The following is a 55234-nucleotide window of genomic DNA, read 5'->3' on the forward strand; positions in this document are numbered from 1 at the left end:
ACCGATGGGAACTGCACGGACAACGGCTGCACGAGCACCTGCCAGGGGTGCTGACGCAACGAGGACAGCGACCCGTCAGCCGTTCCCTGGGGCGGATCGTGCGCCGCCTGCCCCGGGGAACGGCCCGGTTAGGAGAAGAAGACCATGACCCGTCGTCTGTTCGACGTCCGGCCACAGGCGCTGGCCCGGATCCCCTTGCTGCCGGTGCCCGCCGGGCAGCCTGAGCCCGGGGCCGGCCCGCTGCTCCAGGAGGCCGTGTTCCTCGCGTCGCGGCAGGCTGGGACAGGCTTTGAGGGACTCGGTGATGGTGGCAGCCGTGGATCGGCGACCTTACGAGGCTATGAGCTGCGGGCACGCTGGCGGCCGGTGCCGAACGGCGCGTTCGCCGCCGCTGCCCTTGCTCGCGTCGGCGGCAAGAGGGTTATGCTGCGGCTCGGCAGCGGGCATCGCGCCCGCAGTGTCCCAAGCGGGGCGTGGCTGACCGCAGTGGCGGGCCAGTTGGCTGCGGATTCTCGTATGTTTGACCTTGTCAGGCTCACAACGAATGATCTCGCCGTCCGCCGCGGTCTCCGCTTCGAGATTGAACGGCCTGCTGCTGCGGACGAGGTCGGGCCCCAGCGAATTCACCGGCCCAGCCGGGCAGGTCACCACTGTCGAGCTGGACCCCGGCATCGCCGCGGAAGCACAGCAGGCGCTTGCCACGGCCGGGTACGGGCACGTGACCGTCGTCGCCGGCGACGGCGAGTACGGCCATCCGCCGAACGCACCCTACGACCGGATCATCGTCACCGCCGGCGCCTGGGAGCTGCCAGCCGCCTGGGCAGACCAACTCGCCCCCGGTGGGCTTCTCGTCGTCCCGCTCAGGATGCGGGGCCTCACTCGCTCGGTCACCTTCGAGCACATGGCAGGCACCTGGCGCAGCCGGTCGATGCATGAGTGCGGTTTCATGCCGATCCGCGGGGTCGGCGCCGTCGCCGAACGCAACATCCCCCTCGCGGACACCGGCGTCACCATCCGCATCGACGACGGCCACCTGGCCGACGCCGACGCTCTGCAGCGCGCGCTGTCCAGCAGCCCCGCGCAGTCATGGACCGGGATCGAAGTCACCGTCACCGGCGAGCTCGACTTCTGGCTCGCCGGACTAGACGGGTTCTTCCGGCTCCTGGCGGGAAGCGGCGCGGTCCAGGGCTCCGGCCTCGTCCCGCCCGCGTTCAATTGGGGAGCCATGGGCCTGCTCACCAGCGATAGCTTCGCCTACCTCACCCGTCGGCCTGGACGACCAGGTCACAGTGAGCTCGGCGCCTGCGGATACGGACCGGAACGCGAGCAGCTCATCAGCACCTACACCGACCGCATCCGCGCATTCAACCGCTCCCAAGAAGGAAAACTCCAGGTCGAAGTCCACCCGCTCACGTATGCGCCGGTCCCCGGCGCCCTCATGCAGATCGAGAAACGCAACTCCCGCGTCATCGTCCTAACCGAAGGCAAGGTAAGCCAGGAAGCCCCTGGCGCCATGTCCATCTAGCTCTGGATGGTCAGACGGCCAGCAGGCGGCGGGCCTCCTCTCCCTGGAGGTCGGCGGCGGTTCCGGCGTGCACGACGCGGCCGGCGTCGAGGATGACGTAGCGGTCGGCCAGGCGGAGGGCGAGGTCGAGGTACTGCTCGACGAGCAGGATGGCGATGCCCGAGGCGTGCAGCCGCTCGATGGCCTCCTCGATCTCGATGATGATGGAGGGCTGGATGCCTTCGGTGGGCTCGTCGAGGATCAGGAGTTTGGGGCGGGTGACCAGGGCGCGGGCGATGGCGAGTTGTTGTTGCTGGCCGCCGGAGAGGAAGCCGGCGCGGCGTTTGAGCAGGGGTTTCAGGCGGGGGAAGACGTCCAGGGCCTCGTCCATGGCGGAGGCGGGGTTGCCGGAGGCGTCCAGGGTGACCTGGAGGTTGGCGTGCACGGTGAGCTGGGGGAAGGTCTCGTGGCCCTGGGGGACGTAGCCCATGCCGAGCCGTACCCGCTCGTGGGGTTTGAGGCGGGTGATGTCGCGGTCCTCGAAGGTGACCGTGCCGGAGGTGCTGGGGATCACGCCCATCAGGGTGTTGAGCAGGGTGGTCTTGCCGACGCCGTTGCGGCCCATCACGCAGACGAGCTGGCCGGCGGCCACCTCCACGGAGACGCCGAACAGGACGCGGGCCCGGCCGTAGCCGGATTCCAGGCGGTCAACTGACAGCATCGTGTGCGGCCTCCTCGCGGGCGCGGCCCAGGTAGACCTCTTGGACGCGGGGATCGGCGCGCACCTCGTCTACCGAGCCTTCGATCAGTACTTTGCCTTCGTGCAGCACGGTCACCTGGGAGGCGTAACGGCGCAGGAACTCCATGTCGTGCTCGATCACGATGACCGTGTGGTCCTTGGCGATCGAGGTGAGCAGTTCGCCGGTGCGGGCCCGCTCGTCGGAGGACATGCCGGCCACCGGCTCGTCCAGCAGGAGCAGGCGCGGGCCCTGGGCGATGAGCATGCCGATCTCCAGCCACTGGCGCTGGCCGTGGGAGAGCACGCCCGCCTTGCGGGTGGCCAGGTCGCCCAGGCCGGTGGTCTCCAGGGCCTGTTCGACGGCGGCGACGACTCCTTTGCGGCGGGCCAGCAGCTGCCAGAGCGGGCGGCGGAACGAGGCGGCCAAGTCCAGGTTCTCCAGGACGGTGAGCTCCTCGAACACCACCGAGGTCTGGAAGGTACGGCCGATGCCCAGCCGCACCCGTTCGTGCTCGCGTTTGCCCGCCAGCGACTTGCCGTCGAAGACGACGGTGCCGGTGGTCGGCTTGGTGAGGCCGGTGATGATGTCGATGAGGGTGGTCTTCCCGGCGCCGTTGGGGCCGATCAGGAAGCGCAGTTCGCCGTTCTGCACGGTGAAGTCCACGCCGTCGATGGCCCGGAAGCCATCGAACACCACAGAAAGGTCGCGAACCTCCAGCAGCGCCGTCATGCCGACGCCTCCTTCCTCAGGCGGCCCCGCAGTGCCGCGGCCACGCCCACGATGCCCTTCGGGGCGAGCGTCATGACCAGGATGAACAGCGCGCCCTGGAGGTAGAGCCAGGCGTCCGGCAGTTCCTCGCTGAAGTAGGTCTTGGCGTAGCCCATCACGACCGCGCCGAGCACGGCCCCGGCCAGCGCGAACCGCCCGCCGACGGCGACGGCCACCACCAGTTCCAGCGACGGCACCACGCCGAGCAGCGCGGGCGAGATGATGCCGACGACCGGCACGAACAGCGCCCCGGCGATGCCGGCCATGACCGCCGAGATGGCGAACGTGATCGTCTTCACGGTGGCCGGGTTGTAGCCGAGGAAACGGACCCGGTCCTCCCCGTCCCGTACGGCCAGCAGCAGCCGCCCGAACCGGCTCCGCACCAGCTGCCAGGCGGCCAGATACAGCACGCCGAGCACAATCGCGACGGTCAGGTAGAGCCCGCGCTGCGTCGACTCGGCCGCCACGTCGTTGCCGAAGAAGTCGAAGAAGTTGGTCAGCCCGTTGGTGCCGCCGGTCAGGCCCTGCTGGCCGACCAGCAGGATGACCATCGCCGCCGCCAGCGCCTGGGTGAGGATCGCGAAGTACGCGCCGCGGACCCGCTGCCGGAACACCAGCGTGCCCAGCAGCACCGCCACCACCAGCGGCACGACCACCACCATGGCCAGCGCGAACACCGGATTGCCGAACGGCGCCCAGAGCGCGGGCAGCTGCTCGACCCCGCTCCACACCATGAAGTCGGGCAGGTCGCCGCCGGCGTCGTTGAGCTTCAGGAACATGCCCATCGCGTAGCCGCCCAGGCCGAAGAAGACGCCCTGGCCGAGGGTGAGCATGCCGCCCTGCCCCCAGGCCAGCCCGATCCCGAGGGCGACGATGGCGTAGCAGAGGTATTTGGCCAGCAGGCCCAGCCGGAAGGGTTCCAGCAGCAGCGGCATGACCACCAGCGCGATGATCGCGACCGCGACGAACACAGCCGGGCCCTTCCACTGGCGTGGCGGCTTCTCGGGGGTGAGCTGGGTCGGCTTCTCCAGAACTGCGGTCATGTGAGTGCCCTTGAACGGAGGACGAACAGGCCCTGCGGACGGAACTGGAGGAACGCGATGATCGCCGCGAACACGATGACCTTGGCGAGGCTGGCGTTGGTCCAGAACTCGGCGTAGGAGTTGAGCAGGCCGAGCGCCGCGGCGGCGATGACCGCGCCGCGCAGCTGGCCGAGCCCGCCGGCGACGACGACCAGGAACGCGTCCACGATGTAGTAGGTGCCGAGCGTCGGCCCGACCGGGCCGATCAGGGTCAGCGCCACCCCGGCGATCCCGGCCAGCCCGGAGCCGATGAAGAAGGTGCGCTGGTCGACCCGCCCGGTGTTGATGCCGCTGGTCGCGGCCAGCTGCCGGTTCTGCATGACGGCCTGCATCCGCCGCCCCTGCGCGCTCCGGTTCATGTAGAGCCAGATGGCGACCACGCTGCCGACCGCCAGGGCCAGGATGAACAGCCGGTTGTACGGCATCGGCCCGATCGCCCCCTGCAGCCAGGTCGGCGACAGCACCTGCACGTTCGGCGCCCCGAACAGGTCACGCGCCAGCTGCTGGAGCACCAGGCTGACGCCCCAGGTGAGCAGCAGCGTGTCCAGCGGCCTGCCGTAGAAGTGCCGGATCGCGGCGCGCTCCAGCACCAGCCCCATCAGCCCGGCCACCACGAACGCGACCGGCAGCGCCACCAGCACCGCGCTGCGCCCCGCGAGGTCCTGGAGGAGGAAAGCCGTGTACGCCCCGGCCATGATGAACTCGCCGTGGGCCATGTTGATCACGCCCATCTGCCCGAACGTGAACGTCAGCCCGAGCGCGATGAGCAGGAGGACCGCGCCGATCGACAGCCCGATCGGCAGCTGGTTGAGGAATCCCTCCACCGTGCCCCTTCCTTACGATTTCTCGAAATATCCGTGGATGTGCCTCGGCTCCGGAGCCGCCGCGGTTGTGGCGGCTCCGGAGCCTGTCGCAGAGAGGAGCTAGGAGGCCAGGCCTCCGGCCCACGGATAGGTCTTCAGGAAGGGGTCGGGCTTGATCGGCTCACCCGAGTTCCACACTTCCTTGATCAAACCGTCCGGCTGGATGATGCCGATCCGGGCGGTCTTGTACATGTGCTGCGTCTCGCCGTCGATGGTGACCAGGCCCTCCGGGCGCTCCAGCGCGATGCCGCCGGCCGCCTTCTTGACCGCTTCGACCTCGACCGTGCCGGCCTTCTTGACCGCTTCCGCCCACAGGTAGACCGAGTTGTAGCCGGCCTCCATCGGGTCGGAGGTGACCTTGGCCGCGCCGTACTTGGCCTTGAAGGCCTCGACGAACTTGGTGTTGGCCGGGTTCTCGGTGGTCTGGTAGTAGTTCCAGGCCACCGGGTGGCCGACGATGTTGTCGATGCCGATGCCGGTGACCTCCTCCTCGGCGACGCTCACCGAGAGGACGGGCATGGACTCGGCGGTGACGCCCGCGCTCTTCAGCTGCTTGAAGAAGGCCACATTGCTGTCGCCGTTCAGCGTGTTGAAAACCGCGTCCGGTTTCGCCTGGACCACCTTGTTGGTCAGCGTGGAGTATTCGGTGTGGCCGAGCGGGGTGTATTCCTCGCCGAGGATTTCCATTCCGTTGGCCGCGGCGTAGGCCTTGATGATTTTGTTCGCGGTGCGCGGGAAGACATAGTCGCTGCCGACCAGGAATATCTTCTTCTTGCCCTGTTCCTTGAGATAGTCAAGGCCGGGGATGATCTGCTGGTTCGTGGTCGCGCCGGTGTAGAAGATGTACGGCGAGCTCTCCAGCCCCTCGTACTGCACCGGGTACCACAGCAGCGCCTTGCGCTTCTCGAAGACCGGCAGCATCGCCTTGCGGGAGGCCGAGGTCCAGCCGCCGAACACGGTGGCCACCTTGTCCTGCGCGATGAGCTTGTTGGCCTTCTCCGCGAAGGTGGGCCAGTCGGACGCGCCGTCCTCCACGACGGGTTCGAGCTGCTTGCCGAGTACGCCGCCGGCCTTGTTGATCTCCTCGATCGCCAGCAGTTCGGCGTCCCTGACGGTAACCTCGCTGATCGCCATCGTGCCGCTGAGAGAGTGCAGGAGACCGACCTTGATGGTGTTTCCGCCACCACCGGAAGCCGTTCCCTCGGTCGTCGCCGGATCTCCGCCACAGGCGGCGAGCGCGGTGACCAGAGCCGCCATTACGACTCCGGCACGCCAGGTTGAATTCCGCAATTACTTCCTCCTTGCCGATACGGCCCCCGCACCGACCCATCTGCCGCCAAGGTGATCGAGTGACATTTCGCGGTAAGTTCGGATAGGTTAAATGCGCATTACCGGGATTTCACCGATGCCCCCTGTTCGCCCAGGTGCCGCTGGGGTGAAAGGACTCACGGCGGAAATCTCGCTGTAACACCGGGGAAACGGCAAGTACCTATCGTCCCGTCATGCGGCTCACCCCACACGAGCAGGAACGCCTTCTTATTCATGTCGCGGCCGGCGTGGCCCGTGATCGTATGGGCCGGGGCCTTCGGCTGAACCATCCGGAAGCCACCGCGCTGATCGCCTCCTTTCTGCTCGAAGGGGCGCGGGACGGGCGGACGGTGGCCGAGTTGATGGACGCGGGCCGGAAGGTGCTCCGCCGTCAGGACGTCATGGAGGGGGTGCCCGAGATGCTGGATTCGGTGCAGATCGAGGCCACGTTCCCGGACGGCACGAAGCTCGTCACCGTGCACCACCCGATCTCATGAGCGTCCCCGGGGAGATCGTGCCCGGCGTGGAGCCGGTGGAGTTGAACCCGGGGCGCCCGCGGGTGGTGGTCCGGGTGGTGAACACGGCCGACCGGCCGATCCAGGTGGGTTCGCACTATCATTTCGCGGCCTGCAATCCGGGTCTGCAGTTCGACCGGGAGGCGGCCTGGGGCACCCGGCTGGACGTGCCCGCCGGGACGGCGATCCGGTTCGAGCCCGGGATCGAGCGTGACGTGACACTGGTGCCACTGGCCGGGAACAGGATCGTCCCCGGTCTCCGTACGGAATGGGCAGGGCCTCTCGATGACTAGCCTCGACCGCGCCCGCTACGCCGCCCTGTACGGCCCGACCACCGGCGACCGGGTCCGGCTGGCCGACACCGACCTGTTCATCGAGGTGACCGAGGACCGGGCGATGGGCCCGGCCGGAGCCGGGGACGAGGCCGTCTTCGGCGGCGGCAAGGTGATCCGCGAGTCGATGGGCCAGGCCCGCGCGACCCGCGCGGAAGGCGCGCCCGACCTGGTCATCACCGGTGCGGTCGTGCTCGACCACTGGGGCGTGATCAAGACCGACATCGGGATCAGGGACGGCCGGATCGTCGCCCTCGGCAAGGCCGGCAACCCGGACACGATGGACGGCGTCCACCCCGACCTGGTGATCGGCCCCTCGACCGAGATCCTGGCCGGGAACGGGAAGATCGTCACCGCCGGGGCGGTCGACTCGCACGTGCACTTGATCTGCCCGCAGATCGTCGACGCAGCGCTGTCCTCAGGGGTGACCACGCTCGTCGGCGGCGGGACCGGACCGGCCGAGGGCACCAAGGCGACGACGGTGACCGGGGTCTGGTACCTGGCGCGCATGCTGGAGTCGATGGACGGCATGCCGGTGAACGTGGCGCTGCTCGGCAAGGGCAACACGGTCAGCGAGGAAGGGCTGCTGGAGCAGCTGCGCGCCGGGGCTTCCGGGTTCAAGCTGCACGAGGACTGGGGGACGACCCCCGCCGCGATCGACGCCTGCCTGAAGGTGTGCGACGCGACCGGCGTCCAGGTGGCGATTCACACCGACACGCTCAACGAGGCCGGGTTCGTGGAGTCCACGCTGGCGGCGATCGGCGACCGGATGATCCACGCGTATCACACCGAGGGGGCGGGGGGCGGGCACGCGCCGGACATCATCAAGGTGGCCGCGCGGCCGAACGTGCTGCCGTCCTCGACCAATCCGACCAGGCCGCACACGATCAACACCCATCACGAGCATCTGGACATGCTCATGGTGTGTCACCATCTGAACCCGTCGATTCCGGAGGATCTGGCGTTCGCGGAGTCGCGGATCCGGCCGAGCACGATGGCGGCGGAGGACGTGCTGCACGATCTGGGCGCGATCTCGATGATCGGCTCCGACTCGCAGGCGATGGGCCGGGTGGGTGAGACGATCATCCGGACCTGGCAGACCGCGCATGTGATGAAGAAACGCCGCGGCACCCTCCCGGGCCCGGCCGACAACCTCCGCGCCCAGCGATACATCGCGAAATATACGATAAATCCGGCTATTGCTCATGGGCTGGAGGGTGAGGTCGGCTCGGTCGAGGTGGGCAAGCTGGCCGACCTCGTGCTGTGGAGCCCGGCCTTCTTCGGGGTCAAGCCGGATCTCGTGGTGAAGGGCGGCGTCATCGCGTACGCGCAGATGGGCGACGCCAACGCCTCCATCCCGACCCCGCAGCCGGTGCTGCCCCGCCCGATGTTCGGCGCGTACGGGGTGACCCCGGCCGCCACCTCCGTGCACTTCGTGGCGCCGCTGGCGATCGAGGACGGCCTGGCCGACCGGCTGAACGTCCGGCGGCGGCTGGTGCCGGTCGCCGACGTGCGCGCCCGGGGCAAGGACGCGATGCGCCTCAACGACGCCCTGCCCGACATCGACATCCGGCCGGACACGTTCGAAGTCCGGATCGACGGGGAGCTGATCGAACCGGCTCCCGCGACCGAACTGCCGATGGCCCAGCGATATTTCCTGTTCTGAGAGGATCCGGATGCACGGCGACATGGCCATGCTCCTGCTGGCCGACTCCCGGCTGCCCGCGGGCGGCCACGCCCACTCGGGCGGCGCGGAGGAGGCCGTACGCGTCGGGGCGATCACCGGCCCGGAGGACCTGGCGCGGTTCCTCCGTGGCCGGCTCGCCACGGCCGGAGTGGTCACCGCGGCCCTGGCCGCCGCCGCGTGCGAACTCGGAGCCGACCCGGCCCAGGAGCGCTGGCGCCGGCTGGACGCCGAGGCGGACGCCCGGATCTCCTCGCCCGCGCAGCGGGACGCCAGCAGGACCCAGGGCCGGTTGCTGGTCAGGACCACCCGCAGGATCTGGCCGTCCGAGGCGCTGGACTCGCTGGCGGCAGCCGTACCGGACGGGGCGCATCATCCCGTCGCGCTCGGCGCCGCCGCCGCGGCGGCCGGATGCGAGCCGCGCCAGGCGGCGCTGGCCGCGGCCTACACTTCGGTGACCGCGCCGGCCACGGCCGCGGTCCGGTTGCTCGGGCTCGACCCGGTGCTCGTGCACCGGCTGCTCGCCGATCTCGCTCCCGCACTCAACGACGCTGCCCACGAAGCCTGCGTCATTCAGGCCGACGACTGGTCAAGCCTGCCCGCTCATGCCGCCCCCGCTCTCGATCTGCTGGCTGAACAGCACCTACGTACGGAGGTAAGGCTCTTTGTCAGCTAACCATGACGACCACCACCAGGCGCCGGACGGGCACGGCCGGGCGCTCCGCCTCGGCATCGGCGGCCCGGTCGGCAGCGGCAAGACCGCCTTGGTGGCGGCGCTCTGCCGCAGCCTGGGCCCGTCCATGCGACTGGGCGTGGTCACCAACGACATCTACACCACCGAGGACGCCGACTTCCTGCGCCGGGCGGGAGTCATCGACGCGGACCGGATCCTGGCGGTGCAGACCGGCTGCTGCCCGCACACGGCGATCCGGGACGACATCGCCGCCAACCTCGACGCGGTCGAGACGCTGGAGGAGCGGTTCGGGCCGCTCGATCTGGTGATCGTGGAGAGCGGCGGCGACAACCTGACCGCGACCTTCAGCCGCGGCCTGGCCGACCGGCAGATCTTCGTGCTGGACGTGTCCGGCGGCGACAAGGTGCCACGCAAGGGCGGCCCCGGCGTCACCGCCGCCGACCTGCTCGTGGTCAACAAGACCGATCTGGCGCCGATGGTCGGCGCGGACCTTACGGTGATGTCCCGGGACGCGGCCAAAGTCCGGGATGGCAAACCCGTGCTTTTCACCTCGATCAGGGAGGACAAGGGTGCCCATTCGGTCGCCGAATGGGTGGTCGGCATCGTCGACGCCTGGCACCACCAGCACGCGCACACGGTCTGACCCGCCCGGGCTCCATGCCCGGGCGGTCATCCGCACCGAGTACGACAGTGAGAACGACAGCGGCACCAGGTTGGAGACCCTGCGCTCCGACCCTCCCCTGACGCTGCGCCAGACCGGGCCCGGCGTCGTGCACCTCGTCTCCACGGCGGCGGGCCCGCTCGGCGGCGACCACTTCGAGCTGACCATCGACGTCGCCCCGCACACCACGCTCGCCGTACATTCGGTGGCGAGTACCCTGGCCCTGCCCGGCCTCTCCCGCCTGACCGTGACCGCCAGGGTCGGCGCCCGCGCAGCCCTGCGCTACTCCCCCGAACCGATCGTCCTGGCGGCCGGCTGCGACCTTCGCGTCGCCGTCCGGCTCACGCTAGCCCCCGGCGCGACCGTGTTCTGGCGCGAGGAACTCGTCTTCGGCCGGTACGGCGAAGCGTCAGGCCGCTGCCACTCCCGCTTCGACGCCATCGTCGACGACGTCCCGCTGCTCCGCCAGGAACTCCTGGTGGGCGACCCCGCGGTCGACGACAGCCCCGCCGTGTACGGCTCGGCCCGCTGCGTCGGCAGCACCCTGCTCACCGGCGACCTGCCCAGGGAACGCCACCTCGCCGACGGCTGCGCGGTCCTGCCGCTGGCCGGCCCCGGCACGCTGGTGTCCGCCCTCGCCGCCGACACGGTCGAACTCCGGCGGCGGCTGGAATGGGGAGAACGGCTCGCCGACAAGAGTCTCCCGTAGGGTGGAAACGTGGCAGACGCACCCCAACCGAGCCTGATCCCCGCCTTCGGCGTCGTGCTCGCCGGTCTGGCCCTCGCCGTCACGGGCGTCCTGCCCTGGGCCGGCCTGACCGCCGAGATCGACCTGCTCCACACCGAGTTCACCCACGCCATGCACGGCACCGAGGACGGCGCGGGCTGGTTCGTGGTCGCCTCCGGCCTGACCGCGTCAGCCCTGGGCATCGTCGGCCTGGCCAAAATGGCCAAAGGCTGGCTCTTCACCGGCCTGGCCATCCTCCCCGGCGCCGTCGCGGCCTTCTCCCTGGCGATGTTCCTGACCGACCCGCGCAGCCTCGCCGACCGCCTCAGCTTCGGCATCGCCGGCGTGCTGGAGGTGCACCCGACCATCCTGTACGGCTGGTTCGCCGCCCTGCTGGCCTCGATCGTGGTGGCCGGGTTCGCCGCGACCGCGCTGATCCGGCACGGCCGCCCGCGTCAGTCGTAGAAGCCCAGGCGGCGGAGCTGCTTGGGGTCGCGCTGCCAGTCCTTGGCGACCTTGATCCGCAGGTCCAGGTAGACGCGGCTGCCGAGCAGGGCCTCTATCTGCTGGCGGGCACGGGTGCCGACGTCCTTCAGGCGGGCGCCGCCGGGGCCGATCACGATGGCCTTCTGGGTGGGACGCTCGACATACATGAACGCGTAGATGTCCAGCAGGTCCTCGCGGCCCTCGCGGGGGCCCATCTCCTCCACGACGACGGCGATCGAGTGCGGGAGCTCGTCCCTGACGCCTTCCAGGGCGGCCTCGCGGATCAGCTCTGCCACCAGGATCTGCTCGGGCTCGTCGGTGAGCTCGCCGCCTGCGTACAGCGGCGGGGATTCGGGCAGGCGGGCGATGAGCAGGTCGGCGAGCAGGCCGAGCTGGTCGTCGCCGACGGCCGAGACCGGGATGATCTCCGCGAAGTCGGCCAGCGCGGAGACGGCCAGCAGCTGCTGGGCGATCTGCTCGCGGGTGGCAAGGTCGCACTTGGTGACCACGGCGATCACCGGGGTCTTCTTCACCGCGGCCAGCTTCTCGGCGATGAACCGGTCGCCCTTGCCGATCTGCTCGTTGGCCGGCACGCAGAAGCCGAGCACGTCGACCTCGCTCAGCGTGGCCAGCACCAGGCTGTCCAGGCGCTCGCCGAGCAGGGTGCGGGGCCGGTGCAGCCCCGGGGTGTCCACGATGACCAGCTGCGCGTCCGGCCGGTGCACGATGCCCCTGATCACCCGGCGGGTGGTCTGCGGCTTGGAGGAGGTGATCGCCACCTTGGTGCCCACCAGGGCGTTCATCAGGGTGGACTTGCCGACGTTGGGCCGTCCGACGAACGCCGCGAACCCGGCCCGGAAGTCAGACATATCGGCCTTTCAGTACCCCGTCGGGGCCGGCCACGTACAGGATGGCGTTCCCCACGTCCTCGATCGCCGCAATGTCGTCCGCGGACGGATCCTCGGCCTCGGTCACCAGCGCCGCCGCCTCCAGCGACTCGGCGCCGCTGGACACCGCCATCGCCACCGCCACCTGCACGGCCGAGAGCTTGAGCGAGGGCAGGTCGACGTCGGTCGCCGCATACGTCCGCCCGGTCTCGTCCCGGACGGCCGCGCCTTCGGCGGAACCGTTCCGGGCCCGGGCCGACCGCGCCAGGGTAATGATCTTCGTATCTTCAGCGTCCAGCGTCACAGATCAAGGGTACCGACCTTGGCCACGAACAAACGGCCCAGCTCTTCGGTCCGCTTGACGTCCGGCGCCCGCACCCCGGCGTTCATCAACCCCACGAGGGTACGGCCCTGCCGCGCCAGCACCACATGCATCTCGTACGGATATCCCCCCACCCGCCCCTTCAACCGCCGGGTGACCCAGCCGTCCTCGTTCACCGCCAGGGTGGCGGAGGTCAGCCGATTGCCCGCCCCCGGCGTGGTGTCGTCCGCCGTGGGACACCGGTCCAGCGCGCCCCGCAGCACGTCCAGCTGCCGGGCCGACTCGTTCCCCCGGTAGACGGCCAGGCTGACCACCGCCATCGACCCGACGCCGTCGCCCTGGTAGGTGACCGCCGACGCCGCGCTCAACTCCTCCTTGGGCGGCCGTCCCGAGAAGAACGCGAACACCTTGCGGCAGGTGCCGCTGGACGGCGTGAACGGCGGCTGCCAGTGGTCCCTGGCCCGGTCGGAGAACCCGGCGGGCATCTCCGGCCGGGTGCCCAGCAGTGCCTGCAGCCGCGCGGTCTCCGGCGTGCTGCGCGGATTCGCCGGCGCCGCCGGCTCCCCGCCGCACCCCAGCACAATCAGACAGCAGCCAACAGCAAGCCCAACGTTCCGCATTCCGGCTCCCCCGCCATGATCCCCCCGGCGGGCCCGAAATCACCCCGCCGACGGGCTTCCTTCCCCATCGCCAAAAACGGCAATCTCCAGCTATAGGCGTGAAGGCGGTAAACATCCGTTGAGGGTCGGCGATCGCCCCGTAAACATCATTAGAGGGCCCCCGTCAGACGAGAGCCCTCTAATCGATGTTTCCCCCCGGGATCGGCCGGTGCGCCGCGAACCCCTCCCGGCGCTCCGGTTAATCCCTTCGGCGCTCCGAACCCCTCCCGAGCGCCTTGACTAGAAGATGCCCCACCGTACTTGCAATCCGCTTAAAGAACGCTTGCGAACTTTGCCGGTATCGCTGCAAGAGCGATCCAACCGGCTCCCGTCACCCTGACCCTGTGATCAGCGAACTCGCGCTCAACAGGCGGCTTCTCATAGAACATGTCTCCACCTCCAGAGTCATGCAGTTGGCCACCCTGTCCCCCGACGGCTCCCCCGCCCTGTGCAGCCTCACCTACCACGCCACCTTCGCCCCCGACCGCCTCCACTTCGTCGCCCACGAAGACCGCATGCACGCCCGCAACCTCCGCCACGACCCCCGCGCCGCAGGCGCCATCCTCACCCCCGACTCCCGGGGCGCCACCTTCACCGGCACCGCCACCGAGACCGGCTCCCCCGACCCCGTCCACCTCGCCCCCGGCGAACGCGTCTTCCACATCACCATCACCGAATGGCTCCTGTTCGACGAGACCATCCACCCCGGCCGGCCCCGCCGCGTCATCCCGGTCCGCGGCCGATAATCGTTTGTCGGCCGCCCGCGCATCGCCGATGATGGCGGCCATGGCCACGACCAGACGAGCCGACATGTTCACCGCGGACGGCAAGCCGTCCGACGACGACCCGCGTGAGAACGGGCCGACGCTGGGCGACGAGCGCACCACGCTGGTCGAGAACCTGCGCTGCGCACGCCTCACCCTGGAGATGAAATGCTCAGATCTCGACGCGGAGGCGATGGCGCGGCGTGCCGTCGAACCGTCGACGATGTCGCTGCTGGGGCTGGTGCGGCACCTGGCCGAGGTGGAGCGTGCGACCTTCCGGGTCATGATGGCGGGCCAGGACGTGCCCAAGCTGTTCACCACCGCCACCGACCGTGACGGCGATTTCGACGGCGCCGTCGCCGACCCTCAGGTGGTCGCGCAGGCGTGGGCGGCCTGGCGCGCGGAGGCGGACTTCGCCACCCGGTTCGTGGCCGAGGCGCCCAGTCTCGACATCACCGGCGACGACCCCCTGAACCTGCACGGCAGCGGCGGCGGGCAGATGTCGCTGCGCGAGGCGCTGATCGGCATGATCTGGGAGTACGCCCGCCACATGGGCCACGCCGACCTGCTGCGCGAGCGGATCGACGGACGCATCGGCCAGTAGCCTTCGCTGTTCAGCTCCCGACCGGCACCGACTCGTCGTCGTCCACGCGCCGGACGACCACCGTGCTGATCCGGTTCCGGCGCCCCGCCAGGTTCTCGGCGGTGAGCCGGAGGCCGTCCACGCAAGCCTCCGAGCCCGCGATGGGCACCCGGCCGAGGGCGTGGGCCAGCAGGCCGCCCACCGTGTCGACGTCCTCCACCTCTATATCGGTGTCGAACATCTCGGCCAGTTCGTCGACGGAGAGGCGGGCGGTGACGCGGGCCGCGCCTTCGGTCAGCCACTCGATCCTGGGGGCCTCCTGGTCGTACTCGTCGGCGATCTCTCCGACGATCTCCTCCAGGACGTCCTCGATGGTGACCAGGCCGGCGGTGCCGCCGTACTCGTCGATGACGATGGCCAGGTGGATCTGGCGGGCCTGCATCTCGCGCAGGAGCTCGTCGATCGGCTTGCTCTCGGGGACGTAGGTGGCGGGGCGCATCAGCTCGTCGATGCGGATGTCGGTCTCGCCGGTGTCCTGCATGCGCAGCACGATGTCCTTGAGGTAGGCGAGGCCGATGACGTCGTCCTCGTTCTCGCCGGTGACCGGGACCCGGGAGAAGCCGCTCCGCAGCGCCAGGGACAGCGCCTGTGACAGGGTCTTGTTGCGTTCGATGAAGACCATGTCGGTGCGCGGCACCATGACCTCGCGGACCAGCGTGTCGCCGAGTTCGAAGACCGAGTGGATCATCTCGCGCTCGTCCGGCTCGATGACCCGGCGCTCCTCGGCCAGGTCGACCAGGTCGCGCAGTTCGGCCTCGGAGGTGAATGGGCCCTCGCGGAAGCCCTTGCCGGGGGTTAGCGCGTTCCCGAGCAGGATCAGCAGCTTGGGGAGCGGGCCGAAGATGCGCGTCAAGCCGTACACGACGGGGGCGCTGGCCAGCGCGACCGGTTCGGCGTGCTGGCGGCCGAGGGTGCGCGGCGAGACGCCGACGATCACGTAGCTGACCAGGATCATGATGACCGCGGCGACCGCGTAGGCGCGGCCGGTGTCGCCGAGCCAGTCGATGACCAGCAGGGTCGCGATCACAGTGGCGGCCAGCTCGCAGCTGAGCCGCAGCAGCAGGAGCAGGTTCAGGTAGCGCGGCGGATCGGCCACGATCGCCTGGAGCCGCAGCGCGCCGCGACGGCCCTCCTTGACGAACTCCTCGGCGCGCACGCGCGAGATGCGCGTCAGCGCGGTCTCCGCGCTCGCCAACAGGCCGCCGGTCACGATGAGCGCGACGGCCGAGAACAACCAGCCGTTAGTCACGGCTTCGGGCGCACCTCCCGCCACGATTCGAGCAGCTCGCCCTGGAGGCCGAACATCTCGGCGTGCTCCTCGGGCTCGGCGTGATCGTAGCCCAGCAGATGGAGAATGCCGTGGGTGCAGAGCAGTTCCAGCTCGGCCTGGGTGCTGTGCCCGGCCTCGGCGGCCTGCTTGGCGGCCACGACGGGGCAGAGCACCACGTCGCCGAGGAGCGCCGGATCCGGCGCGGTCTCCTCCGACCTGGCCTGGTGCGGGCGCAGCTCGTCCATCGGGAAGGCCAGCACGTCGGTCGGGCCCGGCTCGCCCATCCACTGCTCGTGCAGCGCGGTCATCGCCGCCTCGTCCACCACCAGGATGGACAGCTCGGCCAGCGGGTTGATGCCCAGCTTGCCCAGCACGTGCCCGGCGAGGGCGACCAGCGTGCCCTCGTCGATGTCGGTGCCGGACTCGTTCGCGACCTCGATGCTCATCGACGGCCCCTCGGGCGGTTGCCGGTCGAGCGGGGGTCGGAGGCGACCGCCGCGTCATACTTCCCGTAGGCGTCCACGATCTCGCTGACCAGCTTGTGACGGACCACGTCGGCGCTGGTCAGGCGGCTGAAGTGGATGTCGGAGATGCCGTCCAGGATGTGCTGGACCACCTTCAGGCCGCTGTCCTGACCGCCGGGCAGGTCGATCTGGGTCACGTCACCGGTCACCACGATCTTGGAGTTGAACCCCAGCCGGGTGAGGAACATCTTCATCTGCTCCGGCGAGGTGTTCTGCGCCTCGTCCAGGATGATGAACGCGTCATTGAGGGTGTTGTGAGTCAGCAGGTAGTCCTGCGTGACGTAGAGAGAGTCGGCCGCCGCCACCTGGATGCACACCGCTTCGGCGGGGGCCGCGGGCTCGATGCTGTCGATGAACCGCATCGGCCGGCCGCCGCCCCCGGCGGCCCGGTACTTCTCCCGTTTACGCGCGAGCCGGAACGGCTCGATGCCCTCGGGTAGCCGAATGTCGATAATGTGAGCGTCGCGGCGATGATGCACCTCGCGCCCTCTGGCGTTTCCGGGCTTGCGGCCCGCGGCCGCCCTGCGGCGGCTGTAGGCAACGCCGCCCAAGGACTGGACCAGGGCGATAACGTCGTCCCGGAGCAGGATCGAGGTCGTCGTGTACTGGATGCGGCACGTCCGCCCGGACTGAGTCACCGGCCCGCCATCCGAGTCCAGCAGCCCTTGGAGCAGGGCCAGGCGGACCTCGGCAGAGTTGCACAGGTAATCGTCGGGCACGAACTTCGGCACCGACCTGCCGCCAAGCAGATCCAGGGCGCGCAACACGCCCGTGACCGGGTTCTCCAGAGTGATGACGTCGCCAGGCGCCGTGATTCGGTTGAGGACGTAGTCCACCCCGGACTTCTGTCGCATTCTCACGCCTGGCAGGCACGCGCCCAGCGCGGTGGCGAGTTCCGGCTCGTTCGTGCTGAACGAAGGCGTCGTGGAGCCGGTCAGACAGCCGTCCCCGAGAAGCAGGCCCAGGGCATAGGGGTCCATGGGGACCTCGCGCGCCGGCAGGCACACCGGGGCGGTCAGCAACGGCAGCTCGTATCGGCGGGCATGCGCGGCGCGGAGATTGCCGATCATCTCCTGCGTCTGGAGGACCCGCCAGCCCTTACCGCGACGGCGGTCCGACGCGGTTCGCACCGTCCAGAGATGCTCGCCGCAGCAGAGCGCCGACGATCCATCCTGCGCGGTGACCCGGTAGATATCCTTCACACCCTGCGGATACACCCCCAAGACCGGGGTCGGCTCGCCGTTCGATCCGATGACCAGGTCCCCCGCCTGAAGGTCGCCGATCGGGCGAAACCCGTCCGGCGTCAGCACCTTCGCGTAAACCGGCTGGGCCCGGCCCCGCATGTACGCCAGCGGCGCCACCTCGATCGTCCCCGCCGCCATCAGCCGCGGGATCGAGTCGGGGTCGAGCATGTCGTGCAGCGCGTCGTAGAGCGGCCGCAGGTACGGATCGATCTTCTCGTACAGCGTGCCGGGCAGGAAGCCGAGCCGCTCCCCCGCCTCCACGGCCGGCCGGGTCAGGATGATCCGGTTGACCTTCTTCTCCTGCAGCGCCTTCACGGCCTTGGCCATCGCCAGGTAGGTCTTGCCGGTGCCGGCCGGCCCGATCCCGAACACGATCGTGTGCTTGTCGATCATGTCCACGTACTTCTTCTGGTTCACCGTCTTCGGCCGGATGGTCCGGCCACGCGAGGAGATGATGTCCATCGACAGCACTTCGGCCGGCTTGCCGGAGCTCTTCCGGAGCATGGCGATGCTCCGCTCCACCGAGTCGGGGGTGAGTTCGGCGCCGGACTTGGCCAGCTCGACGAGCTCCTCGAACAGCCGGACCACCACGCCGCTCTCGTCCGGCGGCCCGGTGATGGTGATCTCGTTGCCCCGCACGTGGATGTCGGCCCGGAACGACTTCTCGATGACTCTCAGCAGCTCGTCCCGCGAGCCCAGAATGCTGATCATCGCGTGCTCATCGGGGATGACCACTTTTGCGTGGGTCTTCTGTGTTTCGCGCGTCTCGGACATGGGCGGCCGTTGCGGCCTGCTCCCCTCCCTAATTCTCACCAATGCTAGCCGAGGCGCAGGCTGAGACCGGTGCCGCCGAGCACGTGCGCATGCGCGTGGAAGACCGTCCGCCCGGCGTCCGGGCCGGTGTTGAAAATCACACGGTATCCGGACTCGACGATGCCCTCCTGGGCGGCCACCGCCGCGGCGGCGATCAGCACGTCACCGGCCAGGCCGGCTTCGGCCAACGCCGCCGCGTCCTCGTAGTGCTCTTTCGGGATGACCAGAACGTGCACGGGAGCGTGCGGATTGATGTCCCGGAAGGCCAGTGTGGTGGCGGTCTCATGGACGATCGTGGCGGGAATCTCGCTGGCCACTATCTTGCAGAACAGGCAATCGCTCACATCGGGAAGCCTAGCGTTGCCAATCGGTAATGCCGTGATGGTCCCGCGGAAAGATCCGCCCGGATAGGGTTTATGTGCGACACTGCACCGTCAACTAAACCCCCGTGTCGGGCGAGGACACAACTGGGCCATGCCCCCTAAAGATTCGGAAGAGCGTAAACCCTCGGGCAAGGACGAGCGTCCTACTGATGTGACCACCGAGACCCTCGTGGCCGAAAGGTCGCTGGGAGCGGTGCCCGTCGGGTGGGATGCCGACATGGCCGTAACGGCGCTCTACAGTGCGCACTATCGGTCACTCGTGCGTCTCGCAGTGTTGCTGGTCAGAGATGTGGCCAGCGCCGAGGAAGTCGTCCAGGACGCGTTCGTCGCCCTTCATGGCGCGTGGCGCAGACTGCGCGACCCCGACAAGGCACTCGCTTACCTGCGCCAGTCGGTCGTCAACCGATCGCGCTCCGTGCTGCGTCATCGCGCCGTCGTAGAGAAGTACGCCCCCAAGGGCCTGCCGGACGCGCCGAGCGCGGAGAACGGCGCCATCGGCGAGCTCGAACGCACCGCGGTCATCGAGGCGTTACGCGGCCTGCCGACCCGGCAGCGCGAGGCCCTGGTGCTGCGGTACTACGGCGACCTCTCCGAGGCCGACATCGCCAGCGCGATGGGCATCAGCAAGGGCGCGGTGAAGAGTCACACGGCGCGCGGCATGGCCGCACTACGGCAGGTACTGGAGAAGTTCTCATGACCATCCCCCCCGACGAGTACGGCGCTCTGCTCCGCCGTGCGATGCGCGCGGAGGCGGACTCGGTCGTGCCGTCTCCCGAAGGCCTGGAAATCATCAGGCACCGCATCGACAACCGCGGCTTCAACGGGCTGCGCAACATCTTCTGGTGGCGGATCGGCGCCTCGGTGGCTGCGGCCGCCCTGGTGGCGGGCACCGTCGTGATGGTCGTCCCCGGCCTCCGCGACCAGGTGGAGACCAGCATCGGCCTGACCACCGGCGACGAGTCCGGCCAGGTCCCCGAGATCGGCGCCACCCAGCAGCCGCCCCCGCCGCAGCCGACCGCCCCCCTCGTCGTCCTCCCCCCGTCGCCCAGCGTCTCGGGCGAGGTCTCCGCGGAGTCCACCCACACCGCGCCCCCGTCCCCCACCGCGGCGGCGGACACCCCCGACCCGTGCGCCTCCCCGACGACGACGCCGACCATCGTCGAACCCGAGCCCAACGACGGCGAGGACTGCCCACCGGACGAATCGTCCCCGTCGCCCACCCCCACCCCGAAGCCGACCCCGTCGGAAACACCGTCACCCCCTTCGCCGAGCCCGACCCCGTCCGGCTGCTCCGGCGACGGCTGCTCGACCTCACCGAGCCCGCTGGCCAGCAGCGGCCCGACCGAGTCGGCCGGAGGCCTGTCCCCGTCAAGCTGACGATCCCCGGAATCGGCCGTGACCCCAGGTCCGGCTGATTCCGGCGGTGAGGTCAGTTACCAGCGTCCTGAGCGTGCGAGCAGGACGGCCGCGGCGACGACGCCCGCCGTCGAGGTGCGCAGCACGGTGGGGCCGAGCAGGGCCGGGGTCGCGCCCGCTGCCCGAAATTTCGTGATTTCGTCGTCGGTGATGCCGCCTTCGGGGCCGACCACGAGGACGATATCGCCCTTTTCGGGCAGGTCCAGGCGGCTCAGCGGCTCGGTGGCCTCCTCGTGCAGCACGACGGCGAGCGCCGCCTCCGCCAGCAGCGCGGCGACCTGGTTGGTGGTCGCCTGGCCGGAGATCTCCGGGAGATGGTAGCGGCGGGCCTGTTTGGCGGCCTCGCGGGCGGTCGAACGCCAGCGGGACAGGGATTTCTCGCCCCGATCGCCCTTCCACTGGGTGACACAGCGGCCGGCCGCCCAGGGGACGATCACGTCCACGCCCGCCTCGGTCATCGTCTCCACGGCCAGCTCGCCACGGTCCCCCTTGGGGAGACCCTGGACGACGACCAGCCGGGGTTCCGGCGCGGGCACATCGTAGCGGCGGAGCACGTCCAGCTCCAGGGCGTCCTTGAGCGCCTCAATGACCACGCATTCGGCCACCGCGCCCGCGCCGTCGGTGAGATCGACGCGTTCGCCCGCGCGCAGCCGCCGGACCGACGCGGCGTGCCGGCCCTCCGGGCCGTCGAGCAGGAGGCGCGGGCTGGTACCCAGGTCATGCAGGAACACGGGCACGGTCATGACAATCACCCTAAGGCTGGGCCGGCGTGCCGGGCCCAGCCTTCGCTCTGAGCTTGCAGTCAACGACCGTTGAAGGCGTCCTTGAGGCGGGAGAAGAAACCCTGCTGGCCGGGGGTGAACTTGCCGGGCGGACGCTCCTCGTTACGGAGCCTGGACAGCTCCCTGAGCAGTTCCTCCTGCTGGGCGTCGAGCTTGAGCGGGGTCTCGACGTTGACGTGGATCAGCAGGTCGCCCCGGCCGGTCTCGTTGAGGCGCTGCACGCCCCGGCCGTACAGCGGGATGACCTGGCCGGACTGGGTGCCCGGGCGGACGTCGATCTCCTCGGTGCCGTCCAGCGTCTCCATGCTGAGCGAGGTGCCCAGCGCGGCCGCCGTCATCGGGATCTGCACGGTGCAGTGCAGGTCGTCTCCGCGCCGTTCGAATATTGCGTGCGGCCGCTCGACGATCTCCAGGAACAGGTCTCCGGGCGGGCCGCCGCCCGGCCCGATCTCGCCCTCGCCGGCCAGCTGGATGTGGGTCCCGTCCTCCACCCCGGCCGGAATCCTGACCTTGATGGTACGGCGGGTGCGAACCCGGCCGTCGCCCGAGCACTCCTGGCAGGGATGCCGGATCACGCTGCCGTACCCACCGCACTGCGGGCACGGGCGCGAGGTCATGACCTGGCCCAGGAACGAGCGGGTGACCTGGGACACCTCACCCCGGCCGTGGCACATGTCGCAGGTGTCAGGATGCGTTCCGGCGGCGGCGCCGGAGCCCTGGCAGACCTCGCACAGGACGGCGGTGTCGACCACCAGCTCGCGGGTCGTGCCGAAGCCCGACTCGGCCAGGTCCAGCTCGACCCGGATCGTGGCGTTGCGCCCGCGCCGGGCGCGGGATCGCGGGCCACGGGAGGCGGAAGCCGTGCCGAAGAAGGCGTCCATGATGTCGCTGAACGGGAAGCCCTGGCCGAAGCCGGCGGCCCCCGCTCCGCCGCCGCCGAACGGGTCGCCGCCCAGGTCGTGCATCTGGCGCTTCTGCGGATCCGACAGGACCTCGTAGGCCTGCGTGATCTCCTTGAACCGCTCCTGGGTCTGCGGATCGGGGTTGACGTCAGGATGGAGCTCGCGCGCGAGCCGCCGGTAGGCTTTCTTGATCTCGTCCTGGCTGGCGTCCCGGCGCACCCCGAGGGTCGCGTAATAGTCCTTGGCCACTTATGACCCCGCCAGGATCTGGCCGACATAACGCGCCACGGCGCGCACCGCACCCATCGTCACCGGATAGTCCATTCGCGTCGGGCCCAGCACTCCGAGCCGGGCCAGTTCCTTGTCGCCCGCACCGTATCCCGCGGCGACGAACGAAGTGCCGCGCAGACCGGTGTAGGGATTCTCCGAGCCGATCCGGACGGTCAGCTCGGACAGGTCGCCGGTCTCGCCCAGCAGGCGCATCAGCACGACCTGTTCCTCCAATGCCTCCAGCACGTCGCGGAGGCCCACACTGAAGTCGGCCGCCGCGAGGTTGGCCGCCCCGGCGAAGACGATCTTCTCTTCGTGCCGTTCGACCAGCGTCTCCAGGATCACCGACAGCAGCGTGACCGCCACCGGGCGATCCTCCGCGGCCAGCCGTTCTGGCAGGTCGGCCACCCTGTCCGGGACGCTGGACAGGCCGCAGCCGTCCAGCGAGGCGTTCAGCACCGCCCGCAGGTGGGCCACCCGGTCGTCGCCGATCGCGTCGGGCAGGTCGACCACCCGCTGCTCGACCCGGCCGGTGTTGGTGATCAGCACCAGCATCACCCGGCGCTCGCCCAGCGGAACGATCTCCACATGCCGGACCGAGGATCTGGTCAGCGACGGATACTGCACCACCGCGACCTGCCGGGTCAGCTGCGCGAGCAGCCGCACCGTGCGGGTCACGATCTCGTCCAGGTCGACCACCCCGGCCAGGAAGGTCTCGATCGCCCTGCGCTCCGCCCCGGTCAGCGGTTTGACCTGGGACAGCCGGTCCACGAACAGCCGGTAGCCCTTGTCGGTGGGCACCCGGCCCGCGCTCGTGTGCGGCTGGTGGATGTAACCCTGCTCTTCCAGCGCGGCCATGTCGTTGCGGATCGTGGCCGGTGAGACGCCCAGGTTGTGCCGGTCGGCCAGCGCCTTGGAGCCCACCGGCTCGTTGGTGGACACATAGTCCTCGACGATGGCGCGCAGCACCGCCAACTTCCGGTCGTCAACCACGTGCTCACCTCCCCTGGCACTCGGTGTTCCCGAGTGCCAAGTGTACGGCTAGCGCCCACAGGGTGCGATAACACCAGCCGGGCAGAAAGACCAAGTCGACTGCAAACGTCCCACAAGTGGGAACCACCACACTTTTGGTTATGAGTTCTCCTTACAGTCAAAATTACGGCCAGTATGCGCCGCCGCCTCCCCCCTACGCCGCCCCCCGGCCGCCGATCCGCCCGCGAGTGCTGTGGATCGTCCTGTCTTGGGTGCTTTTCCTGGTCCTGCTGGTCGTGGGTGTCCTCGGATTCGCCGGCGGCATCTTCTCCTCGATCAACGACGCCGCCCCGACGACGACGTTCGCGAGCGCGGAGACCGTCAAGGTCCAGCTCGACCCGGTCGCGAAGCCGGCCATCTGGGCCTCCGCCGACCAGGCGACCAACGTGGAATGCCAGGTCCAGGGCGCCAACCCGGACCAGAAGGTGACGCTGACCCAGCCCACCGTCTCGCAGTCGTTGACCCTTGGCTCCGACCAGTGGGAGATGCTGTTCGCGGTGGGCGTCCCGGCCGCTGGACAGTACCAGGTCAGCTGCGACGGCGAAGGCGTCAAGTTCGGCGTCGGCAGGGAACTGGCGGCCGGCGCTGACAAGATCGTCGGCGGGGTGATCGCGCTGCTGGCGCTGCCGGTCATCGGCTTCCTGATCGCGGTGGTCACCACCATCGTGGTGCTGGTCAAGCGGAGCGGAGCCCGCAAGCGCCAGCTGATGTACTAGTTTCGTCGGCATGTACGAGCGGGACGTGCTCTCCGAAGACTGGCGAAGGCCGCTGCGCGGCAAGATCCCGCAGATCCCCGCCGATCTCGATCTGGTGGTCGAGGACGCGGACGGGGGGTTCTGCGGGGCCGTGGTCGCCTGCGACAAGGAGGCGGTCACGCTGGAGGACCGGCACGGGCGGCGGCGGTTGTTCCCGCTGGCCCCGGCCGCGTTCCTGCTCGACGGCAAACCTGTGACGCTGGTCCGGCCCGCTCCGGGGGGCTCGCCGGGCTCAGCTGCGGCACGGCGGAGCGCGTCGGGGTCGATCGCCGTGGACGGGCTACGGGCGCGGGTGGCGCGGGAGAGCCGGATCTACGTCGAGGGCGTGCACGACGCCTCGCTGGTGGAGAAGATCTGGGGGCACGACCTGCGGGTGGAGGGGGTCGTGGTCGAATACCTGGAAGGTGTCGACCACCTGCCGTCCATCGTCGCGGAGTTCGGTCCCGAACCCGGGCGGCGGCTCGGGGTGCTGGTCGACCATCTGGTGCCCGGGTCGAAGGAGAGCCGCATCGCCGCGCAGATCTCGGGGGACGAGGTGCTGGTGGTCGGGCACCCGTATGTGGACATCTGGCAGGCGGTCAAGCCGTCGGTGGTCGGCATCCCCGCCTGGCCGTCCGTGCCGCGGGGCGTCCCGTGGAAGGAAGGCGTGATCAGCGCGCTCGGGTGGCGGCGCGAGCCGGCCGAAGCCTGGCGGCACATTCTCGGGCGGGTGTCGACATATGCGGATCTGGAGCCTGAGCTGCTGGCCCGCGTCGAAGAGCTGATCGACTTCGTCACCGGAGCGCCGTGAGGATCAGGTCAGGTCGCGGATGAGCGCGTCCGCCAGCAGGCGGCCGTTGCGGGTGAGCACGGCGTGGCCGGTCTTGAAGGCGTCGACGTCCAGCAGGCCGTCGGCCAGGGCGCGGGCCACCGCCGGGCGGACTCCGGGGGCGAAGTCGTCCAGGGGGAAGCCGGAGATCAGGCGGAGTTCCAGCATGACGCGTTCGATCGCGCGGTCGGCATCGGTGAGGATCTCGCGGGCGTGGGCCGGGGACTTCCGATCGGCCAGGCGGGAGGCGTACGCGGCCGGGTGTTTGACGTTCCACCAGCGGGTGCCGCCGACGTGGCTGTGCGCGCCCGGGCCGATCCCCCACCAGTCGCCGCCGGTCCAGTAGAGCAGGTTGTGCCGGCATCGCCCGGCTTCTGAGGTCGCCCAGTTGGACACCTCGTACCAGCCGTACCCGGCCTTGGCCAGCATCTCGTCGGCGATCAAGTAGCGGTCGGCGGCCACGTCGTCGTCGGGCATGGGCAGTTCGCCGCGTTTGATGCGCGCGGCCAGCTTCGTGCCGTCCTCGACGATCAGCGAATACGCGGAGACATGGTCGGGCTGTGCGTCGATCGCGGCGTCCAGGGAGGCCCGCCAGTCGTCGTCGCTCTCGCCCGGCGTGCTGTAGATCAGATCCAGGTTGACGTGCTCGAACCCGGCCTCGCGCGCCTCCCGGACCGCCTCGACGGCCCGGCCGGGCGTGTGCCGCCGATCGAGGATCTTCAGCACGTGCTCGCGGGCGCTCTGCATGCCGAAGCTGATCCGGGTGAACCCGCCCGCCCGCAGCGTCGCGAGCGCCGCCGGATCCACCGATTCCGGGTTCGCCTCGGTGCTGACCTCCGCGCCGGGCGCGAGCCCGAACTCGTCGTCGATAGCCCGAAGAATCCGGACAAGGTCCCCGGCGTCCAGCAGCGTCGGCGTACCGCCCCCGACGAAGACGGTCTCCACCGGCAACGCGCCGGATCCCAGCACCCGGCGCGCCAGCCGTACCTCGTCGATGGCGGTGTCCGCGTAGTCCTGGCGCGAGGCCCCCGGACCCAGCTCCGTCGCCGTATAGGTGTTGAAGTCGCAGTATCCACAGCGGGTGACGCAGAACGGCACATGCACGTAGAACCCGAAGGGCCGCGCGCCGACGGCGGCGACCGCGCTGGGCGGCAGTTCGCCGGACTCGGGCACGGGATCTCCATCGGGCAACACGGAAGGCATCCCCCTAGTCTGCCGCTCCCGGCTCCCTGCTCGATCCGTGAGTCATTGACGCGCGGAGCGGGGGAATCTATGATCCCAGAAACTTAAAGGAAACTTTCCTATAAGTTTCTCCTTTCACCAGCGGAGACACCTGTGACGAGACTTCTTCGCCCACTGCTCGCCGCCGCCGTCGCCGGTCTTCTCGGGGTGTCGCTCGCACCCCCGGCACAAGCGCAGACACAGACGCACGATGACCAGTTCAAACGAGTGGCCTACTTCATCCAGTGGGGCATCTACGGTCGCAACTTCCACGTCAAGGACGTGGACACCAGCGGCGCCGCCGCGAAGCTCACCCACATCAACTACGCGTTCGGGTTCGTCAACCAGCAGGGCGACTGCTACTCGGCCGACCCGTGGGCCGACTGGCAGCGCGGCGTGCCCGCCGAGCAGAGCGTCGACGGCGTCGCCGACGACGGCACCGGGGTGCTGCAGGGCAACATGAACCAGCTCAAGAAGCTGAAGGCCAAGCATCCCAAGCTCAAGGTCCTGATCTCGCTGGGCGGCTGGACCGGTTCCGCCTACTTCTCCGACGCCGTGCTCACCCCCGCCGGCCGGTCGAAGCTGGCCGCCTCCTGCATCGACCTGTGGCTCAAGGGCAACCTGCCCGGCTCGGCCCCCGGCGCGGGCGCCGGCGTATTCGACGGCATCGACCTGGACTGGGAGTGGCCGGGCTCCGACGGCAACGTCGGCAACGTGATCCGCCCCGAGGACAAGCAGAACTTCACCCTGTTCCTGGCCGAACTCCGCCGCCAGATGAACGCCTACGACCGCAAGGACGAGCTGACCGCGTTCCTCCCGGCCGCCGCCGCGAAGATCGACTCCGGTTTCGAGGTCAAGAAGGTGTTCAGCTACCTCGACTTCGCCACCATCCAGGGCTACGACCTGCACGGCTCCTGGGAACTCCAGACCGGCCACAACGGCAACCTGTTCACCGACCGGAAGGACCCTAACCCGGTCAAGTACAGCGTCGACCAGACCGTCCGCGACTACCTCTCCCGCGGCGCCCCCAAGCGCAAGATCGTGGTAGGCATCCCCGCGTACGGCCAGGGCTGGACCGGCGTCACCGCCGGCGGCAACGGCCTCTGGAAGCCCGCCACCGGCCCCGCCCCCGGCAAGTGGGCAGCGGGCACCGAGGACTACAAGGACCTGGTCAGCAAGCCCGGCAAGCGCCACCGCGACCTGCTCACCGGCACGCTGTGGCTCTACGACGGCAACGAGTTCTGGTCCTACGACGACCCCGCCGTACTCCTGGAGAAGGCGGCCTACATCCGCCTCAAGGGCCTCGGCGGCTCCATGATGTGGTCCATCGACCAGGACGACAACAAGGCCTCCCTGACGAAGGCCCTCTACACCGTCCTCCGCTAACCGCCTGACCGCTGAGGGCCGGACGTGGTCGCGTCCGGCCCTCAGCCATGCTGATCACCTGGCCGACGGAAGCAACGACGTCGGGTTGTCGCCATTCAGAATCTGCGTCGTCCGGTGCTCGATGTGCTCCGCGAATTCAGAGTGCGTCAGGATGTAGAAACGCTCCTCCCGAATCGCCTCCAGCACCTGATCGCCGACGGCCCCCGGGCTCCGGCCCAGCTTGAACGCCTGCCGGGCGGCATCCGTGGACCAGCCACTCGGAACCGGCCCCGCGTCAGCGAACCGGGCCGGCCGGTTCCGCCCGGAAACAAAGATGTTCGTGTCGACCAGCCCAGGACACAGCACGGAGATCCGCGGCTTGAACCCCCCATCCACGAGCTCCATATGTACCGTCTCCGACAACGCCACCACGGCCGACTTCGTCGCACCGTAAAGCGAACCCCCCGTCATCAGACCGGCGACAGACGCCGTATTCACGATGTGCGCTTCCTCATCCTGCCCAATCATGATCGGCAGGAAGCTACGGATCCCGTGCGCGACCCCCATCAGGTTCACCCCGACGATCCAGGCCCAGTCATCGAGCGTGCTCTCCCAACTCGGACTACTCCCCGTATGAACCCCCGCGTTGTTGCACAGCACATGCACGGCGCCATACCTCTTGATCGTCGCCTCAGCGAGCGAGGCGACATCTTCCGCCCTAGAAACATCGGTCGGTACGGCGTACACGTCCGCCCCCTTGCCCCGCAGCTCCCCCGCCGTGGCATGAAGCGCCGCCTCCTCCACATCACTCAGCACCACACGCATACCCGCGTCAGCGAATACCCCGGCCAGTCCACGCCCGATCCCACTCGCCGCCCCAGTGACGACGGCGACTTTGTTCTCCAGATTGCGCATTGCTCTCCCCATCACGCTGACCCCAGGTCGGTCCCACAGATTAAGGAACAAGCAGGTCACACAACATCCACCCACAGACCGATGTATTCCAGAGCCCACTCGGTTACTGTAAAAATGGCGGAGAAGATACCCGCACCGCACCGCTGCTGCCCCCGCTTAAACAGCGTGCGCACCGCGATGCGCGTCTACCTGGGCCGCATGCCCGCACCAAGATTCACCCCTACCTCGGCTGGTACGCCCCGTTGATGAACGCGGGGAGGCGCTGGCGTTTCTTCGCGTCTACCAGCCAACCCGCCGTCAAGCGAGCTCCGGCCTGTGCGACGGACCGAGGCAGCAGCTTCTCGAAATGCCCGCTCTCGTTGTCGCTGGCTACGGCTGGGTGGTGGTGAAGCGGAGGATTGAGAGGTCGCCTGCGGGGTGGGTTTCGGTTAGGTGGAGGCCGGCGGTGGTGGCGAGGGTGGCGAGTTGGGTGGTGGTGCGTTCTTTGCCGGCCATGTAGATGAGGACGCGGAGGTCCATGCCGGTGCGGAGGGAGGCGCCGTCGGGGCCGATCTTTTCGATGATGAAGACGGAGGCGTGGGGGGTGGCGGCTTCGGCGCAGCGGCGGAGGATGGCGGTGGCGGAGGGGTCGTCCCAGTCGTGGATGATCGCGGAGAGGAGGTAGGCGTCGGGGCCCTTGGGGAGGGGGTCGAAGAAGCTGCCGCCGATGGTGTCGGCGCGGTGGGTCAGGCCGGCCGCGGTGAGGGTTTTCTGGGCGTGTGCCACGGTGTCGGGCTGGTCGAAGACGGTGCCGCGGAGGTGGGGGTGGGCGTTGAGGATGGCGGTCAGGAGGGTGCCGTTGCCGCCGCCGACGTCCATGATGTGGGTGAGCGAGCCCCAGTCGAATCCTGCCTCGATGTTTGGGGCGTCGCCGGCTACGTCCACACCCATCTGAGTGTCGTACTCGGCGCAGCGGGTGGGGTCCGCGCGGGCGTCGTCCCAGAAGGAGCGGCCGTAGAGCTGGGGGAAGGACGGCTCTCCGGTACGGATGCTGTGTTCCAGGTGGATGAAGGCGAGGTCGGCGCGACCGATCATGCCGGTGGTGTCCAGCATCGTGCGCAGCCCGTCGGGGTGGTCGTCACGAAGGGTCTCGCCACCGAGGGTCAGGTAGTAGTGGTCCTGATCGCGGTTGTCCCGTTCGCGAGGGCCCACAGAGCCGGTGCCTCCAGAAACGGTGCTCCCAGAGCGAAGCACCTCAGAGGCGGTGTCCTCCGGGCGGGGGTCCGGGGAGCGGGCAAGGACGCGGGCGGTGACGAGATGGTTGAGGAGGCGGGCCAGGGCGTCTGGGTGGGTGCCGGTGGCTTTGGCGAGGGCGGGGGCGGTGGTGAGGCCCTGGGTGATGTGGTCGGCGATTCGGAGTGTGGCGGCTACGCGGATGGCCATCGGGGTGACGATGTCGGCTTGGAGCCACATGTTGGGGGCGTCGTCGTTCATGAGAAATTTCCCCTTCGCGGTTTCGAGCAAAGAGGGAGGACTCTAGCCAAGCGCCGCTCCCACCTCCACTGAATTAACTGGCGGGCTGGCGGGCTCACTCGGCCAACAAATGGGCGTTTGACTGCCTGCTGACCGGGGCCTTGATCGAGGACCTGGTCGACGCGCCTTTCGGATGGCGGGAAGGCTGGCACTACGTCCTCCCCACCGGCTGGACCAGGCATCAGTCCAGCCCTGCCGCCCGCCAGCGCTAGCGGTGGGTTTCGCCCTTGATGACGCGTTCAGCCACGCGGTCCCAGGCCCAGCGGTGGCCGGGGTAGGACAGGATTCTGCGCATCAGGTCGCGGTCGCCGTGGTAGGCGTGGAAGGCTTCGGCGATCGTGACGCTGTTGTCGGGGCGGGAGAGGATCTCGATCTCGTCGCCCACCCCCAGTTCGCCCAGTTCGATGACGCGGAAATACGTGCCGGGGCGGGCGGCTGCGGTGAAGCGCTTGATCCAGCCCTGCTCGTCGAGCCAGTTGCGGAAGACCACGCAGGGGATCCGGGGAGCGGTCACCTCAAGGATGGCCGTGCCGACGCGCCATTTCTCGCCGAGCAGGGTCCGGCTGAGGTCGACCCCCGACGTGGTCAGGTTCTCGCCGAACCGCCCGTTCCGCAGTTCTCGGCCCAGCTGTGGCTCCCACCAGTCATAATCCTCCCGCGCGTACGCATAGACGGCCTGATCGGGAGACCCGTGCGCGACCATGTCGGCCCGCTGATCCCCGCCGAGTCCGTTGACCAGCACGGGGACCCGCCCCTCAACCGGACGTTTGTCGATGGCCGTCCGCTTGAGATTGCCCGCCCACTCGGCGTCCACCGGCAGGCCCACGTTCACGGAGAGTATGCGCATATGACGACGCTACCCCGCTCCCCTCGACGCCAGGTCAGGGCCCGTCCGCGAGAGCCGCAAGTTCCAATAAGGGACGTAACACCGCCTGTCTCGCCGATTCCGGTGACCCGGCCGCCTCCGGGAAGCACGTCGCCGCCGCGTCGAGCACGGCCGCCATCACCGTCGAGTCGGGGAACGGAATGTCCACCGCCGCCTCGCCTCCGGGATGCTCACTCATGTGCACCCGAAGGATCCGCTGCGCCTCCACCGCCATCGCCACACCCAGCATCGCGGCCCGCATGAACCGCTCCGCCGTCACCGCATCCGGAATCACTCCAGCCTCCCCAGTATCGTACGCACGTTCGAGAATCCACGATACGAGAGCCCACCGACAGTTTCCGGCGACCGGCTTCGGCTATCGCCGGAAGGGGGAGCGGGTCTCCGGGTCTCGGCCGTCGATGATGGACTGGGATTCGGCCGCTGCCCAGGTGAAGACGCCCTGGGCCATCAGGGAGCGTTCGGCCTTCGCGCGGGCGCCGTACACGTCGGCGCGGACGCGGTGGATTCCCTCGTCGGAGGGGTCCGCGAGGGCGGCCATTTCGGCCAGGTGGCTGGCCAGGCGTAGGTCGCCGTCGGCCAGGGCGCGGAGGGCGGCGTCGGCGAGGGTTTGCGGGCCGCCGGCCAGTTCGGCGATGGCTTCGGCGACCACCAGGTCGGGGGCGGGTTTGAGGTTGGCGGGGTTGCCGTCGTACCAGCCGCCGTACTGACGCCAGAGGTTGCGGACCACGAATTCTGGCTCGTCGTAGCGGGCCTGGAGGTAGGGGCGGTCGGCCAGGTGGGCGGGGGGCCGCACGGCGTGGATGATCTCGTCGAGGCGGGCGCCCTCGTTGAGTAGTTGCAGGGTCTGTTCGACCAGGCTTTCCAGCCATTCGGCCGTTTCCAGCAGGGCCGTGGTGATGCGGTCGGCGCCGAAGACGGGCGCGCCGTGGCTGGGCAGCATGATCTCGGCGCCGATCCCGGCGATCCGGCGCAGCGCGTACGCCCATTCGGCCGGATAACGCTGGACCTTCTGGGGATTGCCGCAGTTCGGGGTGACCCAGAGGAACATGTCCCCCATGCAGAGCACCTTGCGCTGCGGAATGTAGGCGATCGTCGCGTCGTCGGTCTCGCCCTTCACGTGGAAGAGCCGGAACGCCAGATCCCCCCGGGTGATCGTCATCGTCTCGTGGTAGGTGACGTCCGGCAGCCGGTAGATCTTCGGCCACTCCAGCGAAGGAGCCTGGAACTGCCGTCGATTGATCACCCCGTTGTAGCCACGGGTCAGCGCGTACCGCGCGAATCGCTCGGCCACCGCCTCGTGCGCGACCACGATCGGGCGTGGCCGTCCCAGTGCGGCGGCCTCGTCGTCGAACGGTTCCATCCCGAAGACGTGGTCGATGTGGCCGTGCGAGTAGAACGCGGTGCTCAGCGGGTTGGGCGTCCAGGCGCGTACCGCCCGGAACAGCTCCGCGGCCCCGTCCGGCGAGCCGGTGTCGAACATGACGAGGTCGTCGCCGGCCTCGAAGGTGATCGAGTTCCCGAACGCGGGGTACCAGCCGACCCCATTCGCGACATCCCAGACTTCCCCGCCGTGGGAGCCGCCGAACGAGCCTCCGTCCAAGTCGCCCTGCCAGGCGCGTTCCGCGTAAGCGAACACCGTTTCAGACATGGAAGATCGTGCCCCCTCTGGAGATCACGAGCCGGTCCCAGAATGCGGGATCAACTCTTCTCCTGCCCGGCTGGCCAGGCAATCTGCGCTCATCCCAGCCAGCTCATCCCGATGTTGTGACATGTCACAATGAGGAGTGGACGAGATCCGCGCGACCGCGGCCCTGATCGCCGCGCGCTGCCTTCCCCAGGCGAACCAGATCGCCCGCCGGATCGTGGCCGACCAGCACGCCGCGCTCCGCGACCTGCCCGCCGACATGCGCGACGTGGAGATCGCCGCCACCGCGCGGCACGGCATCAGGCTGTTCCTCGCCCTGGCCCAAGGACATCAGCTTACCGGCACTGACATGCAGCTATTCCGGGACAGGACCGCCCAGCGGGTGGACGAAGGCGTACAACTCAGAGACCTGCTGACGGCCTACTACATCGGCTACCGGGTGATCTGGGAGGCCCTCTGCGCCGCGACCAGACCCGGCGAGGAAGAGGCGCTGCGCTACCTGGTCACCCTGCAGCTGACCACGCTGGAGACCCTGACGGCCACGATCACCGAGGCGTACCTGGCCGAGCAGTCCGCGCGCACGACCGAACGCCGGGAGACCCTTCGTACGGTCGCCCGCGCCCTGTTATCCGGCCAGTACGAGGAGGCCGCCCGCCACGGCGTCGAACTGAAGCCGCCCTACCATGTCATCGCCATCCGCATATCAGCCGACAAAACACCCGCGGAAGGCACCCGGGCCGTCGTCACCGGCCAAGCCATCCTGGCCCGGCGCACGATGCGCAACGTCCAGCGCGAGTTCGACGCCCTCGCGGGCCACCCCGTGCTGACCCTGCTGGACGGAGACGGCGGCCACGCCCTGATCCCGGTCCTGCCGGCCGCCGACCGCGCCCTCGCCCACCTGGCCACACGCCTGGAAGCGTCCCTCGCCTCCCCCGTACGGCTGGGCGTAGCAACTGCCTCCACCCTCGACCGGATCCAGCCCGCCGCCACCCAGTCCGCCCGGGTCGCCGCGATCGCCGAGTCCGACACCCTCCCCACCGGCGTGTACGGCCTCCGCGACCTGCTCCTCGACTACCACCTGAGCACCCCGGGCGACAGCGCCGACGAGCTGACCGCCCTGCTGGCCCCCCTCGACGACCAGCTCCTGGAGACCCTCACCCGCTACCTGGCCTGCGACTTCGACCGCCGCCGCACGGCCGCCGACCTGGGCGTGCACGCCAACACCATCGACAACCGGCTGACCAGGGTCCGCGACCTCACCGGCATCGACGTACGCACCGCGCAGGGCCTGCTGCTCTGCGGCGCGGCCCTCACCGTCCGGCGCTACGCCCGATAAACGGCTACTTCTTCGGCTTCTCCGCCGACTCACCGGTGGACAGCGCGGCGACGAAGGCTTCCTGCGGGACTTCCACCCGTCCCACCATCTTCATCCGCTTCTTGCCCTCCTTCTGCTTCTCCAGCAGCTTGCGCTTACGGCTGATGTCACCGCCGTAGCACTTGGCGAGCACGTCCTTGCGGATCGCCCGGATGTTCTCGCGCGCGATCACCCGCGCGCCGATGGCGGCCTGGATCGGCACCTCGAACTGCTGCCGCGGGATCAGGTCCTTCAGCTTCTTGGCCATCTCGACGCCGTAGGCGTAGGCCTTGTCCCGGTGCACGATCGCGCTGAACGCGTCCACCGCCTCGCCCTGCAGAAGGATGTCCACCTTGACCAGGTCCGCGTCCTGCTCCTCCAGGGGCTCGTAGTCGAGCGACGCGTACCCCCGCGTCTTGGACTTGAGCTGGTCGAAGAAGTCGAAGATGATCTCGCCGAGCGGCAGCGTGTAGCGGATCTCGACCCGGTCCTCGGACAGGTAGTCCATGCCCTGCAGCGCCCCGCGCCGCCCCTGGCAGAGCTCCATGATCGCGCCGATGTACTCGGAGGGGGCCAGCAGGGTGGCCTTGACCACCGGCTCGTGGATCTCCGCGATCTTGCCTTCGGGGAATTCGGACGGGTTGGTCACGATGATCTCGCGGCCGTCCTCCAGCACCACCCGGTAGATCACGTTCGGCGCGGTCGAGATCAGCGCCAGGTTGAACTCGCGCTCCAGCCGCTCCCGCACGATCTCCATGTGCAGCAGCCCGAGGAAGCCGCAGCGGAAGCCGAACCCGAGCGCGGCCGAGCTCTCCGGCTCGTAGACCAGCGCCGCGTCGTTCAGCCTGAGCTTGTCGAGCGCCTCGCGGAGTTCGGGGAAGTCGTCCCCGTCGATCGGGTAGAGCCCGGAGTACACCATCGGCTTGGGGTGGTCGTAACCGCTCAGCGCCGCGTCGGCGGGCTTGGCGGCGGCGGTGACCGTGTCGCCCACCCGGGACTGCCGGACGTCCTTCACGCCGGTGATCAGGTAGCCCACCTCGCCGACGCCGAGCCCGAGGTCGGAGATCTTCGGCTCGGGCGAGATGACGCCGATCTCCAGCGTCTCGTGCTGGGCCAGCGTGGACATCATCAGGATGCGCTCGCGCTTGCCGAGGTGGCCGTCGATCACCCGGACGTAGGTGACCACGCCGCGGTAGGTGTCGTACACCGAGTCGAAGATCAGCGCCCGGGCCGGCGCGTCCGCGTCGCCGACCGGCGGCGGCACGGTGTCCACCACGTGGTCGAGCAGCTCGCGCACGCCGATTCCGGTCTTGCCGGAGACGCGCAGCACGTCCGACGGCTCGCAGCCGATCAGGTGCGCGATCTCCTCGGCGTATTTGTCCGGCTGCGCCGCGGGCAGGTCGATCTTGTTCAGCACCGGGATGATGTGCAGGTTGACGTTCATGGCCATGTAGAGGTTGGCCAGCGTCTGCGCCTCGATCCCCTGCGCCGCGTCGACCAGCAGGATCGCGCCCTCGCACGCCTGCAGCGACCGGGACACCTCATAGGAGAAGTCCACGTGCCCCGGCGTGTCGATCATGTTGAGCACGTGCCCGTTCCAGGGCAGCCGCACGGCCTGCGACTTGATCGTGATGCCGCGCTCACGCTCGATGTCCATCCGGTCCAGGTACTGCGCGCGCATGGACCGGTCGTCGACCACGCCGGTGATCTGCAGCATGCGATCGGCCAGGGTTGACTTGCCGTGGTCGATATGCGCGATGATGCAGAAGTTGCGGATCAGCGAAGGGTCGGTCTGGCCAGTCTGAGTGCGCACCGAAGTCCGTTTCAACAGGGTCTGAGGTGATCGGCGGCTGGCATAGCAGCCACCCTCCATGGTGGCATGTCCGGATGCCTTCCTTGACCACCCGGCGCGTCCTGAAGTGGCTCGCGATCATCGCGGCGGTGCCCGTGCTGCTCGCGCTGATCATCGCCACGGTCCTGCGCCTGGACTACGCGGGAACTCCGGCACCATGGGCCAAGTCCACTGGAAACGACGCGCTCTGGCTCGGCCACGCCTGGGTGGACGGCCGCCGCACGGCCGCCGACGTCAACACCCTGGCCGCCCGGCTCGGCGCCATGAAGGACGTGTACGTACACAGCGGCCCCCTCGACGCGGACGGCACGTTGCCCACCGCGAAATACCCGAACGCGGCCAACCTCCTCACCTGGTGGAAAGCCCGCCTGCCCGGGGTACGGCTCTCCGCCTGGCTCGGCCAGACCGTCAACCCGGACGACGAAGGCCACCTCGACCTGGCCGACCCGGCCACCAGGGCCCGCGTGGTCGCCGGCGCGAAAGCCCTGGTGGACCTCGGTTTCGACGGCATCCACTACGACTTCGAACCGGTCCCCGACGGCGACCCCGACTACCTGGCCCTGATGCGCGAAACCCGCCAGGCGATCGGCGCCCGCGTGCTCTCGGTCGCCACCCAGCAGATCGAACCGGTCACCGGCGCCAAATTCCTCTTCCGCACGATCGGCGGCCACCCCAAGTACTGGTCCCCCGGCTACTTCCGCCAGATGGCCGAACTCACCGACCAGGTCGCCATCATGACGTACGACTCCTGGACACCCCTGCAATCCCTGTACGGCGGATATGTCGCCCGCCAGGCCGCGATGGCCCTGGAGGTCATCCCCGACACCACCGACCTGCTGATCGGCGCGCCCGCCTACCACGACCACATGGTCGGCCTCAGCGACTACGCCGAGAGCGTGCGGATGGCCGCCGAGGGCACCCGCCTGGCGCTCACCGACCACGGCCCCCGCCCCAACACCGGCCTCGCCCTGTATGTCGACTTCGCCGCCACCGACGAGGACTGGCGCGAATACGAACAAGCCTGGGTGCGATCCGCGGGTATGGCCGGAACGGAGATGACTTCACGCTAGAATGGGCCGGGCAGGTGCCCCGCCCCACGCTCTTGATTTGAGTGCCCGCCAGGGCTGTTGGTATCCTGTCCAACTGCGTGTGGCGCGCCCTCTCAACGAGCCGTGCGCGACCATCCGACCTAGACTTCACATCGAGGCTTCCTTCGTGGCGAACATCAAGTCCCAGATCAAGCGCAACAAGCAGAACGAGAAGGCCCGGCTGCGGAACAAGGCAGTCAAGTCCTCCCTCAAGACCGCGGTCCGCAAGTTCCGCGAGACCGCCGACCAGGGCGACACCGAGGCGACCCTGATCGCTCTGCGCGCCGCCAGCCGTCAGCTGGACAAGGCGGCCAGCAAGGGCGTCATCCACAAGAACCAGGCCGCCAACCGCAAGTCGGCCATCGCCAAGCGCGTGGCCGCCCTCCAGGCAGCCAAGTAGCCACACCGGAAACGCCGTCTCCCCGCGGGGAGACGGCGTTTTTGCATGCCCGGATGTCTTGTCAGGGCAACCCTGACAAGGCAGTATGGTGGGGCCAGCACAACATCGATCGCACAAGGAGTCCGCATGCCCGCCCCCACCCTGGCTGAGCAGGACCTTCGCTGCTCGTTCTGCACCAAATCCAAGAGCGAGGTCGACAGGCTGATCGCCGGCGCCGGCGTCTACATCTGCAATGAATGCGTCCGGCTCTGCTCGGAGATATTGGGCACGATCGCCGAACAGACCAAGCTTCCCGAGGTGCCGTGGACGGAGGCCATGTCGGACCAGGAGATTCTCGACTTCCTGCCCAGGGTCGCGGCGGTCGGCACGCAGGTGGACGCGAACCTCAAGGTCTGGGTCGAGCGGCTCCGCGACCGCGGGGTCACCTGGGCCAGGATCGGAGCCGCGCTCGGCACGTCCCGGCAGTCCGCGTGGGAGAAGTTCTCCGGCGAGGAGTGATCCATCAAACCCGTCCCGCGCGGGTCTGGACAGGTCCACTGACGCCGCAGAAAATCCTCACAGTGGACCAGGCCAAATGATCTTGCGGGCCTGTATCCGCATCGCCATGTGATCTCAAGAGGGAAATTGTCACGTTTTCGATATCACATGTGCATCGCCGCAGCGTATCGGCTGGATCACCGATCTCTCTGACCCATGGTCAAGCGCCCGCAATCCCCTAAGGTGAGCCAAATACCGGACATCGGGGCGAAAAGCTTGGGGGTCGTTGATGCGGGGGCGAACACCGCTGGTCCTGCGGCGCGCGGTCAGCGAACCGCTGCTGCTGGTGGCCGCCTTCGGCTCCATCCTGCTCGCCACCACCGCGCTGGTCGCGCTGACCATGTACGCGGTGACGGTCGCCGAAGTCGGAGTCCGGCGGGCCATGGAGACCGCGCCGCTGGAGACCGTGTCGGCCCGGGTCAGCGCGCCGGTGGACGGCAGCAGCTTCCCGACGCTCGACCGCAACATCCGGGTCGAGTACGGCGAAACCTACGGCGACATCCCGGCCGAGGTCAGCGTAAGCATCCGGTCGGACTCGTACGCGCTGCCCGGCCAGGAGAGCCGCGAGCAGCCCGAACTCACCCGCTTCGCCGCCTACGAAGGGCTTGAGCAGCAGGCTCGCCTGATCAGCGGCGCCTGGCCGAAGGAGCAGCCGTCCGGCCGGGTCGAGGCGGTGCTCTCCCAGCCCGCCGCGCAGGCCATGAACCTGTCGGTCGGCGGCGAGTTCCGGATTTTCGGCCGCCTGGACGACAAGCCGGTGGACGTCAGACTGGCGGGGATCTTCCAGCTCGCCGATCCGTACAGCGAGCGCTGGGCCGGGGACGATGTGCTGCGCCGGGGTTCGGAGGTCGGCAACTACACGACCTATGGGCCGCTGGTGGTGCCCAGGGAGACGTTCGTGGCCAGGTTCGCGACGAATGTCACGGCGACCTGGCTGGCCGTACCGGATCTGCGGGATCTGCCGCGCGAGGAGTTGCGGCCGTTCGCGGACCGGGTGGCCGGGCTCGGCGACCGCCTCAAAGCGGACTGTTCCGCCTGCACGGCCTACAGCCGCCTGCCTGACATGCTCGGCCAGCTCGACCAGGCCGCCCTGGTGGCCCGCTCGACCATGCTGGTCCCGGTGCTCCAGCTGCTCCTGCTGGCCGCGTACGCGCTGATGCTGACCGCGCGCCTGCTCGCCGACCACCGCAGGATGGAGGTGGCGCTGCTGCGCTCGCGCGGCGCGGGCAGCGTCCGGCTCGGCCTGCTCGCGGGCGCGGAGTCGCTGCTGGTGGCGGTGCCGTGCGCGATCGTCGCGCCGTTCCTGGCCCCGCCGCTGCTGCAGCTGGTCAGTTCCATTCCCTGGTTCCGGGCCTCGGGGGTACGGCTCACGCCCACGCCCGACCTGTCCACGTTCCTGATCTCGGCCGGGGTGGCCGTCGCCTGCGCGATCCTGCTGGCGCTGCCGGCGGTGCGGGGCGCACGCCGTACCTATGTGGAGGAGCAGTCCTCGCGCGGCCGGGGCGAGCGGCAGGGGCTGATCCAGCGGGCCGGCGCGGACCTGGTGCTGCTGGTGGTGGCGGCGCTCGCGGTGTGGCAGTTGCAGCACTACGGCGCGCCGGTGACCTCGACGGCCGGGGGCGGGCTCGGGATCGATCCGCTGATCGTGATGGGGCCGGCGCTGGCGCTGCTGTGCGGCGGCATGCTGGGGCTGCGCCTGGTGCCGATCGTGGCCAAGGCGGCCGAGCGGATCACCAGCCAGCGGCGGTCGCTGGCTCCGGCGCTGGGGGCCTGGCAGGTGAGCCGCCGGCCGCTGCGCTACTCGGGGCCGGTGCTGCTGCTGACCATGGCCATCGCGATCGGCGTGGTGTCCATCGCGACCGCGGCGACCTGGCGCAACTCGCAGCTGGACCAGGCCAACCACATCGCCGCCGCCGACCTCAGGGTGGCGGGTCCTGTCGCTGGACCCGAACTGGGCGTGTTCGGCCGGGGGGGCACCTACGCGAAGCTGCCGGGGGTGACCGCGGTCAGCCCGGTCTACCGGGGCTCGATCAAGCTGGGGATCGTGGACGCCGCCTTCCTGGCGGTCGACGCGACCAAGCTGGACCGGCTGATGACGCTCAGGGACGACCTGGCCGAGGATTCGGTGGCCACGCTCGGCCGGGACCTGTCCGGCGAGCGACCCGAGTTCCCGGCGGTGGAGATCCCCGGAACGCCGAAGGCGCTCGCGATGACCGTCAGCGTCACACTCGGCAAACCCGAGGTGGCCGACTCCTACCTGAACATGGTCCCGCGGCTGGTGCTGCGGGACGCGCTCGGCGCCCGCTACGAGGCCAGGGCCGGTGTGCTGGTCCCCGACGGCGCCGACCACGTGCTCACCGTCGACCTGGCCGCGGCCGCGGGGCAGGCGGGCTCGATCGCGTACCCGCTGAGCCTGACCGGGATCCTGCTGGACGTGCCGGTGCCGCGGATCGGGTCGGCGTTCTCGATGCGCGTCGGCAGCGTGCTCGCCGACGGGCAGGCGCTCACCGCGCCCGACGACTGGACGGCCATCATCCGGGCAAGCGGCCGGGGCGGCGGCCTCCTGGCGCCGCCGGAGGCGATCTCCGGCGGGCTGCTCACCCTCCAGGTGCCGCGGGCCGGCGCGGAGGAGTTCCCCGACCCGCAGGGCCCCGGATTGGTGGCGGTCCTGCCGGGCCTGCCGGAAACGCCGATGCTGCCGGTCGTGGTCACCGCCGACCTGGCCGCCTCGGCGAAGCTGGCCGTGGGGCGCGCCTCACAGCTGTCCATCGACGGGCAGGACACGCCGGTCATGCCGGTCGGGATCGTGGCCGCGATGCCGGGGACGGGCGGCAACACCCCGGCCGTACTGGCCGACCTGGAGACCTTGCAGGCGCGGGACCTGACCACGGCGCGCTCCCCGCACCTGGCCGGCGAATGGTGGCTGGCCACCCCGGACGGGCGGGCCGCGGCCGAACTGACCGCGCACCCCGAATGGGATCAGACCGTGGTGGACCGGGCCGCGCTGGCCCGGCAGCTGCGGGACGACCCGCTGGCCAGCGGGCTGCAGGGGGCGCTGATCCTCGGGTTCGGGGCGGCGCTGGTCTTCGCGGTGCTCGGGTTCATGGTCAACGCGGCCGTGGCGGCCCGGGAACGGATGGCCGAGTTCGTGCTGCTGCGCGCGCTCGGGGTGAGCTTCCGGCAGGTGTTCGGGCTGCTCGCGGTCGAGCAGGCGTTCATCATCGGCCTCTCACTGCTCGGCGGGACCGTGCTCGCGGCGGTCGTGGCCACCCTGGTGGTGCCGCACATCGTGCTGACCGGGCAGGCCACCTCGGTCACGCCGGGCGTGCTGCTGGACATTCCATGGGGCGCGACGATCGCCCTGCTCGCGGCCGTGGCCGTGGTGCTGTTCGCGGTGGTCGGCGGGCTCGCCCGCACACTGCGCCGCCAGGGACTCGGCCGCGCGCTGCGCATCGGGGAGGACTGAATGAACGCCTGGCAGCTGGTCCGCGTGCACCGGGGCGCGGCGGCCGTGCTCGCGCTGCTCGCCCTCACCGCGTCGCTGCTGGTGGCGGGGCTGCCGCGCGGCTTCGAGGCGGCCTACGACCGCGCCCTGGTCGGCGCGCTCGGCGACGTCGCCCGGCAGCAGTCCGACCTGCTGGTCGGGCTGCGGCCCAACTTCTCCGAGGACGAGCTCAACGATCAGAGCGAGTTCACCCGCCTGGACACCGAATGGCGGAAGGTGCTGCCGCCCACGCTGGCCTCCGCGGTCATCCAGGGCGGCAGCAGCCACCAGTCCGCCAAGACCTACGGCACCCCCGTCTCCGGGCGGATCGGCTCGCGGCCGCTCCCCCAGCAGTACCTGGACCTGGCCTGGGTGGCCGGCATCGAGAAGAAGATCCGGTACGTGGAGGGCCGCGCGCCCGGACCCGCGACGACGCTGCCGAGCGTGCCCGGCGACCCTGACCTGAAAGACCTCACCCTGTTCGAGGTCGGCCTGGTCGAAGAGACCGCCGAACGGATGAGCCTGCCGGTCGGCAGCACCGTGCTGCTCGGCAACAGCTACACCATCGCCGCCCGGGTGGTCGGCCTGTTCGAGGCGGTCGACCCGACCGACCGGTTCTGGGATCACAACCTGGAGGTCAAGCGGGTCACCACGCGGCCCGTCCCGGAGGCCGACGAGCCGGACGTGCTGGGCGTCGGGGTGATCCCGGCCGTGGACCTGCCGGTGCTGGACTCGCGGCGGGAGCTGCACTACTCCTGGGTCCTCCCGGTCGAACCGACCAAGATCACCGCCAGGAACGCCCCCCAGGTGATCCAGGACATCCTCGACTACCGCCAGCTGGTGGAGCAGCAGGGCGAGCGCAACGACACCGGGATCGCGCAGATCCCCGCCGCCAGGTTCGAGCTGTTCACCGGGCTCGATCCGCTGCTCACCAAATTCCTGAACGACCTGCGGACCGCGCAGACGCTGATGTTCCTCATCCTGGGCGGCCTGGTGGTGGTCGCGTTCGGCGTCATCGCGCTGGCCGTGCAGCTGCTGACCGAGCGGACGCGCGCCGGGCTCGGCCTGGCGCGGGCGCGCGGGGCCTCGCTGGCCCAGGTCGCGGGCGCGGGCACCAGGACCACGGTGCTGATCGTGGTGCCGGCCGCGCTGGCCGGGTATGCGGCGTCCTACCTGGTGCCTGGGCCGATCACGCCGGTCGTCCACGTCTCCCCGCTGATCCTGGTGGCGGCCACCATCGCGTTCGCCGCCGTACGGCTCGCGCTGACGCACCGCAAGCCATTGCGCGACACCCGGGAGGACCTGGTCGCGCCCAAGTCGTCGCCGCGCCGGATCGCGCTGGAACTGCTGGTGGTCGCGCTCGCCCTCGGCGGCGCCTACCTGCTGCGCACCCGCGGCCTGGCCACCGACGTGACCGAGCTCGGCGCCGACCCGTTCCTGCTGGCCGTCCCGGCCGCGCTCACCCTGGCCGCGGCGCTGATCACGCTGCGCTGCTACCCGTTCCCGCTCCGCCTGATCGTCCGGCTGGCCAACCGGCGGCGCGGGGCGGTGCCCTTCCTCGGGCTGACTCTGGCCGCCCGGTCCCGAGGGGCGACCTCGCTGCCGGTGCTGATCCTGCTGCCCGCGCTGGCCGTGTCGGTGTTCGGCGCGCTGGTATCCGGGGCGATCTTCGAAACCCAGCGGACCGCGGCCTGGCAGGCCGTCGGCGCGCCCGCCCGGGTGGAGCGCGCCGCCGAGATCCCCGAGGACGTGGTGGCGAAGGTACGGGCGCTGCCCGGGGTGACCTCGGTGCTGCCGGTCGCCAAGGGAACCGTGCAGGTCGCGACCGGCGGCGGGGTGTCTACCGCGCTGGCCATGGACCTGGCCGCCTACCGGAAGCTGGTCGCGGGGAGCCCGCTGGAGGTGCCCGAGCCGCCGGTGGGGGACGGGATTCCGGCGCTGGTGTCGGCGAATTTGGCGGCGTACCCGTCGTTCGAGATCGGCTGGTACAACCGGATGCAGATCAACAACGTCGGGTCGATCGAGACGCTGCCGGGGCTGGCGTTCGAGAGCAACAACCTGATCGTCATGCCGTACGAGGGGCCCAAGCTCGCCGGACTGCGGACATTCACCAATGTGCTGCTCATCGGCGGGAACGTGGACTACGACGTGCTGAAGCGCACGGTCGGCCTGACCGACGCCGTCGTGGAGACCTTCGACGCCGCCAACACCCGGATCGCCAGCTCGCCGCTGAGCCAGACGATCACCGCCGCCTTCACCATCGTGACCGTGGCCCTGGCCGGATACGCGCTGATCGCCGTCATCATCGCCCTGGTCATCGGCGCCGCCGAGCGGGCCCGTTCGCTGTCGTTCCTGCGAACGCTGGGGCTGTCGCAGCGGCAGGCCCGGCTGCTGACCGTGCTGGAAGTGGCGCCGCTGATCGTGCTCACCTCGCTGGCCGGGCTCGCGCTCGGCCTGGTCCTGCCCGCCGCGCTCGGCCCCGGCCTGGACCTGTCCGCCTACGCCGGGATCGCCGTGACCGAGTTCCCGCTGACCTTCACCACGCCAATCCTGCTGGCGGCCGGGCTCGCCGCCGTCTCCATCCTCGGCGCGTTCGGGCACGCCAGCACCGGCCGCCGCGTCGCCACCGCCCTTCGAGTGGGGGAATCCTCATGACCACACTGTCGGATTTGGAGGCGCAGGCCGTACGGAATCGGCCGGCCTTCGGGGAGCACGCCCATATTCTCTGCGACAACCTCGTCCGCATCTTCAAGACCGAGGGCGTCGAAGTCGTCGCGTTGCAGGGCCTCGACCTGCTGATCGAGAAGGGCGAGCTGATCGCCATCGTCGGCGCGTCAGGATCGGGCAAGTCGACGCTGCTCAACGTGCTGTCCGGGCTCGACGTGCCGACCGCAGGGCTGGCCAAGGTGGCCGGGATGGACCTGCTGTCCATGACCTCGCGGGACCGGCTCAGATACCGGCGCTCGGTGGTCGGGTTCATCTGGCAGCAGACGGCGCGGAACCTGTTGCCGTACCTGACCGGGCACGAGAACGTGCTGTTGCCGATGCAGCTGGCCGGAAACAAGCGGGACGCCCGCCGCCGCGCCGCCGAGCTGCTCGAACTGCTCGGCGTCGCCGACTGCGCCGGCCGGCGGCCCGGCGAGCTCTCCGGCGGCCAGCAGCAGCGGATCGCCATCGCGGTCGCGCTCGCCAACCAGCCCGAGGTCATCCTGGCTGACGAGCCGACCGGCGAACTCGACAGCGACACCTCGGAAGAGGTCTTCGGGGCGCTCCGCCGTGCCAACCGCGAACTCGGCGTGACCGCCGTGATCGTCACCCACGACCCGACGGTCTCCGAGCAGGTCGACCGCACCGTCGGCATCCGCGACGGCCGGACCTCCTCCGAGACGCTCCGCCGCACCTCCGTCGACGGCGACGTCATCGCCGAGGAGTACGCGGTGCTCGACCGGGTCGGGCGGCTCCAGCTCCCCCGCGACTTCACCAACGCGCTCGACATGGAACGCCGGGTCCGGCTGGAACTCGAACGCGACCACATCGGCGTCTGGCCGGCGACCCCCGGGGAAGAGAACAATGACTGAGCCTCTGGTATCGGTACGGGACCTGCGGAAGGTCTACCCGCGCGACGTGGTCGCCCTGCGCGGGGTCACCTTCCAGGCCCACCCCGGCGAGCTGGTCGCCATCCGGGGGCGGTCAGGGTCCGGCAAGACCACCCTGCTCAACCTGGTCGGCGGGCTGGACCGGCCGTCGAGCGGGAGCGTGACCGTGGACGGGAAGTCGGTCACCGAGCTGCCCGAGCAGGAGCTGCTCGACCTGCGGCGTGATGTGGTGGGGTTCGTTTTCCAGTCGTTCGGGCTCATTCCGGTGCTGACCGCGGCGGAGAATGTCGGGGTTCCGATGCGGCTGGCGCGGCTGGCGCCGGCTGAGCGGGAGCAGCGGATCGAGTTGCTGCTGTCGCTGGTGGGGTTGGAGCAGCACGCCAATCAGCGGCCGTACGAGCTGTCGGGCGGGCAGCAGCAGCGGGTGGCCATCGCGCGATCACTCGCCAACCGGCCCAAACTACTCATCGCCGACGAGCCGACCGGGCAGCTGGACTCGCAGACCGCCCGCCAGATCATGCAACTCATCCGCGCGGTCGTCCGCAGCGAAAACGTCACCGCCCTGGTCGCCACCCACGACCCGAGCCTGATCTCCCTGGCGGACCGGGTGCTCGAACTCAAGGACGGAGCATTCCTCACCCCGGAACCGACCCCGGCCTGAGGGCTTTGATCCCTCGCTGTAGCGGCGGATCAGGTGCAGGGCGGCGCCAGCCGGCCGGGCCGCCCAGCTCAAGGACACCTACGCCCCCGAACTGGCGCTGGACAGCCACCTGACCTCCGCAGGCGCCAAGCTCTTCACCGGCCTGGTCCTCAAACTGGCCGGCCGCCGCCTCAACAACCTGGCCCGGCGGTCTCACACCGCCGGGACGCCCTCCATCGGGCGCAGCGGGTTCTTAGGTGTATGCCTTGAGTTTGGTCATGTCGGCTTCGGGCTTGCGCAGGCCCAGGCCGCGAACGGTGGCCCAGATGTCCTGCTCGCTCTCCTTGAGCAGGCCCCAGTCGGCGAAGAAGTCGCAGAGGTCGAGTTGAGCGGCGGCGGACGCCGACACCACGAACCATTTCTTGCGTTCGTGGGTGTCCGTCGTGTTCCCGTGCTCGGCCCGGACATATTTATGCCAGGTACGCAGAAAACTGTCGCCGAGGCCGAGCCGCAACTGTTCGAAGATCGCTTGAGCGTCGACTTCGCTCGCCTCGAATCTCTTCTGCGAACGCGGCCGGCTCAGGTACGCCTGCGTCCCGGCCCAGCGGTTCGGGAATTCGTCGCTGTATTCGTTCCGGTGTTTGCGGCCGACGGCGAGAGCGTACAGGTTGACGGAGATCTCGCTGATTCCCTCGGTCCCCCCGTAGGTGGTCTCCTGCTGGAAGTGATGGCCGTACTCGTGGAGCATGACCCACGAGTTGCGGGCCGCCTCGGTCAGGAGGGCTTTCGTGAAGTACCCGGGGGTGGATTCGTGGGGCAGGCCGATGTATCCCGTCGTCGCGTGCGGATTCGCGGTGCTGTTCGCCTCGACCGCGTACAGGCGCAGGCGAGGGCGGGCGTGGATGTTGGAGCTGCCGTCCAGGCCGCTGATGTCCTCCTGGATGGCGATGATCTCGTCGTGCGCGGCGAGTGTTTTGCCCGGGTCCGCGCTCTTGAGGGCGAGCGCGGTGGGCAGCAGCGCGGCGATGACGACGCAGTCGCTGACCATCTCGACTTCCGGCGCGGGTGTCTTGGCCAGCATGGCGGACCACTGGGCGGCCGTCGTCGTTCCCTTGACGTAGTAGGGGATGGCTTGCGTGATGCCGCCCAGGGTCATCCAGGCGGCGTCGCCCGTACCGGTGGCGGTGGTGTAGCGGATGTGGACGATGCCGCCGTACGGGTCCGTGATCTTGTTGGTGCCGGGTTTGAGGGCGGTCGGCCGCATGGAGGGGCTCTGCTGGGCGGGGTCCTTCCGGTCCACCAGGCCCTGCGTGCCGATGAGCGCCTCCATCCCCGGGGCGTTGCCGTAGAGGGTGATGGTGATCTCTTTGCCGGCCGGCGCGTAGTAGCCGGTGGGCTGGTAGTCGGCGTACTGAAGGCAGTGCTGGAGGCGCGCCTCCTCGTCGCCGGCGGTGACGGACGGCTTGATGCCCAGGATGCGCGGCTGGGGGAAGTCGACGGTCGCCTCGACCGCGTCGAAGGTCCGTCCGGCCTGGTGGATCCGGAGGCGCACGGTGGTCGTGTCCCACATGTAGCCCGGCGGCACGTCGGGGTTGGTCAGTGTGCCGTCGGCGCGGAAGTCGCCGATGCTCGCCCAGGAGCCGTTCGGCCACTGCGCCTGAAGGTTCGCCCCCGCCGGCCCACCCCGCGCGGACACCACCAGCTTGCCGTCAGGGGCGCGGACCGCCGATACCCCGGTCAGCGGAGGGCGTACCCGGACCTCCAGCTGGGCGGGGAAGGTGAGGCCGCCCTTGTAGACGCGCAGGCGCAGGATGTCCTGGCTCCACATGTAGCCCGGCGGCACGTCGGGGTTGGTCAGCGTGCCGTCGGCGCGGAAATCGCCGATACTCGCCCACGAACCGTTCGGCCACTGCGCCTGAAGGTTCGCCCCCTCGTGACCGCCCCGCGCGGACACCTGCAGCTTGCCCTCGGGGGTCCACAGGGGAGTGACGACCAGCGGCGGGCGTACGGAGATGTCTCGCGCCGCGGAGACCTGGCCGTACTGGTGGGCTCGCAGGCGGAACACGTTCTGGCTCCACATGTAGCCCGAGGGCACGTCGGGGTTGGTCAGCGTGCCGTCGGCGCGGAAATCGCCGATGCCCGCCCACGTGCCGTTCGGCCACTGCGCCTGAAGGTTCGCGCCCCCGGGGCCGCCCCGCGCGGTCACCCACAGTTTCCGATCGTCGGTCCAGGCCGCCCACACCTCGTCCACGTGGGGCTGTGTTTCGTCAACGGACACTCAGTCATCACCTTCCTGGCAGGGGACTTCCGCGCGCTCAGCGAAAATGCCGAGAACGCCTGGCGAATGAGTTAATTTCCCTCGAAAATGGGGCCGCGCCACTGAGCTTTTGGAAATGGGACACGCCGTGATTGTTCGCGACCGAGCGAACCCTTCTGAAAAGTCCGTATCTGCGGAACCGAAATAATCCTTTATCGCGGTCGCCGTATCGCTCCGGAGCATAACTCGCCAAAGAGCGTAAATTCAATAGAGAATTCCGGGGCCGAGAAATTCGGCGAACCCAAATCAAGTCGACAACATCCGCAAAGGCCGCCGGAACCGGCGCCTGTCACACTCGCCGGCCGCACCGTTTGGGCGCAGTGGCAGGAGATCCTCAAGGCCAGCCCCGATCGACCGTTGGAACGATGCAGACCCGCCCTCCGGGACAAGGCCTCCAGGCCCATCGCCGAAATCCGTCCACCACTGGCCGCATTCGGCCGTCCCGCCTGCGCCGCCCGTGATCAACTATTCGCTGGCTGGAGGCGATCAAGACGCCCGGCATCGACGCCACTGGGCCTACGAAAGGCTCTCGCGTCATCGGAGAGATTCAGGCCGCCAAGGGAACGATCTTGGGTGCTGTTCGACTGTCGAGGCGCGGGAATCGCGGAAGTCTCCTTGGAGCCACTATCAACCATGTCGATCACATGGCCCCGATCACTCCCACGCTGAACCAGTTTGATCTCAAATCCAAACGCAAGCTGACAATTCGAGTGGAAGCCCCTGGTTCGGTCGAGTGGGCGATACGGGTCACTCGATAGTTAAGTCGCCAGGCTTTCTCGACTGGGCAGAGAGCCCGGCCAAGCCGTCGTCCGACCTTCGCCGCCTGCGCATCCGCGCAGTCGCACGGGATAAACCCGGCGACATCGGTAGTCATCCTCGCGATAATGGCCGACGTGGAGGAGGTCGAGGTCGTCGTCGCCCATAACGAGCGCGCGACCCTGCGCGTCGGCGACGTGTTCCTGAAGATCGACGCTGATCAGACGCGCACCGACGTCGAGGTCGAGGCGATGGCCATGGCGCCGATCCCGACTCCGGAGGTCCTGTGGCGGAAACCGCCCGTACTCGCGCTCGCCGCCCTCCCGGGGACGGCACTCGGCCGCCTCGGCGAGCCGTCGACCGCGTCGCCGGCGGCGTGGGCCGCGGCGGGTGCCGCCACACGGAAGCTGCACGACGCGCCGCTGCCGCCATGGCCCGGTCGGAGCCTCGACGAGATCGCATCCCGCCTCGACGGCGAATGCGAGTGGCTCGTCACGAACGGAGTCCTTCCCACCGACCTGGTCACGCGCAACCGCCAGGTTGCCGAGGCCGCGCTCCGGCCGCGGACACCGGTGTTCGCGCACGGCGATCTGCAGGTCACCCACGTGTTCGTCGACGGTGACGAGATCACCGGCGTGATCGACTGGTCCGAGGCGGCCCAGGGCGACGCCCTGTACGACCTCGCCACCTTGACGCTCGGACACGAGGAGCGCCTTGGCGACGTCGTCGCCGGCTACGGCGCCCACGTCGACCTCGACGTGATCCGCGCGTGGTGGGCGTTGCGAAGCCTGCTGGTGATCCGCTGGCTGGTCGAGCACGACTTCGACCCGTTCGCGCCAGGCTGCGAGGTTGACGTGCTGAGATCCCGGCTATGAGGCTGCACGAGCCCGACGGCCACGAGCGCCGTTCTGCCGCATCGAGCGGGCCATCTCCTGAAGCGCGAGCCATGCGCCGAGCGAGGAAGAAGGCCAGCGTATGAGAGATAGACCGGCGGACCTGACGGAGCCCGAACTGATCGTGGCACTGACCGAGGGCTGGGGCATCGAGGCCCACTCGGTCGAGTACCTCCCGGTCGGGGCGGGCAGCTACCACTGGTCGGTGATCGATCAGCACGGAACAGCATGGTTCGTCAAGATCGACGACCTCGGCGTCGAGGCCGCCCGACGTGATGACGCATTCAACGGGCTCGCCCGGTCATGCGCCACGGCTCTGGCACTGCGCCCAGAGGCGGGGCTCGACTTCGTCCTCGCGCCGACCCCAACCACGACCGACGCCCTGGTGCGGCAGGTTGCCCTGCGGTACGCCCTGTCGGTGTTTCCGATGGTGGCGGGTGCCGCCGGGCAATTCGGCACGCACCCACCCGAGGACCGGGCCGAGGTAGTCGACCTCCTGGCCGAGCTACATCGGGCAACCCCGATCGTGGCGAATATCGCATCGCGGGCCGACCTGGTCCTGCCCGGTCGCGACCGGCTGGAGGAGGCATTGCAGGACCTCGGCCAGGAGTGGACCGGTGGGCCATACGCCGAGCCGGCCCGCACGCTGCTGTCCGTCCATACCGGGCAGATTCAACGCTTGCTCGCCGATTTCGACCGGCGGGCCGACCAGGTACGGAACACTACGGCGGTCTGGGTGGTCACGCACGGCGAACCGCATCCCGGCAACATCATGCGTACCCCGGCCGGACTGCGACTCATCGACTGGGGAACCGTGCAGATCGCCCCGCCGGAACGGGACCTGTGGATGCTCACTCCCGCCCTCTCCCGCATGCTCGGCGAAGACCCGGACGACCACGGCGACGACCCGCTCGCCCGCTACACCCAGATCACCGGCCGGACCGTCACATCGTCCGGCCTCGCTCTCTATGCGCTTTGGTGGCGGCTCGCCGACATCGCCATCTTCGCCGACGACCTGCGCCGACCCCACGACACCGGCGAGGATATCGCCGCGTCGCTGACCTATCTCACCGGCTATCTCGAATCCAGCCGGGACTAACTCGACGGCTCATGCCCGCTCAGAGCCCATGCGGTTTTTGGCGGCGGTGCGCGCGCTCCATGTGCTCGCTGATCCGGTTGAGGACGATCAGGCGCATTCCGTCCTCCCTGGTGGCGGTGCGTAGCCTGACGGCCTCCCTGGTGGCGGCGTCTGCGGCTTCGACCGGGGCGGGGAGCAAGGCGCGGTAGAGGACGACGAGGGCGTGGCTGGTCAGGTCGAGGGCCGGGGATCCGGCGCTGAGCTGTCTGGCCTCTCCCGCCTCTTGCCACAACTGTGATCGCAGGGTGCCGCGTTCCCCGGGGAAGCGCTCGCCGTGGTCCAGGAGCCGCAGGACGTCCTCGGGTAGCGGACCTCGCAGATCGGCGATCGTGATGACGGTGGCGACCAGTTCACGAAGGAGCTCGGGAGCCGCCGCCGGCGACGGGTCTGCGATCAGCCGGACAAAGGCCGGTTCGTCCAGGAAAGGCTCGCGCGGGTTCAGATAGTCAGCCGGAACCAGCGGACTGGGGAGCGGATCACTGATCTGGTACGCCTGCCGGGACGCGCGCAGCGATTCGGGCGTAAGCGCATGACCGCTGACCTGCTCGCCCAAGGCCAGCGCCCGCGCCTTGATCTCGTCCAGGGAAAGACCGTCACGCAGGCCCAACTCGGCGAGCGCCTCGTCGAGAACGTCAGGATCCGCGCCCGAGCGCCGTTTCAGGTCGGTGATGTCGAACGAGGTCGCCAGTTCCCCATCGACGGCGAAGCCGATGGCGTTGTCCAGCTCGCCGTTCCAGAAGACGCTCAGCGCGAGCCCGCCGGCGGAGACCGACTCCAGCACCACACTGCGCGACCCCTGGTAGCCGCCCGGTTCCAGCGCCAACGTCCAATCACCGACCGAGATCAGGTAGAGCATCTCGACGCTGTCGTCTTCTTCCAGCTCCTCGATGTCGTCCTCGGTAGCCCGGAGTCCCGTCTCCACGTCCGCGCCGAACCTGCCCGCCACCAGGTCCAGGTCGTTCTCCCGGCACCAGGTGAGACAGAACTGGCTGGGCAGTCCGGCAGCCACCAACGCGGCGTACCTCTGGTCAACGGGATGCACCTTGCCCCTTTCTCTGGGATTTGCTGGATTTGGAGGTGCTAACCGTTCTCAGCGAGCCGGCGAAGCGTCCCCGATCCGTACTTCGAGTCTACGCATCCCCTGGTAGAGGGTGCCGCGCCGGTTCCCCACCCGCCGGTCGCCGAAATGGCCGATATACCGGATGCACCAGTTCTCGATGAACTATCTTCCGCATTCGCCAGGGGAATTGATCTCAGCCCAGCGGCCATTCATGGCAATAGATGCCGAAAGAATATCCGCGATTCTTTGCTGATGCCATGTAGCACCCGCCAGCACCCCCTTCAGCTGCCCGCCATCCAGCCAACCCCCTCCGCAAACGGCTACTCAGCGAGACCGCGGCGGTTTGAGGCCAACACCGGTTATCACCCGTGAAGGCGAGTTGGCCGATGTGCGCCTTCTCCAGTCGCTGACTGGTCGACTTCAGTGCCCGGTGCGGTTGGCGATGATGGTTTGCACGGTGTTCTCAAGGGCGTAGGCGGGGTCTGTGCCGCCTCCCTTTACCTGTTCGTCGGCGCGTGCGACGGATTGGATCGCGCGGGAGAGACCTTCCGGGCCCCAGCCGTTGAGTTGGCGCCGGGCGTTTCTGATCTTCCAGGGGGGCATGCCGAGCTGAGAGGCCAGCTGGTTCTCGTTGGCGTTTCTGGGGGCGCCGGAAACTTTCGCGAGGGACCGGAGGCCACCTGCCAGCGCACTGACGATCAGAACGGGGGCAACCCCGGTAGCCAGCGCCCAGCGCAGCTGTTCGAGAGCTTCGCCAGCCTTTCCTTCGACGGCGAGATCGGCCACGGTGAAACCACTGACCTCGGCGCGGCCCCGGTGATAGCGGGCCACCGCGTCCTCACCGATGCTCTTGGTCCCGGTGTCGAAGATGAGCTGGCTACACGCCGCCGCCAATTCCCGAAGATCACTACCAACCGCATCAAGAAGCGCCTGCGCCGCAACAGGCGTGATCGTGTGCCCCGCCTGCCGGACCTCGTTCCTGATGAAGTCGATCCGCTCCCCGGCTTTGGTCAACTTGGTGACGATGACCAGCCGCGCCCCCGCCTTCTTCACACCATCAACAAGCGCCTTCCCCTTGACCCCACCCGGATGGGCAAGCACCAGAACAGCGTCCTCCCCCGGATTATTCGCATACTTCACAACCTCAGCGATCACATCCTTGGACAGATCCTGCGCCGACCGAATCACAATGATCGCCCGATCCCCGAACAACGACGGCGAAGTCAGCCTGGTCAGCTCCCCCGCCTCAACCTTCCCCCCCAGCAGATCATGCACCTCAGCAACTTCACCCCCCTCCCGGACCTCAGCCACCACCGCCCCAACCGCCCGATCCGCGAGCAACTCCTCATCCCCGACCACCAACGTCACCGCCGCAACATTCCCCATGCCAGGCAGCATGCCACGCCCAACCCAAGACTCCGACCCAAACCCCTACCGCGAATTTCAGCCTGTACGAGCACGGCCTCGACAGCATCAGCGTTGCCGCCGACCCGAACCTCTATCGCGGATCGCAGCCCATACGAGCACGGCCTCGACAGCATCGGCGTTGCCTACCGACCCCGAACCTCTATCGCGGATCGCAGCCCACGCGAGGACCTGAAGCGGCTACGCCGCCACCTCAGCCGCCCGCCAAAATCATCAGATCGGTCCCGATGTTGTCCGACCCGACCACCGCCACACCGATGCTCGTTCCTTCCCCTCCCGCGTCCGGCTCTGGAAGCAAGCCGGCACAACAATGGTGTCCAAGAACCACTAACAGAATGGGCCACGCCTTCTTGGCACCGACGCGGTGAGAAGCATCACCTGCGTAAACGGCGCCGGAAAACGGCGACCGACCCCGCAACTCGCCTATTCCGTTAGGAGTTGCAAGCCACACCGATGCTCACGCCTTCCCTCCCGCGTCCGGCCTACGGAAGCCGACGTGAAGCTGAGCTACCCGAGCGACGTCCAGGTCCCGGCGCCAGGGGCCGCAGACAGCGGTAGCTACTGAGAAGCCAGCGTCGGCGTTACCGGCGATCATGTTCATGAGCTGTGAGAGCTCGGAGACGAGCGACCACGTCGCCGGTAGTTCCCCACTAAGGCGACGCTTCAAGCCGTCAGAGCGATTGGAGTCTCAGCCCGCTGGAAGGTTCAGCTGGCAAGGTTGGCAAACCGGCTCCCCTGCCGTTCACGCCTGCGCAGACCGTGGTGCTAGCCAGTACCTCGTGGGATCACCGCTAGGCGGCCCTCGTGGGAGATGACGGCTAGGTCGCCGGTGCGGTCGGTTCTGTAGACGCGGGTGCCGAGCCAGGTGAGGCGGCTGACGGTCGTGGGTGAGGGGTGGCCGTAGGTGTTGTCGGCGCCGACGCTGATGAGAGCGGCCCGGGCTTTGGTGGCCGCGAGGAAGGCGGGGTCCTGACGGCTGGAGCCGTGGTGGGGGACTTTGAGGATGTCGACATTTGGGACTCCGGTGCGTAGCAAGGTGGCCTCCGCCTCGGTTTCCAGGTCTCCGGCGAGTAGGGCCGAGCCGGCCGGCCAGCGGACCAGGAGGACGACGCTGGCGTTGTTGGATATGGATCCTTCACCTTGACCTTGGATGGGATCTTCGGCGGTGGGGGCGAGCACGGTGATCTCGGTGGAACCGAAGCGCCAGCGGGTGCCGGGGCGGACGACCCACTCGGGGATCTGCCTGGCGCGAAGTTCCGCAGAGACACGGGCGCTCTCTCGCGGGGGTATGCGGTTCGGACTGACGACGATGGCACCGACTCGGCGACCTCGGAGGACACCGGTCAGTCCACCCACGTGATCGAGATGCGGATGAGTGAGCACAAGCAGCGGCACCGTGTGCACACCCAACCTGCGCAGACATCGATCGACCAGCCCAGGCTCCGGACCCGCGTCAACGACCACCGCCTGACCTTCCCCTACCGACAGAACCAGAGCGTCCCCTTGCCCGACATCACACATCACGAGCAACCAGCCCCGGGCAGGCCAGGCTGAAGTCGCCGGGCCCACAAGCAGGACGGCGACCAGCGAGCTCCCGGCCAGAGCGATCACCAATCGTCTGCCACCCTGCCGACGCAGTGCCAGCCAAGCCACCACGGACACCACCGCCAACAGGGCAAGCCCCAGCCCCCCGGCAGGCCACCCCACCGTGGCCAGCGGAAGCTCAGCCGCCCATTCGGCCACGGTGATGATCCAACTCGCGCACAACCCCGCCGGGCGAACGACCAGCTGCGCCAAATCCATACTCACCGGGGCAATCAGTGCGGCGAGGAAACCGAGAATCGTGGCAGGCGCCACGGCGGGACCCGCCAGAAGGTTGGCGGGAATCGCAGCCAACCCGAGTTCCCCTGACATCAGCACCAATACCGGCGTGACAGCCACCTGAGCCGCAGCCGGGATGGCAATCGCCTCAGCCACCAAAACCGGCATACGCACAGCCATACGATCACGCCACCGCGGCGCCAGAACGAGGATCCCTCCGGTAGCGGCGACGGAGAGCGCGAACCCGTACTCCCGAGCCAGCCCGGGATTGAACAAGACCAGCAGCAACACCGTCCCCGACAGCGCCGCCATCCCATCCCGCGACCGCCCACTCCCAAGCGCGACAGCGGCAACCGTCCCCATCACCAACGCCCGCAACACACTCGGCGACGGCCTCGCAACAACCGCGAACCCACCCATCGCCACCACGGCCAACACTCCCCTAGCCACCAGCGGCAACCCCACAAACCGCCCCAGCACAAGCGCAGCCC

At 69.0% G+C, this 55234-nt stretch carries 52 protein-coding genes and 2 pseudogenes (1 of these 54 running past the window's edge); 27 read left to right on the top strand and 27 right to left on the bottom strand.

The genetic code is table 11. The annotated features are described in order from the left end of the window. The 3 genes and pseudogenes from Acor_RS19380 to Acor_RS42930 form a co-directional block, all read left to right on the top strand. Window positions 1–54 carry the 3' portion of a hypothetical protein gene (locus Acor_RS19380; RefSeq protein WP_155338092.1) on the top strand. Its footprint begins 135 nt before the window's first position, so 54 of the gene's 189 nt are visible here — the last part of the coding sequence; its start codon lies off the left edge, out of view; it ends in the stop codon at window positions 52–54. Between the two features lie 90 nt (window positions 55–144). After that, window positions 145–543, top strand: a pseudogene (locus Acor_RS46325) (lantibiotic dehydratase); the annotation flags it as partial. Window positions 544–580: 37 nt separating this feature from the next. Then, a complete protein-coding gene (locus Acor_RS42930) occupies window positions 581–1525 on the top strand; it encodes a class I SAM-dependent methyltransferase (protein WP_246238777.1) in 945 nt (314 codons plus the stop codon). 10 nt (window positions 1526–1535) lie between these two features. On the opposite strand, the gene urtE is transcribed toward Acor_RS42930, so the two are convergent. The 5 genes from urtE to urtA all read right to left on the bottom strand — a co-directional run bounded on the left by urtE (window position 1536) and on the right by urtA (window position 6214). Beyond that, the gene (urtE, locus tag Acor_RS19395; protein ID WP_155338095.1) at window positions 1536–2225 is read right to left on the bottom strand and encodes an urea ABC transporter ATP-binding subunit UrtE; all 690 of its coding nucleotides are present in this window, start codon (window positions 2223–2225) and stop codon (window positions 1536–1538) included. Continuing rightward, window positions 2212–2973: an urea ABC transporter ATP-binding protein UrtD gene (urtD, locus tag Acor_RS19400; protein ID WP_155338096.1), complete on the bottom strand. Its 762-nt coding sequence runs from the start codon at window positions 2971–2973 to the stop codon at window positions 2212–2214. Before urtD ends, urtE begins: the two co-directional genes overlap by 14 nt. Further along, window positions 2970–4055 (bottom strand): urea ABC transporter permease subunit UrtC, encoded by a 1086-nt coding sequence (gene urtC, locus Acor_RS19405; RefSeq protein WP_155338097.1) that lies wholly within the window; start codon window positions 4053–4055, stop codon window positions 2970–2972. Before urtC ends, urtD begins: the two co-directional genes overlap by 4 nt. Beyond that, window positions 4052–4918, bottom strand: a complete 867-nt coding sequence (urtB, locus tag Acor_RS19410; protein WP_155338098.1) for an urea ABC transporter permease subunit UrtB — start codon at window positions 4916–4918, stop codon at window positions 4052–4054. Before urtB ends, urtC begins: the two co-directional genes overlap by 4 nt. Before the next feature lie 99 nt (window positions 4919–5017). Then, complete coding sequence (gene urtA / locus Acor_RS19415) at window positions 5018–6214, bottom strand: urea ABC transporter substrate-binding protein (protein ID WP_155338099.1); 1197 nt, start codon at window positions 6212–6214, stop codon at window positions 5018–5020. A gap of 245 nt (window positions 6215–6459) precedes the next feature. Here urtA and Acor_RS19420 point away from each other — a divergent pair, with 245 nt between their 5' ends. The 7 genes from Acor_RS19420 to Acor_RS19450 all read left to right on the top strand — a co-directional run bounded on the left by Acor_RS19420 (window position 6460) and on the right by Acor_RS19450 (window position 11343). Further along, window positions 6460–6762, top strand: a complete 303-nt coding sequence (locus Acor_RS19420) for an urease subunit gamma (protein ID WP_155338100.1) — start codon at window positions 6460–6462, stop codon at window positions 6760–6762. Next, complete coding sequence (locus Acor_RS19425; protein ID WP_155338101.1) at window positions 6759–7073, top strand: urease subunit beta; 315 nt, start codon at window positions 6759–6761, stop codon at window positions 7071–7073. Before Acor_RS19420 ends, Acor_RS19425 begins: the two co-directional genes overlap by 4 nt. Continuing rightward, window positions 7066–8778: an urease subunit alpha gene (locus tag Acor_RS19430; RefSeq protein ID WP_155338102.1), complete on the top strand. Its 1713-nt coding sequence runs from the start codon at window positions 7066–7068 to the stop codon at window positions 8776–8778. The genes Acor_RS19425 and Acor_RS19430 overlap by 8 nt, the downstream gene beginning before the upstream one ends. A gap of 10 nt (window positions 8779–8788) precedes the next feature. Continuing rightward, window positions 8789–9472 carry an urease accessory protein UreF gene (locus tag Acor_RS19435; RefSeq protein ID WP_155338103.1) on the top strand — a complete coding sequence of 228 codons (684 nt, stop codon included), beginning with the start codon at window positions 8789–8791 and terminating at the stop codon, window positions 9470–9472. Then, a complete protein-coding gene (gene ureG, locus Acor_RS19440) occupies window positions 9462–10133 on the top strand; it encodes an urease accessory protein UreG (RefSeq protein WP_155338104.1) in 672 nt (223 codons plus the stop codon). The genes Acor_RS19435 and ureG overlap by 11 nt, the downstream gene beginning before the upstream one ends. A 70-nt stretch (window positions 10134–10203) precedes the next feature. Then, window positions 10204–10860, top strand: a complete 657-nt coding sequence (locus tag Acor_RS19445; RefSeq protein WP_246238779.1) for an urease accessory protein UreD — start codon at window positions 10204–10206, stop codon at window positions 10858–10860. Between the two features lie 9 nt (window positions 10861–10869). Beyond that, entirely contained in the window at window positions 10870–11343 is a 474-nt protein-coding gene (locus tag Acor_RS19450; protein WP_155338106.1) for a hypothetical protein, read from the top strand. On the opposite strand, the gene era is transcribed toward Acor_RS19450, so the two are convergent. The 3 genes from era to Acor_RS19465 are packed head-to-tail and all read right to left on the bottom strand — an operon-like array spanning window position 11334 to window position 13193. Next, complete coding sequence (era, locus tag Acor_RS19455) at window positions 11334–12233, bottom strand: GTPase Era (RefSeq protein ID WP_155338107.1); 900 nt, start codon at window positions 12231–12233, stop codon at window positions 11334–11336. The genes Acor_RS19450 and era overlap by 10 nt on opposite strands. Next, entirely contained in the window at window positions 12226–12555 is a 330-nt protein-coding gene (locus tag Acor_RS19460) for a cytidine/deoxycytidylate deaminase family protein (protein ID WP_155338108.1), read from the bottom strand. Before Acor_RS19460 ends, era begins: the two co-directional genes overlap by 8 nt. Next, on the bottom strand, window positions 12552–13193 hold the full coding sequence (locus Acor_RS19465; protein ID WP_155338109.1) for a hypothetical protein: 642 nt from the start codon (window positions 13191–13193) through the stop codon (window positions 12552–12554). Before Acor_RS19465 ends, Acor_RS19460 begins: the two co-directional genes overlap by 4 nt. A gap of 383 nt (window positions 13194–13576) precedes the next feature. On the opposite strand from Acor_RS19465, the gene Acor_RS19470 reads away from it, so the two are divergent. Continuing rightward, entirely contained in the window at window positions 13577–13978 is a 402-nt protein-coding gene (locus Acor_RS19470; protein ID WP_155338110.1) for a pyridoxamine 5'-phosphate oxidase family protein, read from the top strand. Between the two features lie 40 nt (window positions 13979–14018). Continuing rightward, window positions 14019–14600, top strand: a complete 582-nt coding sequence (locus tag Acor_RS19475) for a DinB family protein (RefSeq protein ID WP_155338111.1) — start codon at window positions 14019–14021, stop codon at window positions 14598–14600. A 10-nt stretch (window positions 14601–14610) separates the two neighbouring features. Here the strand turns inward: Acor_RS19475 and Acor_RS19480 are convergent, their stop codons facing one another. From Acor_RS19480 to Acor_RS19495, 5 genes and pseudogenes are all read right to left on the bottom strand, one after another. Continuing rightward, a complete protein-coding gene (locus Acor_RS19480) occupies window positions 14611–15888 on the bottom strand; it encodes a hemolysin family protein (protein ID WP_246238781.1) in 1278 nt (425 codons plus the stop codon). Continuing rightward, the gene (gene ybeY, locus Acor_RS19485; protein WP_155338113.1) at window positions 15885–16355 is read right to left on the bottom strand and encodes an rRNA maturation RNase YbeY; all 471 of its coding nucleotides are present in this window, start codon (window positions 16353–16355) and stop codon (window positions 15885–15887) included. Before ybeY ends, Acor_RS19480 begins: the two co-directional genes overlap by 4 nt. Then, window positions 16352–17776 (bottom strand): PhoH family protein, encoded by a 1425-nt coding sequence (locus Acor_RS46330; RefSeq protein ID WP_422664820.1) that lies wholly within the window; start codon window positions 17774–17776, stop codon window positions 16352–16354. The genes ybeY and Acor_RS46330 overlap by 4 nt, the downstream gene beginning before the upstream one ends. Beyond that, window positions 17765–18451: pseudogene (locus Acor_RS44470) on the bottom strand (PhoH family protein); the annotation flags it as partial. The gene Acor_RS46330 and the pseudogene Acor_RS44470, both read right to left, overlap by 12 nt. Before the next feature lie 44 nt (window positions 18452–18495). After that, entirely contained in the window at window positions 18496–18834 is a 339-nt protein-coding gene (locus Acor_RS19495; RefSeq protein WP_155338115.1) for an HIT domain-containing protein, read from the bottom strand. A gap of 256 nt (window positions 18835–19090) precedes the next feature. Here Acor_RS19495 and Acor_RS19500 point away from each other — a divergent pair, with 256 nt between their 5' ends. Next, complete coding sequence (locus Acor_RS19500) at window positions 19091–19570, top strand: SigE family RNA polymerase sigma factor (RefSeq protein WP_155338116.1); 480 nt, start codon at window positions 19091–19093, stop codon at window positions 19568–19570. Beyond that, window positions 19567–20250: a hypothetical protein gene (locus Acor_RS19505; RefSeq protein WP_155338117.1), complete on the top strand. Its 684-nt coding sequence runs from the start codon at window positions 19567–19569 to the stop codon at window positions 20248–20250. The genes Acor_RS19500 and Acor_RS19505 overlap by 4 nt, the downstream gene beginning before the upstream one ends. Window positions 20251–20306: 56 nt before the next feature. Here Acor_RS19505 and Acor_RS19510 read toward each other — a convergent pair whose 3' ends face one another. Genes Acor_RS19510 through hrcA form a run of 3 tightly spaced genes read right to left on the bottom strand, consistent with a single transcriptional unit; the run spans window position 20307 to window position 23236 of the window. Next, window positions 20307–21032, bottom strand: a complete 726-nt coding sequence (locus tag Acor_RS19510) for a 16S rRNA (uracil(1498)-N(3))-methyltransferase (RefSeq protein ID WP_155338118.1) — start codon at window positions 21030–21032, stop codon at window positions 20307–20309. A gap of 59 nt (window positions 21033–21091) precedes the next feature. Continuing rightward, on the bottom strand, window positions 21092–22222 hold the full coding sequence (gene dnaJ / locus Acor_RS19515; RefSeq protein ID WP_155338119.1) for a molecular chaperone DnaJ: 1131 nt from the start codon (window positions 22220–22222) through the stop codon (window positions 21092–21094). Continuing rightward, complete coding sequence (hrcA, locus tag Acor_RS19520; RefSeq protein WP_155338120.1) at window positions 22223–23236, bottom strand: heat-inducible transcriptional repressor HrcA; 1014 nt, start codon at window positions 23234–23236, stop codon at window positions 22223–22225. A 140-nt stretch (window positions 23237–23376) separates the two neighbouring features. Here hrcA and Acor_RS19525 point away from each other — a divergent pair, with 140 nt between their 5' ends. Beyond that, entirely contained in the window at window positions 23377–23991 is a 615-nt protein-coding gene (locus Acor_RS19525) for a hypothetical protein (protein ID WP_155338121.1), read from the top strand. A 10-nt stretch (window positions 23992–24001) separates the two neighbouring features. Then, window positions 24002–24820, top strand: coding sequence for a DUF3097 domain-containing protein (locus Acor_RS19530; RefSeq protein ID WP_155338122.1), 819 nt, complete (start codon window positions 24002–24004; stop codon window positions 24818–24820). A gap of 3 nt (window positions 24821–24823) precedes the next feature. Here Acor_RS19530 and hemW read toward each other — a convergent pair whose 3' ends face one another. Then, on the bottom strand, window positions 24824–26041 hold the full coding sequence (gene hemW, locus Acor_RS19535; RefSeq protein WP_155338123.1) for a radical SAM family heme chaperone HemW: 1218 nt from the start codon (window positions 26039–26041) through the stop codon (window positions 24824–24826). 132 nt (window positions 26042–26173) lie between these two features. On the opposite strand from hemW, the gene Acor_RS19540 reads away from it, so the two are divergent. Continuing rightward, complete coding sequence (locus tag Acor_RS19540) at window positions 26174–27445, top strand: glycoside hydrolase family 18 protein (RefSeq protein WP_155338124.1); 1272 nt, start codon at window positions 26174–26176, stop codon at window positions 27443–27445. 54 nt (window positions 27446–27499) lie between these two features. Here Acor_RS19540 and Acor_RS19545 read toward each other — a convergent pair whose 3' ends face one another. From Acor_RS19545 to Acor_RS19565, 5 genes are all read right to left on the bottom strand, one after another. Beyond that, a complete protein-coding gene (locus tag Acor_RS19545; protein WP_170316999.1) occupies window positions 27500–28339 on the bottom strand; it encodes an SDR family NAD(P)-dependent oxidoreductase in 840 nt (279 codons plus the stop codon). A 369-nt stretch (window positions 28340–28708) separates the two neighbouring features. Next, window positions 28709–29812: a methyltransferase gene (locus tag Acor_RS19550; RefSeq protein ID WP_218034371.1), complete on the bottom strand. Its 1104-nt coding sequence runs from the start codon at window positions 29810–29812 to the stop codon at window positions 28709–28711. A gap of 247 nt (window positions 29813–30059) precedes the next feature. Further along, window positions 30060–30698, bottom strand: coding sequence for an MOSC domain-containing protein (locus tag Acor_RS19555; RefSeq protein WP_155338126.1), 639 nt, complete (start codon window positions 30696–30698; stop codon window positions 30060–30062). Window positions 30699–30732: 34 nt separating this feature from the next. Continuing rightward, window positions 30733–31011 (bottom strand): hypothetical protein, encoded by a 279-nt coding sequence (locus Acor_RS19560; protein WP_155338127.1) that lies wholly within the window; start codon window positions 31009–31011, stop codon window positions 30733–30735. A gap of 81 nt (window positions 31012–31092) precedes the next feature. Continuing rightward, the gene (locus Acor_RS19565) at window positions 31093–32385 is read right to left on the bottom strand and encodes an alkyl sulfatase dimerization domain-containing protein (RefSeq protein WP_155338128.1); all 1293 of its coding nucleotides are present in this window, start codon (window positions 32383–32385) and stop codon (window positions 31093–31095) included. A 136-nt stretch (window positions 32386–32521) separates the two neighbouring features. On the opposite strand from Acor_RS19565, the gene Acor_RS19570 reads away from it, so the two are divergent. Further along, complete coding sequence (locus Acor_RS19570; RefSeq protein ID WP_155338129.1) at window positions 32522–33718, top strand: PucR family transcriptional regulator; 1197 nt, start codon at window positions 32522–32524, stop codon at window positions 33716–33718. A gap of 4 nt (window positions 33719–33722) precedes the next feature. Here Acor_RS19570 and lepA read toward each other — a convergent pair whose 3' ends face one another. Further along, complete coding sequence (gene lepA / locus Acor_RS19575) at window positions 33723–35549, bottom strand: translation elongation factor 4 (RefSeq protein ID WP_246238784.1); 1827 nt, start codon at window positions 35547–35549, stop codon at window positions 33723–33725. Between the two features lie 74 nt (window positions 35550–35623). On the opposite strand from lepA, the gene Acor_RS19580 reads away from it, so the two are divergent. The 7 genes from Acor_RS19580 to Acor_RS19610 all read left to right on the top strand — a co-directional run bounded on the left by Acor_RS19580 (window position 35624) and on the right by Acor_RS19610 (window position 45354). Next, on the top strand, window positions 35624–36658 hold the full coding sequence (locus Acor_RS19580; RefSeq protein ID WP_155338131.1) for a glycoside hydrolase family 18 protein: 1035 nt from the start codon (window positions 35624–35626) through the stop codon (window positions 36656–36658). A gap of 145 nt (window positions 36659–36803) precedes the next feature. Beyond that, window positions 36804–37076, top strand: a complete 273-nt coding sequence (rpsT, locus tag Acor_RS19585) for a 30S ribosomal protein S20 (RefSeq protein ID WP_155338132.1) — start codon at window positions 36804–36806, stop codon at window positions 37074–37076. A gap of 126 nt (window positions 37077–37202) precedes the next feature. Continuing rightward, window positions 37203–37574 carry a ClpX C4-type zinc finger protein gene (locus tag Acor_RS46335; protein ID WP_155338133.1) on the top strand — a complete coding sequence of 124 codons (372 nt, stop codon included), beginning with the start codon at window positions 37203–37205 and terminating at the stop codon, window positions 37572–37574. 268 nt (window positions 37575–37842) lie between these two features. Next, a complete protein-coding gene (locus Acor_RS19595; protein WP_155338134.1) occupies window positions 37843–41079 on the top strand; it encodes an FtsX-like permease family protein in 3237 nt (1078 codons plus the stop codon). Beyond that, window positions 41080–43752, top strand: a complete 2673-nt coding sequence (locus tag Acor_RS19600) for an FtsX-like permease family protein (RefSeq protein ID WP_155338135.1) — start codon at window positions 41080–41082, stop codon at window positions 43750–43752. Continuing rightward, window positions 43749–44675: an ABC transporter ATP-binding protein gene (locus Acor_RS19605; RefSeq protein ID WP_155338136.1), complete on the top strand. Its 927-nt coding sequence runs from the start codon at window positions 43749–43751 to the stop codon at window positions 44673–44675. The genes Acor_RS19600 and Acor_RS19605 overlap by 4 nt, the downstream gene beginning before the upstream one ends. Further along, window positions 44668–45354 carry an ABC transporter ATP-binding protein gene (locus Acor_RS19610; RefSeq protein ID WP_155338137.1) on the top strand — a complete coding sequence of 229 codons (687 nt, stop codon included), beginning with the start codon at window positions 44668–44670 and terminating at the stop codon, window positions 45352–45354. Before Acor_RS19605 ends, Acor_RS19610 begins: the two co-directional genes overlap by 8 nt. 232 nt (window positions 45355–45586) lie before the next feature. On the opposite strand, the gene Acor_RS19615 is transcribed toward Acor_RS19610, so the two are convergent. Beyond that, the gene (locus Acor_RS19615; protein WP_155338138.1) at window positions 45587–47611 is read right to left on the bottom strand and encodes a M60 family metallopeptidase; all 2025 of its coding nucleotides are present in this window, start codon (window positions 47609–47611) and stop codon (window positions 45587–45589) included. 923 nt (window positions 47612–48534) lie between these two features. Here Acor_RS19615 and Acor_RS19620 point away from each other — a divergent pair. Further along, window positions 48535–49281, top strand: a complete 747-nt coding sequence (locus tag Acor_RS19620) for a phosphotransferase family protein (RefSeq protein WP_246238787.1) — start codon at window positions 48535–48537, stop codon at window positions 49279–49281. Window positions 49282–49381: 100 nt separating this feature from the next. Next, the gene (locus Acor_RS19625; RefSeq protein ID WP_155338139.1) at window positions 49382–50398 is read left to right on the top strand and encodes a phosphotransferase family protein; all 1017 of its coding nucleotides are present in this window, start codon (window positions 49382–49384) and stop codon (window positions 50396–50398) included. Window positions 50399–50417: 19 nt separating this feature from the next. On the opposite strand, the gene Acor_RS19630 is transcribed toward Acor_RS19625, so the two are convergent. The 3 genes from Acor_RS19630 to Acor_RS19640 form a co-directional block, all read right to left on the bottom strand. Continuing rightward, window positions 50418–51446, bottom strand: coding sequence for a DUF6461 domain-containing protein (locus Acor_RS19630; protein ID WP_155338140.1), 1029 nt, complete (start codon window positions 51444–51446; stop codon window positions 50418–50420). Between the two features lie 471 nt (window positions 51447–51917). Continuing rightward, window positions 51918–52883 (bottom strand): DNA polymerase III subunit delta, encoded by a 966-nt coding sequence (gene holA, locus Acor_RS19635; protein WP_155338141.1) that lies wholly within the window; start codon window positions 52881–52883, stop codon window positions 51918–51920. A gap of 804 nt (window positions 52884–53687) precedes the next feature. Further along, entirely contained in the window at window positions 53688–55223 is a 1536-nt protein-coding gene (locus Acor_RS19640; protein ID WP_281353240.1) for a ComEC/Rec2 family competence protein, read from the bottom strand. Between the last annotated feature and the right edge of the window lie 11 nt (window positions 55224–55234).

Origin of the sequence: Acrocarpospora corrugata (assembly GCF_009687845.1) — a bacterium.
Lineage (GTDB): Bacteria > Actinomycetota > Actinomycetes > Streptosporangiales > Streptosporangiaceae > Acrocarpospora > Acrocarpospora corrugata.

What these genes read in the sequence shown, in the direction of transcription:
- urtE (WP_155338095.1), bottom strand. Translation starts at nt 2,225, where the DNA reads ATGCTGTCAGTTGACCGCCTGGAATCCGGCTACGGCCGGGCCCGCGTC.
- urtD (WP_155338096.1), bottom strand. Translation starts at nt 2,973, where the DNA reads ATGACGGCGCTGCTGGAGGTTCGCGACCTTTCTGTGGTGTTCGATGGC.
- urtC (WP_155338097.1), bottom strand. Translation starts at nt 4,055, where the DNA reads ATGACCGCAGTTCTGGAGAAGCCGACCCAGCTCACCCCCGAGAAGCCG.
- urtA (WP_155338099.1), bottom strand. Translation starts at nt 6,214, where the DNA reads ATGGCGGCTCTGGTCACCGCGCTCGCCGCCTGTGGCGGAGATCCGGCG.
- Acor_RS19420 (WP_155338100.1), top strand. Translation starts at nt 6,460, where the DNA reads ATGCGGCTCACCCCACACGAGCAGGAACGCCTTCTTATTCATGTCGCG.
- Acor_RS19425 (WP_155338101.1), top strand. Translation starts at nt 6,759, where the DNA reads ATGAGCGTCCCCGGGGAGATCGTGCCCGGCGTGGAGCCGGTGGAGTTG.
- Acor_RS19430 (WP_155338102.1), top strand. Translation starts at nt 7,066, where the DNA reads ATGACTAGCCTCGACCGCGCCCGCTACGCCGCCCTGTACGGCCCGACC.
- Acor_RS19435 (WP_155338103.1), top strand. Translation starts at nt 8,789, where the DNA reads ATGCACGGCGACATGGCCATGCTCCTGCTGGCCGACTCCCGGCTGCCC.
- era (WP_155338107.1), bottom strand. Translation starts at nt 12,233, where the DNA reads ATGTCTGACTTCCGGGCCGGGTTCGCGGCGTTCGTCGGACGGCCCAAC.
- Acor_RS19465 (WP_155338109.1), bottom strand. Translation starts at nt 13,193, where the DNA reads ATGCGGAACGTTGGGCTTGCTGTTGGCTGCTGTCTGATTGTGCTGGGG.
- Acor_RS19475 (WP_155338111.1), top strand. Translation starts at nt 14,019, where the DNA reads ATGGCCACGACCAGACGAGCCGACATGTTCACCGCGGACGGCAAGCCG.
- ybeY (WP_155338113.1), bottom strand. Translation starts at nt 16,355, where the DNA reads ATGAGCATCGAGGTCGCGAACGAGTCCGGCACCGACATCGACGAGGGC.
- Acor_RS46330 (WP_422664820.1), bottom strand. Translation starts at nt 17,776, where the DNA reads ATGCGGGGCCGGGCCCAGCCGGTTTACGCGAAGGTGCTGACGCCGGAC.
- Acor_RS19500 (WP_155338116.1), top strand. Translation starts at nt 19,091, where the DNA reads ATGGCCGTAACGGCGCTCTACAGTGCGCACTATCGGTCACTCGTGCGT.
- Acor_RS19505 (WP_155338117.1), top strand. Translation starts at nt 19,567, where the DNA reads ATGACCATCCCCCCCGACGAGTACGGCGCTCTGCTCCGCCGTGCGATG.
- Acor_RS19510 (WP_155338118.1), bottom strand. Translation starts at nt 21,032, where the DNA reads ATGACCGTGCCCGTGTTCCTGCATGACCTGGGTACCAGCCCGCGCCTC.
- Acor_RS19525 (WP_155338121.1), top strand. Translation starts at nt 23,377, where the DNA reads ATGAGTTCTCCTTACAGTCAAAATTACGGCCAGTATGCGCCGCCGCCT.
- Acor_RS19530 (WP_155338122.1), top strand. Translation starts at nt 24,002, where the DNA reads ATGTACGAGCGGGACGTGCTCTCCGAAGACTGGCGAAGGCCGCTGCGC.
- hemW (WP_155338123.1), bottom strand. Translation starts at nt 26,041, where the DNA reads ATGCCTTCCGTGTTGCCCGATGGAGATCCCGTGCCCGAGTCCGGCGAA.
- Acor_RS19545 (WP_170316999.1), bottom strand. Translation starts at nt 28,339, where the DNA reads ATGCGCAATCTGGAGAACAAAGTCGCCGTCGTCACTGGGGCGGCGAGT.
- Acor_RS19550 (WP_218034371.1), bottom strand. Translation starts at nt 29,812, where the DNA reads ATGAACGACGACGCCCCCAACATGTGGCTCCAAGCCGACATCGTCACC.
- Acor_RS19555 (WP_155338126.1), bottom strand. Translation starts at nt 30,698, where the DNA reads ATGCGCATACTCTCCGTGAACGTGGGCCTGCCGGTGGACGCCGAGTGG.
- Acor_RS19565 (WP_155338128.1), bottom strand. Translation starts at nt 32,385, where the DNA reads ATGTCTGAAACGGTGTTCGCTTACGCGGAACGCGCCTGGCAGGGCGAC.
- Acor_RS19580 (WP_155338131.1), top strand. Translation starts at nt 35,624, where the DNA reads ATGCCTTCCTTGACCACCCGGCGCGTCCTGAAGTGGCTCGCGATCATC.
- Acor_RS46335 (WP_155338133.1), top strand. Translation starts at nt 37,203, where the DNA reads ATGCCCGCCCCCACCCTGGCTGAGCAGGACCTTCGCTGCTCGTTCTGC.
- Acor_RS19595 (WP_155338134.1), top strand. Translation starts at nt 37,843, where the DNA reads ATGCGGGGGCGAACACCGCTGGTCCTGCGGCGCGCGGTCAGCGAACCG.
- Acor_RS19600 (WP_155338135.1), top strand. Translation starts at nt 41,080, where the DNA reads ATGAACGCCTGGCAGCTGGTCCGCGTGCACCGGGGCGCGGCGGCCGTG.
- Acor_RS19605 (WP_155338136.1), top strand. Translation starts at nt 43,749, where the DNA reads ATGACCACACTGTCGGATTTGGAGGCGCAGGCCGTACGGAATCGGCCG.
- Acor_RS19610 (WP_155338137.1), top strand. Translation starts at nt 44,668, where the DNA reads ATGACTGAGCCTCTGGTATCGGTACGGGACCTGCGGAAGGTCTACCCG.
- Acor_RS19620 (WP_246238787.1), top strand. Translation starts at nt 48,535, where the DNA reads ATGGCCGACGTGGAGGAGGTCGAGGTCGTCGTCGCCCATAACGAGCGC.
- Acor_RS19625 (WP_155338139.1), top strand. Translation starts at nt 49,382, where the DNA reads ATGAGAGATAGACCGGCGGACCTGACGGAGCCCGAACTGATCGTGGCA.
- holA (WP_155338141.1), bottom strand. Translation starts at nt 52,883, where the DNA reads ATGGGGAATGTTGCGGCGGTGACGTTGGTGGTCGGGGATGAGGAGTTG.